Genomic DNA, 57,671 nt, shown 5'->3' with positions numbered 1-57,671 from the left:
ATACCAGTTGTACGGATCCGGGACAATATTCAATTGCAACCAAATGAGTATCGTATCAAGATTAAGGGAAATGAGATGGCAAGAGGCGAACTTCTACTGGATCATTATCTTGCCATGAGTCCGGGCGGCGATGATTCGATTGTCGGAATCGATACAATCGAGCCTTCGTTCGGTCTTCCTGCAAAATGGATTACGGAAGATGTGAAGGAAGATGCGGAAATTATGGGATATACTGTCGTTGATCCACCAAGCGTTGTTTCGACCCATCTTACGGAAGTCATTAGGGCGAATGCTGCAGATTTGATTGGACGTCAAGAAACGAAACAGCTAGTCGATCATGTCCGAGAGACATACCCTATATTAGTGGATGAACTTACACCGACACCTCTTTCTATCGGTGAAATCCAAAAAGTGTTAGCAAAATTACTGAATGAAAGTGTCTCTATCCGGAACTTGCCAATCATTTTTGAAACGTTGGCCGACTATTCGAAGTACACGTCGGATATTGATTTGCTGACGGAGTATGTACGCCAATCGCTTGCGAGACAAATTACGGCGCAATATTCGTCCGGAGTCGATGCATTAAAAGTATTGACCGTCTCAGGAAAGGTCGAGAAATTGATAGCGGATCATATTCAACAGACCGAGCAAGGGAATTATTTGTCGATTGACCCTTCACATTCACAAGAAATATTAGAGTCAATCGCTAGAGAAGTAGAAAGAGTTGCTTTGATGGACCAATCGCCTGTCATTCTTTGCTCGCCAGCTATCCGAATGTATTTAAGGCAAATAACAGAGCGTTACTTCCCGCAGATTCCTGTTTTATCTTACAATGAGCTCGAAGCTTCAATTGAAGTCCAAAGTGTCGGGGTGGTGGATATCTGATGAAAATGAAAAAATATACAGCCGACACGATGGTGGAGGCAATGAAGAAAGTGAGAGCTGATTTTGGGGTGATGCAATCATTCTAAGCTCGAATGTTATCACTTCCAAAGGATTTCTCGGTTTTTTTCAAAAAAAATCGGTTGAAGTCGTCGCCGGTTTCGATGAGCCGGCCATTATACCAGAACCTGCTTTCATTTCGAAACAAGCATCCTTATCTGTGGAGTCAAAGAATGATGAGGAAATTAAGAACGAAATGAATGAAATGAAAAGACTGCTTCAAGAAATGAGGCAGTCCGTTTCATTCTCCAATTTCCCAGACGAATTGAAGCCGTTGCTTACCTATTTAGAGAATCAGGGCTTGTCAAAAGAACTCATTCTCCAGGTCGGCAATGAAATCTTTGGACAAATGAAAGAGAATAAAAAGGATTTCTCAAAAGAAGAGCAGTTGCAAATTGCAATGACCGTATTGTCGAAAGAATTCTCGGAATTGCCTTTCGGCGGAATTACATTTTCTAGAAAATTCATTAACGTGCTTGGTCCGACCGGGGTCGGGAAGACGACAACAATCGCTAAAATCGCAGCGCGAGCACTTTTGGAACATAAAAAGAAAATCGGCTTCATTACGACTGATACATATCGGATAGCTGCAATTGAACAATTGCGTACATATGCAAACCTTTTGCAAGCTCCCGTTGAAATTGCTTATAACAGTAATGATTTTGAAGATGCCATCATGAAAATGAAAGATTTAGATTTGATTTTCATTGATACGGCCGGCCGAAATTATAAAGAAATGAAGTTTGTAGACGATTTAAAGCGACTGATCGACTTCTCACTTGATATGGAATCTTTCCTAGTTTTATCTGTCACTTCGAAAGAAGAAGATATGAAGACAATCATTAACAGATTTACTTCTTTCCCGGTCGAAAAATTCATTTTTACTAAAGTAGATGAAACGGGATCAATCGGTCCTATGTTCAATTTGATGAGACAATACAAGATTGGAACCGCCTATTACACAGATGGACAGGAAGTTCCAGAAGATATTGTTGAAGCAGATGTTGACAAAATGCTCAAATTGTTATTGGCAGGTGCTAAACATGCGTGACCAAGCGGAAGCACTTCGGATGAAAATGCTGCAGGCTCAAGGCAACTTGGCCAAATCCATTGCAATTGTCAGTGGGAAAGGGGGAGTGGGCAAGTCGAATTTTACGACGAATTTCGCCCACTCTTTACGTTTAAAAGGAAAAAAAGTTATCGTTGTCGATATGGACATCGGAATGGGAAACATCCATATTTTATTAGGGGTCGCACCGAAATATAGTTTGAAAGATTACTTGACCGGTCAACAAACTCTTGAAAATATTATTAATACAGACGAGCTTGGTCTTACATTCATTTCAGGAGGTTCAGGGTTGGACTCTGTACTCGATTGGTCGGAGAGTATGTTCGAAAGACTGCTTGCTGCATTCGAGCAATTGCAGAAGGAGTACGACTTCATCCTTTTTGATATGGGGGCAGGTGCCACGCAACGTTCCATTGAACTGATCATTGCAGTAGATGAAGTTATCGTCATTTCAACGACTGAGCCTACATCTATTACTGATGCTTATTCCATGATGAAGTTCATCTGTCTAAAGGATCCTGAAAAGAAATTCAACATCGTCAGCAATCGGGTGACTAAACACGATGACGGCAATGACGCAGTAACCCGTTTACAATATGCAATGCGAAAATTCCTTGATAAAGAAACGTCGATATTAGGATTTTTACCGGAAGACGCAGCTGTCCATAAAGCGGTAGTCGCACAAAAACCGTTTTTACTACTATTTCCAAACGCTCCTATTTCCAAAAGAATGACTGCAATCGCAGATGAATTCGTTATTGTAGATCGGAACAAGGAAAAGGACGAGACGGGATTCCTTAAAAAGTTGAAAGGAATTTTCTTGAAAGGGCGTGAATGATTTGGGATTAAGCACTGTGAAAAAAGTGCTTGTAGTTGATGATTCCGCGTTTATGCGAAAACTAGTTTCAGAAATGCTCTCGAAACATCCGCTGCTTGAAGTCGTTGGTATAGCGCGCAATGGGAAAGACGCTGTTGAGAAAGTTGTTGAGCTTCGGCCAGACGCCGTTACGATGGATATCGAGATGCCGCTCATGAATGGGCTTGAAGCTTTGAAACAAATCATGGAACAACAACCGACGCCGGTCGTCATGCTTTCAAGCACAACCGAAATTGGAGCGGAAAACACAATGAATGCAATGGAGTATGGAGCAGTCGATTTTGTAGCTAAACCAGGAGGAGCCATTTCACTCAATTTACATGAGGTTGAACAGGAAATTGTTGCGAAAGTTGTAGCAGCGACGAAAGTCAAAATCTCAACTCTTGTCAAACAACCGATAGTAGAGCGAGTACAAGCGATACAAAGAGATTTTCCTGACAAAGAGACAACCATTCGATCCATGTCTTCATTAACTACCTCGCAAGATAAAAAGATTTCCAAAGTGCTAGAGACTTTTGTTATAATAGGTACATCGACAGGGGGACCTCGGGCATTGCAAGAAGTGCTTACACGGTTGCCATCTGATCTAAATGCACCAATTCTGATCGTCCAACATATGCCGCCAGGGTTTACGAAGTCATTAGCCCAAAGATTGGATGGCCTAAGTGATATACAGGTGAAGGAAGCCGAGGATGGAGAACCACTCTTGAAAGGCGTCGCCTATATCGCTCCTGGCGGAAAGCATTTGAAATTCGAAAAATGCAAGACAGGCTATTGTGTCCGTCTTGATATTATGGAACCGCCGAGAATGGGCCATCGCCCGTCCGTCGACGTCCTGCTTGAGTCAGCTGCTGCCATCCAAGAATTGCAGTATGTTACTGCTATAATGACGGGAATGGGGCATGACGGCAGGGAAGGCATGTTGCAACTAAAAACCGCTTGTAAAACGATTACGATAGCGGAATCTGAAAAGACGTCCGTTGTATATGGCATGCCTAAAGCGATCAAAGAAGCCGGGTTGGCCGACCAGGTCGTTGATGTACAATATATTGCTGAAGCAATTACGGAAATCTTACATTCTTGAGGGGGCGTCATTATGGATACGAATCAATACCTTGAAATGTTTCTCGAGGAAAGCAAAGAGCATCTTCAAGCGTGCAATGAGCATTTATTAGAATTGGAAAAAAACCCGGAGGATTTGGCGATTGTCAATGAAGTATTCCGATCTGCCCATACATTGAAAGGGATGTCTGCCACTATGGGTTATGAGGATATTGCCGACTTGACACATAAGATGGAAAATGTGTTAGACGCCATCCGAAACTCAAAAATTAGTGTTACGACAGAAATACTAGATATCGTCTTCCAAGCTGTTGATTACTTGGAAGAAATGGTGATGGATATCGAAGCTGGCGGGACAGGTAAAAAGGATGTACAGGAACTCGTTTCCGCGTTAAATAAAATCGAAGCAGGACAACCGGCCATCGTTTCTCCAGAAATGGAGACAGCTGCTACTGTAGCGACGGTGGAACCGCAAACGGTACAAGAAACACCGATGCTTCAATATGATGATTATGAATTGACGGTAATTGGTCAATCGCAAGAACAAGGCTTTCATGCGTTTGAAATTTCTGTCACACTTCGGGAAGATTGTTTGCTAAAAGCTGCGAGAGTTTTCATGGTTTTCGGGATTCTTGAGAAATCAGGAGAAATCGTTAAAACTAAACCATCTGTTGAACAGTTGGAAAATGAGGATTTCGATGAAACGTTTACAGTTGTCCTCATTACAAATGAAGATGCGAGCTCACTGGAAGCAAAAGTATTGAAAGTGTCTGAAGTGGATAATGTTGAAATCCGTCCTATTACTAACACATCTTATCCAAAGAGCGATTTGCCTGCAGTGATTGAATCCGCACCTGAAGTGGCAGTCACGAAAGACAGCGGGAAGAGTGATGCATCTCCTAAAAAAAGTCGCCGTACAACGAATGCACATAGTGCGAATAAGACCATCCGCGTCAATATCGACCGGTTGGACATACTTATGAACCTTTTTGAAGAATTGGTGATCGATAGGGGCCGATTGCAATCAATCGCAAGTGAATTACATAATCCCGATTTGAATGAAACCGTCGAGCGGATGACACGGGTATCTGGCGATCTTCAAAACATCATCCTGAACATGCGTATGATTCCTGTAGAAACAGTATTCAACCGCTTCCCGAAAATGGTTCGTCAACTAGCACGTGATCTCAATAAAAAGATAAACCTTGAAATTATCGGTGCTGAAACTGAATTGGATCGGACGGTTATTGATGAAATAGGAGATCCTCTTGTACATTTGATAAGAAATGCATTGGATCATGGTATCGAGAGTCCGGAAGAGCGTCTAGCAAAAGGAAAGCCGGAAGAAGGCACAGTCACTTTAAGAGCATATCATTCCGGCAATCACGTATTCATTGAGCTTGAAGACGATGGTGCAGGCATCAATAAGGAAAGGGTTTTGCAGAAGGCGCTTGAAAGAGGCGTCGTTACGGAAGAGACTGCCGCCACTTTGACTGAACGACAGCTTGCAGAGCTCATTTTAGCATCCGGTTTTTCTACAGCTGAAAAAATTACGGATGTATCCGGTCGCGGAGTTGGTTTGGATGTCGTGAAAAGCACGATAGAATCACTCGGCGGCTACATTACAATCGATTCGAAGGAAGGGCAAGGCTCTCTATTCCAAGTTCAATTGCCGTTGACGTTATCGATTATTTCGGTAATGCTCGTTAATTTGGACAAAGATATTTATGCAATCCCGCTATCATCGATCATTGAAACAGCAATCATTCAAACTTCCGATATTTTGAATGCTCATAACCAAAAAGTGATTGATTTCAGAGGAAGCATCGTTCCACTCGTCAATTTGAAAGATATTTTCGAGATGAGGGAAGGGTCAGAACTGGAAGAATTCCAATCAGTAGTCATCGTACGTAAAGGCGATAAAATGGCTGGTCTCGTTGTAGACTCCTTCATAGGACAACAAGAAATCGTTTTGAAATCGCTCGGCAATTATCTTCAAAGCGTCTTCGCCATATCTGGCGCTACAATTTTAGGAAACGGCCAAGTTGCGCTTATCGTGGATTGCAACGCATTGATCAAATAGGCGGGAGGGGAAAAGCATGGCTGAAACAATTAAGAGCAGTAATGAAATGAAAGTGATCGTGTTCCAGTTGATGGATAAAGAATATGCCGTTGTTGTGGATGTTGTCGAGTCCATTGAAAAACTCATCTCCATTACGAAAGTTCCGAAAACACCATCATATATAAAGGGCGTTATCAACTTAAGAGGAGTTGTCACTCCGATTGTCGATTTGCGAGAACGTTTCGGCATGGAAGTGAAAACTCTAGACGACAGCAGCAGAATCATCATCGTTTCATTGGAGGAATTTGAGGTGGGACTCATCGTAGATTCGGCGAATGATGTAATCGATATTTCGGTTGATTCCATCGAACCGCAGCCCGAAGTCGTTGGTTCCATCGAATCCGAATTCATTTCGGGAGTTGCCAAAGTAGGGAAACGACTATTAGTCATGCTAAATTTAGAAAAAGTGCTACAGCCTGTGAAACGGGTGACGACAGATGAAATCTGATCACCAAATTACCGATATGCACCTTGACGTGCTAAAGGAAATTGGGAATATCGGGGCAGCTCATGCGGCAACTTCATTATCACAATTGCTTGGTAGGAAAATTGATATGCTCGTTCCGAAAGTTTCACTCGTTTCCTTCGACGAAATGTTTGATCTGGCAGGGGGCCCTGAGCGGATTGTGGCAGGCATTTATTTAAGAATTCAAGGCGACTTATCAGGAAGCATGTTCTTTGTCTTGCCGATCGATTCTGCAAACGAGTTCATCCGCAGATTAATCGGTGATGAGACGTTCGATTTCCATGCAGTGCCGATTCCCGAAATGGGTATTTCGGCTATGCAGGAGCTCGGCAATATTTTATCTGGATCCTATTTGTCTGCCTTATCGGATTTTACAGGATTAAAAGTCCATCCAACAGTTCCATCATTGAGTGTTGATATGGTCGGGGCTATTGTCAGTTTTGGACTTATAGAAGTATCACATTTTAGCGATGAGGTCATCGTTATCGATACGCGCATCGAAGAGGAAGGCGATAACGGACATTCGAGTGTGGACGGGCATTTCTTTTTGCTTCCTGATCCGGAATCTTATATAACGATTTTCCGTTCGTTAGGTGTACTCTAATCATGTTAAAAACAGTAGTTAGAGTCGGAATCGCCGATATGAATATCGTTCATGCACCGGACACAATCCGGACATCCGGATTAGGGTCATGCGTCGGTGTTGTACTTTATGACGAATCTAAGAAGATTGCCGGGCTCCTGCATGTTATGCTTCCCGAATCGAGTCTTGGAAGATCGGATAGTATAAATGTAGCTAAATTTGCTGATACCGGTATTTATTCATTAATGGAAATGCTGAAGTCGGAAGGGGTTCGCCCTTTATCCCTAAAAGCAAAAATCGCTGGAGGCGCCCAAATGTTTCAATTTGGCTCCAGTGATTCCATCCGCATCGGTCCGCGTAATGTTGAAGCTGTCAAAAAAGAGCTCGCCCGACTATCTATTCCAATAATAGCGGAAGACACCGGTGGTTCGAGCGGACGGACAATCGAATTCGATCCGTTAACGAGCGCATTAAGCATCCGGACAGTCAATTTCGGAACGAAGGAAATTTGAAGCAGTATCAATAGGCATAAACGTAGCAGAGCGACTGAACGGTTCAGTCGCTATTTTTTGTCGAAATTTGCTATAATAGAAATTATATAATTTCTCGTTTTGACGGAAACATCATGGAAGGTGAGGGATTCGATGTCCAAAGAGGATCTGACGGGAGAAGATGCATGTTGGAAACTATGGTTAAATGATCGGGATCCCGATGCCGGCGATAGACTAGTCCGGAAGTATACTCCTCTCGTCAATTACCATGTGCAACGAATCAGCTCGGGCTTGCCTCGGAATGTATCGAGGGATGAGATTATGAGCTTGGGCCTGCAAGGTCTATTCGACGCACTAACAAAATTCGATCCAAGCAGGGATTTGAAATTTGATACGTACGCTTCCTTCAGGATCCGAGGATCAATCATAGATGGTTTGCGTAAGGAAGACTGGCTTCCCCGATCCTCCCGAGAAAGGTCAAAAAAGCTTGAGGAAGAAATCGGCAAGTTGGAGCAGAAACTACTGCGTCACGCAACGCCCGAAGAGATTGCTGAACATCTTGGCGTTACCGTAGAAGAAGTATATCAGACAGTTCATGAACATTATTTTTCCAATGTGCTTTCCATGGACGAGCGTATGAATGATGACGAAGAGGAAGGGCAAAAATCATTTGTCCTGAAGGATGATCACGAGCGCACTCCTGAACAGCAAATCGTCATGGGGGAACTCGTCGGTGATTTAGCATCGAAAATTCAAGAATTGAACCATAATGAACAATTGGTATTAAACTTGTTTTACACAGATGAGATGACGTTGACTGAGATAGGGGAAATCTTGAATTTATCGACTTCTAGAATTTCTCAAATCCATTCGAAAGCGCTCTTCAAATTGCGAAAACTACTGTTGCCGGAAATTGTTGATGGAGGGATTTTATGAGCCTGAAAGGAATCGAACTCCAAATCGCCATACCAAAAACGTTTGAAGCAGGAAGAATGCAGGAACAGAAACAACAGCAAACGCAGTTGAACCAAGATCAGGCACAGCTCCAAAACGAAAAAGAGACATTGAAAAACCGGGAAAGTGTCCGGCGCTCCGAGAAATACGCCAAAACAGATAAAGATTCAAAAGGCAAAAATGGAGACAGGAATCAGAAAGAAAAAGAACATCAACATAAGGAAGAGGAAAAGAAGACAGTACACCCTTACAAAGGGTCGTTTGTCGACTTTACAGGATGATGGACATGCAAACAGTATTTTTAGTATTTTTATTCATAGTACAAGTGATCGGTTTTTATTTCATTGCATTGCTATATATGAAAGTTTCGAAATTCAACAACTTGGAGAAGAAGCAGCAGAAGCTTATGGCAGAGATGGATGATGCGATCGGCGCCTACTTATCTGAATTGAAAGAGGAAAACGAACGGCTTATCGCTATCATTGAAAAACGGCAGGAAAATGGCAAACGAGTTGAAAATGCACTTGATAGCCGCCATCAAGAGCCTGAAAGACAAGTGGAAAGAAAGGAATTCACCATCGTCACGCCAAGTTATCCTGTGAAAGCTGCAATGAAATCGTACCAGACTGCACCGACAGTAAAAGATAGCAAATCTTCCAAACCAGTACCTAAAGTGCATGAAATGGATAGTCGAACGCTCGCCATCCAGATGTATGATGAGGGGAAGCCAATTGAAGAGATTGCAAAAAAGCTCGGGAAAGGGAAAACCGAAGTGGAATTGCTGCTGAAATTCAGATGAAGTGAGTTGCAATCAGATTATCGGTATGGTATATTATCAAATGGTGTTACTACACACGTATGTGGATGATCGGAAAAGGTGCCGAAAGGTCATTCCGTCGCATGAAACATACGGAGGAATATAACCAAATTGGAGGAAAAACAAATGTCAGTAATCTCAATGAAACAACTGCTTGAAGCAGGTGTACATTTCGGACACCAAACTCGTCGTTGGAACCCGAAAATGAAAAAGTATATTTTCGTTGAACGTAACGGAATCTACATCATCGATCTTCAAAAGACGGTGAAAAAACTAGAAGAAGCTTATGACTTCATGCGTCAAGTTGGTGCAGAAGGCGGAAAAGTACTATTTGTTGGTACTAAGAAGCAAGCACAAGATGCAATCAAAGAAGAAGCAGAGCGTGCAGGAATGTACTACATCAACCAACGTTGGCTTGGTGGTACACTTACAAACTTCGGTACGATCCAAAAACGTGTTGCACGTATGAAAAAGATCGAAACGATGGAAGAGGACGGTACATTTGCTGTACTTCCTAAAAAAGAAGTTTCTGAACTAAGAAAAGAGCACGAACGTCTTGTGAAATTCCTTGGCGGTATTCGTGATATGAAATCATTGCCTGACGTCATCTTCGTTGTTGACCCTCGTAAAGAGCGCATCGCTGTGGCAGAAGCAATTAAATTGAACATTCCACTCGTCGGTATTGTTGACACGAACTGTGATCCGGACGAAATCGACTATGTCATTCCTGCGAATGACGATGCAATCCGTGCGGTTCGTCTACTTACTAGCAAAATGGCAGATGCATTGATCGAATCAAGACAAGGCGCTGATGAAGAAGTGTCTGAAGAAGCGACTGAAACGGCAGCTGCAGAGTAATATTAGTAATAAAACAGACGATAAGCGGCCAACCCCCTTATCGTCTTTTTTACAGATTGTCGTCTCAAATCACTCATACAGGAGGAACTAACAATGGCAATTACAGCACAAATGGTAAAAGAATTGCGTGAAAAAACGGGCGCAGGTATGATGGACTGCAAAAAAGCACTTACTGAAGTAAATGGTGACATGGATGCAGCAGTAGACTTCCTTCGTGAAAAAGGTCTATCAAGCGCAGCTAAAAAAGCTGACCGCATCGCTGCAGAAGGTACAACTGACATTATCGTCAACGGTAACGACGCTGTCATCTTCGAAGTAAACGCTGAAACAGACTTCGTTGCGAAAAACGAAGCGTTCCAAGCTCTTGTAAAAGAACTTGGCGAACACCTTCTAGCAACTAAACCAGCAACAATCGAAGAAGCAACTGAATCGAAAATGGAAAACGGCCTTACAGTCGCTGACCACATCTCTAATGCAGTTTCTAAAATCGGTGAGAAAATCACTCTTCGCCGCTTTGAAATCAAAACAAAAACGGACAACGATGCATTCGGTCCTTACCTTCACATGGGCGGCCGCATTGCGGTGTTGACAATCCTAGAAGGTTCTACTGACTCCGATGCTGCTAAAGACGTAGCAATGCACATCGCTGCTATGAACCCGCAATACATTTCTCGTGATGAAGTGTCCGAGGAAGAAGTAGAGCGTGAGCGCAAAGTTCTTACAGAGCAAGCGTTGAACGAAGGCAAGCCTGAAAATATCGTTGCAAAAATGGTTGAAGGCCGTCTTGGAAAATACTTCGAAGAAATTTGTGTTCTTGACCAAGCGTTCGTTAAAAACTCCGATCAAAAAGTACGCGATTTCGTTAAATCTACTGGCGGAACTTTGAAAGAGTTCGTTCGTTTCGCAGTAGGCGAAGGTATCGAAAAACGCGAAGACAACTTTGCCGATGAAGTAATGAGTCAAGTAAAAGGTAACTGATTAGATATAAAGATCAATTAGGGGACACAACTTTGTGTTCCCTATTTTTCGAGAAAACACTGTAGACGGAGGGTACATATGGGCGTCCCAAAATATAAAAGAATTGTCTTGAAGCTTAGCGGCGAGGCGCTTGCGGGTGATAAAGGCTACGGTCTTTCACCGGCAATCATCAAAACTGTTGCTGAACAAGTGAAAGAAGTTGTCGACCTTGGAGTTGAAGTTGCGGTCGTAGTTGGTGGAGGAAACATTTGGCGAGGGAAAGTCGGAAGTGAGATGGGCATGGACAGAACAACTGCCGATTATATGGGTATGCTCGCCACAGTCATGAATTCATTAGCTCTTCAGGACGCTCTTGAAAAATTAGACGTTGAAACACGTGTATCGTCATCAATCGATATGCGGCAAGTAGCGGAGCCGTATATTCGCAGAAAAGCGATTCGTCATTTGGAGAAAAAGCGAGTCGTCATATTTGCTGCTGGAACAGGAAATCCTTATTTCTCAACTGATACGACAGCTGCGCTTAGAGCTGCGGAAATCGAAGCAGACGTCATTTTAATGGCGAAAAATAATGTGGATGGTGTCTATTCGGCAGATCCGTTAAAAGATGAGAATGCAGTGAAATATACGGAATTGACTTACTTGGAAGTGATCAGCCAAGGACTAGAAGTCATGGATTCCACTGCTTCAACCCTATGTATGGACAATGATATCCCTCTCGTAGTATTCTCAATTATGGATAATGGAAATATTAAAAAGGCCGTGCTCGGTGAACCAATCGGTACGGTTGTGAGGAGGAATGGGTAAATGCCGAAAGCGATAATGGACCAAACGAAAGACAGAATGGATAAAGCGATCGGGTCTTTCACAAGACAACTCGCTTCCATTCGTGCAGGACGAGCGAACGCTTCATTGCTTGATCGGATTACAGTACTTTATTACGGAGCTCCAACGCCGCTAAACCAAATGGCAGGTATCTCTGTACCTGAAGCGAGACTTATGGTCATCCAACCGTATGATAAAACGACTTTAGGTGATATTGAAAAAGCGATATTGAAATCGGATATCGGTATCACTCCATCCAATGATGGATCGGTCATCCGTTTGGCAGTCCCCGCATTAACGGAAGAGCGCCGTAAAGAATTGGTGAAAGAAGTTAAAAAAGAAGCAGAAGACTCCAAAGTGGCAATTCGCAACATTCGCCGTGATGCAAACGATGAGTTGAAAAAGCTTGAAAAGAATGGGGACATCACTGAGGATGAATTACGCCGTGAAAGTGATGACATCCAAAAGTTGACTGATTCCTATATCGTTAAAATCGATGAGATTGCCAAAGATAAAGAAAACGAAATTTTGGAAATCTGATTGAAGAACTTTCTATACATTGGGGCGTCCTACTTTCAGGACGTCTTTTTTTCTGACCGTATATCATCCGTTTTACCGAATGATAAATATTTCACCATACGGCATGCATAATCTAAAAGGGCTGAACTCTTAATTTCAAAGAAACAATCAGCTGTATTAAATGAAATTTATCGGCTGATTTGATACGATAGACTAGGTACTTGCTCAAAAAGCAGGCGAGTGGAGGAAACGGAATGCTAGATAAACTGTTACGGAAAAAAACTGGAGAGAATGGACCGTCAATTTCCGACAGGCTAACGAAAGTCAAAAGTAGAACAATCCCTTCACACGTCGCCATCATCATGGATGGGAACGGCAGATGGGCAAGACGACGCAGTTTACCTCGGATTGCCGGACATCATGAAGGAATGAAAACTGTACGGAAAATCACCAGGATTGCAAATGACATAGGCATCAAAGTCTTGACATTGTACGCTTTTTCAACGGAAAACTGGAAACGGCCAAAAATGGAAATTGACTTTCTCATGAAACTGCCGGGAGAGTTCCTGACAACATACTTACCTGAATTGATCGAGCAAAATGTCAGGGTAGAAATGATCGGCAACTTCGATGCGCTGCCACCGCATACGAAAGAAGCAATCGTGAAAGCGATAGAGGCCACTTCAAAAAATGATGGACTCATTCTAAACTTCGCAATGAACTACGGCAGTCGCCTCGAAATGGCAATGGCAGTAAAAGAAATTGCACAATTGGCCGTAAACAACGAAATAGCAATCGAAGAGATTGACGAATCATTAATCGAGTCACATCTTATGACATCTCACTTGCCCGAACCGGATTTACTCATCCGGACGAGCGGCGAAGTGCGATTGTCGAATTTCATGCTTTGGCAACTAGCTTATTCGGAATTTTCCTTCACAGAGGTTCTCTGGCCGGACTTCGATGAATCATGCATGTTAAGTGCAATCGAAGAATTCCAAATGCGCAACCGAAGATTTGGAAGTGTGGAAGGGGATAAAGGAAATTGAAACAGAGAATTATAACAGCGCTCGTCGCACTGGCCGTTTTTTTTCCACTAGTGATAATTGGCGGACTCCCATTTACAATCGCGATTTATGTCATCGCTTCAATCGGCTTATATGAATTGCTGCGCATGAAGGATATTCGTATTTTTTCTATCGAGGGCATTCTCGTCTGGATTGCACTTGCGATTTTACTAATACCTTCAAAGTGGACTGTAGAATTTCAACAGTGGATTGGCTATACGAAAATCGAAATAATGTTTGCACTTATTCTTATTTTATTGATCTATACAGTCATCTCAAAAAACAAGTTCACTTTTGATCATGCGGCGTTCACGGCATTCAGTGCATTATACGTCGGCATCGGATTTTATTATTTGATAGAAACCCGATTTTATGGCTTCGAGTATGTATTCTATGCACTTTTAGTAATTTGGACAACAGATTCGGGGGCATATTTTGTTGGGAGAAAGATTGGTAAACGGAAGTTATGGCCGGAAATTTCTCCGAATAAAACAGTTGAAGGATTTCTAGGCGGAATCGTTTTTGCCGTATTGTTTGCATGTGTAATTCAAATCTTTTACCCAATAGCACCTTCATATGGAATGTTGATCATAGTAACGATCATTGCCTCAATTGTTGGGCAGTTGGGGGATTTAGTTGAATCGGCACTGAAGAGGCATTTTGGAGTGAAGGATTCCGGAAATCTTTTGCCGGGACATGGAGGAATTCTAGATCGTTTCGATAGTCTCCTTTTCGTGTTGCCGCTCATTCATTTTTTACACCTAGTCGGTTAATGGAAAGGAAGTTAATCATATTATGACGAAAAAAATAAGTCTGCTCGGTGCAACAGGATCGATCGGGATACAGACTCTCGATATTATTCAATCAAACAAAGAGCAATTTAAACTCGTATCTTTTTCTGCGGGGATGAATATTGGTAAAGTGCGGGAAATTACAGCGAAATTTCGTCCGGAACTCGTATCTGTCATGCATAAAGAGGACGCAGAATTGTTGCAATCGGAATTTCCAGAAACACGCTTTGTGCATGGAAAAGAAGGTCTCATTGAAGTTGCGGCACAGACGCGAGCGGACATGCTCGTCAATGCTGTAATCGGAAGCGTTGGACTAGAGCCTACTTTGAGAGCTATCCAAGAAGGCATAACAATTGCTATTGCGAATAAAGAGACACTTGTAGCAGCCGGTGATATCGTCATGGAAGAAGCGAAAAAACGGAATGTAACACTTCTACCTGTCGATAGTGAACACTCTGCACTTTTTCAGTCATTGAATGGTGAAAATCCGAAACGTGTTTCTCGTCTGATTTTAACGGCATCAGGTGGTAGTTTCAGGAACTTGACGAGAGAACAATTACAAAGCGTGACTGTAGAGCAGGCATTGGCTCATCCGAATTGGTCAATGGGAAATAAACTAACGATCGATTCTGCAACTATGATGAATAAAGGCCTTGAAGTGATTGAGGCGCATCATTTATTCAACATGCCATACGACAAGATCGATTGCTTGTTGCACAAGGAAAGCATCATCCACTCCATGGTTGAATTTGAAGACACGAGTGTCATGGCGCAACTTGGTTCGCCTGACATGCGGGTACCAATCCAATATGCAATGACATACCCGGATCGTATCACGATGCAAAACGCAAAACCGCTCCGCCTAGAGGAAATAAGCACACTTCATTTTGAAAAGATGGATTTCGAAAGGTTCAAAGCACTTGCTCTCGCTTATGAAGCAGGTAAGGAAGGCGGCACAATGCCGACAGTAATGAACGCTGCAAATGAAGTGGCGGTCCAATTGTTCATGCAAGGAAAGATTCCTTTCCTTCAAATCGAGGAGATTGTAGAACGGATGATGGACAATCATCAATCGATTTCCTCTCCGAATTTGGAAGCGATATTAGAAACCGATTCAATTACCCGTAAAATGGTGTATGATATGGTGAAATGAGTAATTCATAATCCGGCCGGATGGGCCAGTTAAGGTGGTTTTTTATGGAAACCGTTATAGCGTTTATTATAATATTTGGCTCTCTTGTCTTTTTTCATGAATTAGGACATTTCCTCTTCGCGAAAAAGGCTGGAATTATGGTGCGCGAATTCGCAATTGGATTCGGTCCGAAAATACTTGCTATCCGGAAAAAGGAGACCCTTTATACAATCCGTATTTTACCACTAGGCGGATATGTGAGAATGGCAGGCGAGGATTTCGACACGGTCGAGTTGCAACCTGGATATCGCGTTGGAGTCATTTTGAACGAAGACGATAAAATTGAAAAAATCTATTTGAATCGTGAAGTATCAAACCCGAACGTACTGTTTTTAGAAACGGAAACTGCAGATTTAAGCAAAGAGCTTTTTATCGAAGGTTATGACGAAGATGGAAACCTAATGAAATACGAGGTTTCCCGCAATGCAGTCATTTATGAAAAAGGGCAAGAAACGCTAATTGCTCCGTATGATCGCCAATTTGATTCAAAACCATTGAGAAGTCGGGCAATGGCTATTTTTGCAGGACCCCTTTTCAATTTCATTCTTGCATTCTTCATTTTTTTGGCGATCGGTCTTTTGAATGGAATACCTACAAACGAGCCTATCATTAAGGAAGTCATCAATGATAGTCCTGCTTTTGCTGCAGGAATGCAAGCCGGCGACTATGTTAAGGAAGTGGACGGCAAACCAATCGGAAGCTGGCAAGAATTCACTGAGACAATTCAGAAAAGTCCTGGTGAAAATCTTCAATTGAAGGTCGAGAGGGCAGGAGAATTGGTGACGTTAGCAGTCGTTCCAGAAACTTTGGTTGACGCTGGACAGAAATATGGACAAATCGGTGTAATGTACGAAAGTCCTTTAGAAAAAAATGCATTAAAAGCATTTGCCTTCGGTGCGGAGCAGACGTTTAGCTGGATGAAAAGAATCTTCGAACTGCTAGGTATGCTCGTTACCGGTAAGTTTACAATTGACGCATTAAGCGGACCTGTCGGCATTTATAAAGCGACGGAGACAGTTGCACAATGGGGTGTGTTCTCTCTAATGAACTGGGCTGCCGTGTTGAGCATCAACTTGGGGATTATGAACCTTTTACCTTTACCAGCATTAGATGGTGGAAGACTGCTCTTCTTCCTTTTTGAGGGAGTACGCGGCAAACCTATCGACAAGCAAAAAGAAGGTATGGTCCACTTCGTAGGCATCATGTTATTAATGGTCCTAATGCTCGTCGTCACCTGGAATGACATCCAAAGATTCTTCTTCTAATAAACATCACTATTATCATATAAGGAGAACATTTTATTTTTTCCAAGCAACAAATTATTTAAAAGAAATTCGAGGTGAAAGCTTTCATGAAACAATCACGGACATTCATCCCGACAATGCGTGAAATACCGACGGATGCCGATATCATTTCTCACCAACTTCTGCTAAGAGCAGGATATATCCGTCAACATATGAGCGGCGTCTATTCCTTCCTTCCCTTAGCGAAAAAAGTGATTCGAAAAATCGAGAACATCATCAGAGAAGAAATGGATGCAATAGAAGCTGTTGAAATGTTCATGCCGACATTGCAGTCATCTGATCTTTGGGAAGAAACAGGAAGATGGAATTCATACGGTTCCGAACTCTTCAGGATAAAGGATCGCCACGACCGCCAAATGGCTCTAGGGCCTACTCATGAAGAAGTCGTTACATCGCTCGTCAGAGATGAAGTAAAATCCTATAAGAAACTGCCACTGACGGTCTATCAAATCCAAACGAAGTTCAGAGATGAGAAACGACCAAGATTCGGACTGCTCCGCGGCAGGGAATTTATCATGAAAGACGCTTATTCATTTCATTCATCGAACGATAGTCTGGAAGAAAAATACAATGAAATGATGTCAGCATACTCGAATATCTTCTCGAGGCTCGGCTTGGATTACCGTGCTGTCATTGCTGATGGCGGAACAATCGGGGGCAAGGGTACTCACGAATTCATGGCTTTATCCGAAATAGGGGAAGATACGATTGCTTATAGTGATTCGTCTCCCTATGCAGCCAATATTGAAATGGCTGAAGTCAATGTAGAATATGAAATGCCAAAAGAAACTTTGAAAGAGATTATGAAAGTCGATACGCCAGGACAGAAAACGATAGCGGAAGTTGCTAATTTCTTAAACGTTGAACCTTCAAAAGTGATCAAGACGCTTATTTTCAAAGCGGATGATAAACTAATTGTCGTTTTATCACGAGGCGATCATGATATTAACGAGATTAAATTGAAAAATGCTATACAGGCAAATGATATTAGTCTTGCCACAGAAAAAGAGATTGAAGAAATGCTTGCATGTAAAGCAGGTTCAATTGGTCCTGTCAAATTGCCTCTTGATCTGAAAGTCTACGCAGACTATGCTGTTGAAAAGGTCGTAAACGGAGTTTGCGGAGCAAATGAAGACGGATGTCATTTAGTAAACGTGAATCCGGAACGTGATTTTGCAATCGACCGTTATTTGGACTTGCGATTCATCAAAGAAGGCGATCCGTCGCCTGACGGAAATGGAACGATCCGATTTGCCAAAGGGATTGAACTTGGCCATATCTTTAAATTGGGAACCGTTTATAGCGAGCCTATGAAAGCGACATACCTCGATGAAAACGGCAAGGCTCAACCATATATTATGGGTTGCTATGGTATCGGGGTTTCTCGGATTTTGTCTGCTCTTGCAGAGCAATATAATGATACGAACGGGTTGAAATTGCCGAAGCAGCTGTCTCCGTATGACATACATCTTGTGACAATCAACATGAAGGATGAAGCGCAAGTAAAATTGTCGGAGGAGCTCTATCATTTATTGAAATCGTACCGGTATGACATTTTACATGATGACCGTGACGAAAGAGCAGGTGTGAAATTCACGGATGCCGATCTTATTGGATTGCCAGTTCGACTTACAATTGGTAAGAAAGCGCAGGAAGGTATCGTTGAAGTGAAATTTAGAGAGACTGGCGAAACGGTTGAATGGCAAAAAGAAGAAGTGACCGAAAAGCTGCAAGCCTTTTTTAGTTAAAAAATAGATGGTTAGGAGGGGAAGGCCGAAAACGGCACTTCCCTTCTTTTCACTGTACGAAACGGGGGTATACATATGGATGCGAAAGTTAATTTGCTCACGTTGTTGCAACAGATTGGATTGACGGATGATCAAACGGTCTCCTATTTTGAGCAAGGAACATTGGAACGAGTAGATATTCATCGCAAATCGAGAATATGGCAATTCAATGTGGAGCTTGAAAAGACGTTGCCAGTTGCTGTCTATCAGTTATTTCAACAAAGAATGCGGGAAGCCTTTACTTCCATAGCGACGGTACGCCTTCAAATTAAAGTACGGACGACAGAAGGTAATCCCGAGTTGATCGTTGGCTATTGGCCACATGTAATTGAAGAAATGAGGGATATGTCACCTCCAATCCGCGAAAGGCTCATTAGTCAACAGCCTGTACTCGTTGGCGAGAAGATGACATTGACTTGTGCGAATGACTTTGAACGGCAGACGATGAAAAATAAGTATGGACCTCTCATCGCCGGAGTGTATGAAACTTTCGGCTTTCCTTCGATAGCTGTGGAATTCACGATTAAAGAAGGTGCTGAAGACAATAATGAGGCGGAAAGAATTGCATTTATGGCGCAGAAAAAAGCTGAAGAAGAAGAGTATGCGAAAAACGCCTTAGCCAACCTTCAAAAAATGGAAGCAATGAAGAAGGAGAATGGAGATGTCGGCAACAGACCATTTGTCTTAGGTGTTCCAATTAAACCTGATGAACCGATTGTCGGTATCCAAACGATTCAAGATGAGGAAAGACGCATTACGATTGAAGGCTATGTATTCGATACAGAAGTAAGAGAATTAAGAAGCGGTCGTTCATTACTGACAATGAAAGTTACCGATTATACTGATTCCATTTTAGTGAAAATGTTCTCTCGGGATAACGAAGATTCGGAGCTTATGAAAACATTGAAAAAAGGCGCATGGGTCCGTGCTAGAGGCAGCATACAGAATGATACATTCGTGCGTGATTTAATTATGATGGCTCAAGACGTTATGGAAATCACTCCAGTTATCAGAAAAGATAATGCTCCAGAAGATCGCAAACGGATTGAATTGCATGCCCATACAATGATGAGCCAAATGGATGCAGTGACTTCAGCATCGGCATTAGTTGCACAGGCGGCAAAATGGGGGCATCCAGCGATTGCGATTACCGATCATGCAAACGTTCAATCATTTCCTGAAGCATATTCGGCAGGCAAAAAGAATGGCATAAAAGTATTATTCGGCTTAGAGGCGAACTTGGTGGACGATGGTGTACCCATTGTCTATGACGAGCAGCATCGACAGCTCGAAAACGATACATTTGTTGTATTTGACGTGGAGACGACCGGCTTGTCTGCTGTCTACGACACCATTATAGAGTTGGCGGCGGTCAAAGTAGTGAATGGTGAGATTAAAGAGAGGTTTGAAAGGTTTGCGAACCCACATCACCCTCTATCTTCGACAACGACCGAACTGACTGGGATCACTGACGATATGGTGAAAGATGCACCTGAAGTATCGGAAGTCATAAAAGATTTCAAGGAATTTATTGGCGATGCGATCCTTGTCGCGCATAACGCATCATTTGATATGGGCTTCTTTTACGAAGCGAGCAAGAAGGCAGGATTGCACGATAAAAGCTATCCGGTCATCGATACGCTCGAGTTGGCTCGTTTCTTATATCCGGAGATGCGGAATCACCGCTTAAATACGTTGGCCAAAAAGTTCGATATTGAACTGACACAGCATCACCGCGCGATTTACGATACAGAAGCAACGGCATATTTATTCATTCGTCTTATGAAAGATGCGGCAACGGAAAAAGGAATTGAATACTTGGACGATTTCAATAAAAATATCGGTGAAGGGGATGCTTATAAACGATCAAGGCCATCCCACTGCACATTGCTTGCAACCGATGATGAAGGTTTGAAAAACCTTTTCAAACTCGTTTCCATTTCCCATATGGATTACTTTTACAGAGTGCCGCGTATTCCGCGCTCTTTATTGATGAAATACCGAAAAGGTCTTCTCGTCGGTTCGGGCTGCGACAAAGGGGAAGTCTTTGAAGGTTTAATGCAGAAGTCGATGGAAGAAGTCGAGGAAATTGCAGGATTTTACGATTACCTTGAACTTCATCCGAAACCTGCCTACTCTCATCTAATTGAACTGGAATTGGTCAGGGATGAATGGAATTTGGAAGATATTATGCGGAAGATGATTAAGCTCGGGAAAAAAGTCGGTCTGCCCGTCTGTGCAACGGGGAATGTCCACTATATCGACGAGACAGACGCTATGTATCGTCAAGTGCTTGTCCGTTCTCAAGGCGGCGCTAACCCGATGAATCGTCATTCCTTGCCTGAAGTCCATTTCCGGACGACTGACGAAATGCTCGAGCACTTCTCGTTTTTAGGCGAGGAAGTTGCCGAACAAATTGTCATCGATAATCCGCAGGCGATTGCTGACCGTGTCGGAGATGTGAAAGTAATTAAAGATGATCTGTATACGCCTACGATTGTCGGGGCGGATGATGAAGTTAGGGATCTCACTTATTCAATGGCTCGCAGCATTTATGGTGAACAGCTTCCTGAAATAATTGAAGCACGAATCGAGAAGGAGTTAAAATCGATCATCGACAATGGCTTTGCCGTCATTTATCTCATTTCGCACAAGCTCGTGAAGAAATCATTGGATGACGGATATCTTGTCGGTTCCCGTGGATCCGTCGGCTCTTCCCTCGTCGCGACGATGATGGAAATTACGGAAGTAAACCCGATGCCTCCACATTATGTTTGTCCATCATGCAAGACGTCCGAGTTCTTTGACGACGGGTCAGTCGGCTCCGGTTTTGACTTGCCGGACAAGGCGTGTCCGTCTTGCGGGACGATGTTTAAAAAAGATGGACAGGATATACCATTTGAAACCTTCCTCGGATTCAATGGAGATAAAGTTCCGGATATCGATTTGAACTTCAGTGGAGAGTACCAAGCACATGCACATAACTACACGAAAGAGCTTTTCGGAGAGGACTTTGTGTATCGTGCGGGAACGATTGGCACAGTTGCCGAAAAGACTGCGTACGGCTATGTCCGCGGATATATGAATGATAATAACCTTCATTTGCGCGGTGCGGAAATTGACAGACTCGTCCAAGGTTGTACGGGCGTCAAAAGGAATACCGGGCAGCATCCGGGTGGAATCATCGTTGTCCCAGACAATATGGAGATATTTGATTTTACACCGATTCAATTCCCGGCAGATGATACGGCTTCAAGCTGGCGGACGACGCATTTTGACTTCCATTCAATTGATAATAACCTTTTGAAGCTGGACATACTGGGGCACGATGATCCGACGATGATCAAAATGCTTGAAGACCTTTCAGGGATCGACCCGAAAACGATTCCGCCCGATGACGATGGAGTTATGGCGCTGTTTAGCGGGACTTCGTCATTAGGTGTCACGGAAGAGCAGATAGATTGCAAGACGGGAACTTTAGGTGTGCCTGAATTCGGTACTCGTTTCGTACGGCAAATGCTTGAGGAAACGAAGCCATCGACATTTTCAGAGCTCATCCAAATTTCCGGCCTTTCCCATGGGACGGACGTGTGGCTTGGAAATGCTCAAGAGCTAATCCAAAATAAAATCTGTCAATTGTCCGATGTAATCGGATGCCGTGATGATATTATGGTTTACTTAATATACCAAGGGCTTGAGCCGTCTGTAGCATTTAAGATAATGGAATCGGTCCGGAAAGGGAAAGGTCTGACGCCTGAATTCGAAGAAGAGATGAAGGCGAATGATGTGCCAGGCTGGTATATTGATTCATGCAAAAAGATCAAATATATGTTCCCGAAGGCACATGCCGCCGCTTATGTTCTAATGGCACTCCGAATCGCTTATTTTAAGGTACATCATCCAATTATGTATTATGCAGCCTATTTCACTGTCCGTGCGACTGATTATGATCTTGCGACAATGACGAAAGGCAATGCTTCCATCCGTGCGAAAATCAAAGAGATTAACGATAAAGGTTTAGAAGCATCACCTAAAGAGAAAAACTTGCTTACAGTACTTGAGATATCATTGGAAATGGTTGAGCGGGGCTTTTCATTCGCGAAGCCAGATTTATATAAATCCTCGGCATCCGAATTCATTATTGATGGCAACCAATTGATACCACCGTTTGATGCCATTCCTTCCTTAGGGACAAACGTCGCTAAAGCGATCGTAGAAGCCCGTAAAGATGGTATCTTCTTATCGAAAGAGGATTTGCAACAACGGGGAAGAGTCTCGAAAACGGTTATTGAGTATATGGATTCGTTAGGCTGCTTGGAAGGCATGCCAGATTCAAACCAACTTTCTCTTTTCTAATCCATTGGTCAATTGGCATCGTCTAGACTCCGGGTGGCACATTGTTTGCAATGATGCCCAGTAGATGGTATAATTGGAGCAACTTTTGCTATATGTCTTGCGAAAAGAGTGGGATTTCCCGCTCTTTTCTGTTGTTCAATTCGTATAAGACAAGTTTGAATCAAATTTCGGGAGGGTTATGATGAGTAAAATTACGGAAGAAGTTGAAAAGCTCGTCAATCCGATAGTGAATGACCTTGAGTTGGAATTGGTTGATATTGAGTTTGTGAAAGAAGGAAGAGACTGGTTTTTACGGGTTTATGTCGATACACCGGAAGGGAATATCGATATCGAACAGTGTGCACTCGTGAGTGAGAGGCTTAGCGAAGAACTGGATCGTACAGATCCAATTTCTCAGAACTATTTCCTAGAAGTATCCTCGCCCGGTGCAGAACGTCCACTGAAGAAAGAAGAGGATTTCCAAAAAGCGATCGGTCAATATGTTTTCATTAAAACGTATGAACCGATCAATGGCATGAAAGAGTTCGAAGGATACTTGCTATCTTACGGTCCGGATGCAGCAGAAGTTGAAATTCGCATAAAGACTCGGAAATTGCAAGTCGTCATCGACAAGGAAAAAATTGCATTTGCACGATTGGCGATCAATTTTTCCGCATAATTGAATATAGGAGTGATTAATTATGAGTAGTGATCTACTCGATGCATTAACAGCCCTTGAAAAGCAGAAAGGAATTTCTAGGGATGTAATTGTGGAAGCGATTGAAGCGGCACTTGTTACCGCATATAAAAGAAACTTTAACCAAGCACAAAACGTGCGTGTCGATTTGAATTTGGAAAAAGGGACGATGAAAGTATATTCCCGTAAAGATGTCGTTGAAGAAGTGGAAGATGAAAGACTTCAAATCGCTCTTGAAGATGCGGAAGCTATCAACCCCGCTTATGAGATCGGAGATATCGTCGAAGAAGAAGTGACTCCACGTGATTTCGGCAGGATCGCAGCGCAAACTGCGAAGCAAGTCGTTACGCAACGTGTGCGTGAAGCTGAACGCGGTCTTATTTATGACGAATATGTTGATAGGGAAGATGACATCGTCAATGGGATTGTAGAGCGCTTGGACGCAAGAAATCTTTATGTCGGTCTTGGAAAAGTGGAGGCAGTGCTGCCTGCAAGCGAACAGATCACTACAGAGTCGTACCAGCCTCATGACCGCATCAAAGTGTATATTACTAAAGTAGAGCGTACTTCAAGAGGTCCTCAAGTGTTTGTCTCCCGTACGCATCCTGGCCTTTTACGCCGTTTGTTTGAAATGGAAGTGCCGGAAATATACGACGGCACAGTTGAAATCAAATCAATCGCCCGTGAGGCAGGAGATCGTTCGAAAATTTCAGTCCATACGAATAATGAAGAAGTGGATCCTGTCGGTTCCTGTGTAGGGTCCCGCGGAGCGCGTGTTCAATCGATTTCAAATGAATTGAACGGTGAAAAAGTTGATATCGTGGAATGGTCCGAAGATCCAGTCATCTTTGTGGCGAATGCATTGAGCCCTTCCAAAGTATTGGACGTTAAAGTGAACGAAGAGGACAGATCTACAACTGTCGTAGTGCCGGATTACCAATTATCATTGGCAATCGGGAAACGGGGACAGAACGCTCGGTTAGCAGCTAAATTGACAGGGTGGAAAATTGATATCAAAAGTGAAACAGATGCGCGTGAGTTAGGCATCTATCCTCCAACTGCCGATCATTCGGTTGAAGAACGACTATTTGATAATGATGTATATGCCGTTACCGAAAATGGAAACGATGAATATAATGAAGATCCATATTTCGATGACGAACCAGAAGAAGAATCCGATTTGAAAACGATCGATCTATATTCTGAAACAAACGAAGACAATTGAGTTGAAAGGATGACTGCCCATGACAAGCAAAAAGAAAATCCCTTTGCGTAAATGTGCGGCGACGGGCGAGATGTTACCAAAGAAAGAAATGATTCGCATTGTCCGCACAAAGGAAGGTGAAGTTTCAGTCGATTTGACAGGCAAAAAATCAGGGCGTGGTACATATGTATCGAAAACTGAGGAAGCTGTTGAAGCAGCAAAGCGCAATCGATCGATTGAAAGCCAGCTTGGAACATCGGTGCCTGCAGAAGTCTATGAGGATCTACTGCATGCAATCCGTCGTGAGGCATTGAAATGAATCATCCTACGGAAATCTTCCAATTGTTAGGGATGGCTGCAAGAGCCCGGAAGCTTATCACTGGCGAGGAACTAGTCGTCAAAGAAGTACGTTCGGGTAATGCACGCTTAGTCATCGTTTCTGAAGATGCTTCAAAGAACACGCAAAAAAAAGTGAGTGACAAATGTAATTTTTACAACGTTGAGAAGCATGTATTCGGGAGCCGGGAAGCTCTCGGCCATGCAATCGGAAAAGAGTCGCGGGTCGTACTCGCGTTAACGGATGCCGGCTTTGCCAAAAAAGCGTCCGGGCTCCTCAACGAATATAACCGGGGGTGGGCTAATGACGAAGATACGTGTACACGAATACGCGAAACGAGTGAATCGGACGAGTAAAGAAGTCATCGAAGAGCTTGGAAAAATGAATGTGAATGTAACGAACCATATGTCAATGCTTGATAATGATGCAACAACAAAATTGGATCAACGTTTTGGAAAAGGTGGTTCAAACCAATCCGACAAGTCCAGAAACGGACACAGTGATCGGAAGCCAGCTTCAAATTCTGCACGTCCTTCAGGCAATGCACAAGACAATAAACAACAGGGCAATCGTCCAGCACAAGGCGGCCAACGTCAAGGACAAGGAGCGCAAGGCGGCAATCGTCCAGCACAAGGCGGCCAACGTCAAGGACAAGGAACACAGGGCGGTAACCGTCCAGCACAAGGCGGCAATCGTCCAGCGCAAGGCGGACAACGCCAAGGGCAAGGAAGCGCACAAGGCGGCAATCGTCCAGCGCAAGGCGGACAACGCCAAGGGCAAGGAAGCGCACAAGGCGGCAACCGTCCGGCACAAGGCGGACAACGTCAAGGGCAAGGAAGCGCACAAGGCGGCAACCGTCCGGCACAAGGCGGACAACGCCAAGGGCAAGGAAGCGCACAAGGCGGCAACCGTCCAGCTCAAGGTGGTCAACGCCAAGGGCAAGGACAAGGACAAGGAGCTCAAGGCGGTAATCGTCCAGCTGGACGTGGTGGAAGGCCACCTGCACGTGGTATTAACCAAGGACGTAGAAGACATCGTCCGGCACCGATGCCGAAGGTGGAAAAGCCATTGCCGGAAAAAATCACTTTCTATGAATCGTTGACTGTCGGTGAACTTGCGAACAAGTTAGGCAGAGAACCGTCTGAAATCATTAAAAAACTATTCATGCTTGGCGTTATGGCAACAATCAACCAAGAGCTCGATAAAGATGCGATTGAGTTGATCTGTGCGGAATATGAAGTCGAAGTGGAAGAGGAAATCCGCATCGATGTAACGGATCTAGAAATTTATTTCGAAGAATCTGAAGAAGCGGAAGGCGAACTTACTGAACGTCCGCCTGTCGTAACAATCATGGGGCACGTTGACCACGGTAAAACAACTTTGCTCGATTCGATCCGAGATACGAAAGTGACGCAAGGAGAAGCGGGTGGAATCACGCAGCATATTGGGGCTTATCAGATTGAAGCGGAAGGCAAGAAAATCACATTCCTGGACACTCCTGGACACGCAGCATTTACAACAATGCGGGCGCGAGGAGCGAAAGTTACTGATATTACAATTCTAGTTGTCGCAGCGGATGATGGTGTCATGCCACAAACGATTGAAGCGATCAACCATGCGAAAGCCGCTGAAGTTCCGATCATCGTTGCTGTGAATAAAATGGATAAACCTACCGCAAATCCAGATCGTGTCATGCAGGAATTAACAGAGCATGGTCTTTTATCAGAAGCTTGGGGCGGAGATACGATTTTCGTACCGATTTCTGCATTAAAAGGCGAAGGAATCGATCAGTTGTTGGAAATGGTACTGCTCGTAGCGGAAGTTGCTGAGTTGAAAGCTAGCAAAAATATCCGCGCTAGAGGTACTGTCATTGAAGCGCAATTGGACCGTGGCCGCGGTTCGGTTGCAACTCTTCTTGTACAGGATGGAACTTTACGTGTAGGTGACCCGATCGTCGTCGGAAACACATTCGGTAAAGTGCGCGCGATGATCAACGACCTTGGACGCCGAGTGAAGGATGCAGGTCCATCCACACCAGTTGAAATTACAGGTTTGAGCGATGTCCCGCAGGCTGGAGACCGCTTTGTCGTCTTCGAAGATGAGAAGACAGCCCGTCAAATCGGTGAATCGAGAGCAGGCGATGCATTACAGGAACAACGTGGTGAGAAAACACGTGTGACGCTAGACAACTTATTCGATCAAATGAAACAAGGGGAAATGAAGGAATTGAACCTTATCGTTAAAGCTGACGTTCAAGGTACAGTTGAAGCGATGGCAGCTTCCCTTATGAAAATCGAAGTGGAAGGCGTTAACGTTCGAATCATCCATACAGGAGCAGGTGCGATTAACGAATCGGATATCTCCTTAGCTGCAGCATCAAATGCAATTGTCATCGGATTTAATGTGCGTCCAGATGTCAATGCTAAACGTGCGGCCGAAGAAGAAGGCGTTGATATTCGATTGCACCGTGTCATCTATAAGGTGATCGAGGAAATCGAATCGGCGATGAAAGGATTGCTGGATCCTGAATACGAGGAAAAAGTGATTGGTCAAGCCGAAGTCCGTGAAACGTTCAAAGTATCGAAAATCGGTACTATTGCGGGAAGCTATGTAACGGAAGGCAAGATTACCCGTGATGCAGGTGTACGTGTACTGCGTGATAATATCGTCATCTTTGAAGGTGAACTTGATACATTGAAGAGGTTCAAGGACGACGTTAAGGAAGTTGCAAGAGGATATGAATGTGGAATTACAGTTAAAAACTTCAATGATATTAAAGAAGGCGACATTTTTGAAGCCTTCGTCATGGAGGAAGTTAAACGGACATGATTGTCTATGCTGAATGTACATTCTTCATACCTGACGTCCATTCGTTAAAAGGTAAACGATCCGTTCTGAAAAGAATGATGGATCGTGTGAAAAATGAATTCAACGTTTCCATTTCTGAAATCGATCATCAAGACTTATGGCAAAGAACTACAATTGCTATCGTTTCGGTTGCATCGTCAAAAGATGCTGCCGAAGGGGAGACAAGAAGGGCCATCCGTTTCTTGGAATCGAATCCGGAATGGGAAATGACAGAAATGATACTTGACTACTATTGAAACGGAATCGGGGTGACCATCCATGTCTATGCGTGCGAATCGTGTCGCTGAACAGATGAAAAAGGAACTTGGCGGAATCATTGGCCAAAAATTGAAAGACCCTCGCATCGGCTTTGTCACAGTGACGGACGTCGAAGTAACGGGCGATCTTCAACAGGCAACAATATTCATTTCAGTGTTAGGAAAAGATTCGGAAAAAGAGGCAACTCTTGCCGGCTTGACAAAGGCGAAAGGGTTTATCCGCACGGAAATCGGTCAGCGGATCAGACTTAGGAAGACACCGGAAATTGAATTTGCGTTTGATGATTCTGTCGAATACGGAAATCGTATTGAATCGCTGCTTCGTGAAGTGAAGAGCGAAGAAGAATGAACTATTGGAGGAAGTCGGCGTCCGAATGGACTTTCCGACTTCCTCCGTTTTGTATAAGTACGTTAAAATAAGGAGGATATACATGGATGGGATTCTTCCTTTGTGGAAACAAAAAGGGATGACTTCGCATGACTGCGTATTCAAGCTTCGGAAAATATTGGGGATGAAAAAAGTGGGGCATACAGGGACGCTCGACCCGAATGTGGAAGGCGTTCTCCCAATTTGCCTTGGACAAGCGACTAAGGTCGCCGAATACGTAACGGATGCCGGCAAAGAGTATATAGCAACAGTTTCGATTGGTGCATCAACGGAAACGGAAGATGCCGAAGGGGCTATCGTAGCAGCGGATGGGTCATATAAATCAATTAAACGAGAAAAGCTTCTAGAGGCGCTTGAGCAGCTCACCGGTGAGATTGTTCAAATTCCACCGATGTATTCGGCCGTAAAAGTGAATGGTAAAAGGCTGTATGAATACGCTAGAAAAGGGATAGAGGTTGAAAGGCCGAAAAGGGTCGTACATATATATAAAATCGAATTGCTTGATGACAGAGAGTTGTTCGAAGGGGAAGAAATTCGATTCATGATACGAATTGCGTGCGGAAAAGGTACATATATCCGAACGTTATCCGTGCAAATCGGAGAAAAACTTGGATTCCCTGCCCATATGGCAACCTTGGTCCGTACGGCTTCCGGAAATTTCCGTCAAAATGATTGCTTGACGCTTGATGAAGTGGAAGAACAGAAAAAGCAAAATACTATTCAACAATATATTCGACCTCTGGAAGATGCGCTTGCCGAGTTTGAATTTGTAGAAATTGATGATAATTTGTATGGTAAGATAATGAACGGGCAAGTGCTGCCTCAACACCCTTCACTCGTAGGAAGGGAGAAAATCGTTTTTACGAGAGCAGAAAAAGCGATTGCAATTTATTGCAACCATCCGACAAAAGAAGGATTGATGAAACCTGAAAAGATGTTTCCATTCAATCAGTAGGGGAGAATTATATGGAAATTTACCATTTGCAATATCCATCTCATACAACGATCGATGATAAAGGTCCTTTTTCACTTGCTATCGGTTTTTTCGACGGACTTCATAAAGGTCATCAAACAGTTATCAACGAAGCAAAAGCAAAAGCTGCTGAACTCGGAATCCGTTCCGCTGTCATGACATTCGACCCGCATCCATCGCACTTGTTTGGAAAAGGGAAGGATAAGGTCGGCTATATTACAAAATATCCGGAAAAATCACGTCTACTAGAAGAATTGGGAATCGATGCCCTTTTCATTGTTGAGTTCGATTGGGACCTTGCCTCTCTTTCGCCTGAGAAATTTATTAATATCTTTATTAAACAATTAGGAATCAGGCATGTGACCGCCGGATTCGATTTCACGTTCGGTTCAAAAGGTGCTGGCACGATGGAGCAGATGGCTGCGCTATCCAATGGAGAATACGGTACGACTGTCATCGAAAAAGTAATAGATTCTGACGAGAAAATATCATCGACCCGAATCCGGAAGCTTCTTTCCGACGGTGATGTTGAGAAGACGGCTACATTGCTCGGCCGACCGTTCAGAACGATCGGCACTGTCGTAGACGGCGAGAAAAGAGGCAGGCTGCTCGGATTTCCAACTGCTAATATCTCAATCGACGAAGAAACAATCTTACCTGCAAATGGTGTTTACGCTGTCAATTTTTCCTTCGACGGACAATCGTATAAAGGCGTCTGCAATGTCGGCGTGAAGCCAACCTTCCACGATCCTAATACAATGAAGCCAAGCGTAGAAGTCCATGTACTCGATTTCAATTCTGATCTATACGGAAAAAAAGCCGCTGTCGACTGGATCGCACGCATCCGGTCTGAGCAGAAATTCAATTCGGTTGACGAATTGGTTGAGCAAATTAGCAAGGACAAGGAGACGGCACGGCAGTTGTTAAATAAGGGAATTAATATGTCGTAGGTGATTCTAGCTATTTGGAGTGCAAGGCGGCGACTCCTGGGGGATAAAGCGGGACAGGTGAGACCCCGCAACGAAGCGAAGTGAAGTGAGGAGGCTCACCGCCCGCCCCCCGGAAAGCGCCCGCCTGAAACGTAAAGTAGCCATGCGGATTGTGACTTCTTAGTTGCATCCACAATCCGCACATGTTATGATAAATCAGTGCTAGCGCACAAACCTTTCCTTGGCAGAACGAATCACCAACGTTTGCTCGGGATTTGGGGATATTCAATTATTAGGAGGTGAAAAGGATGGCTATTACACAAGAGCGTAAACATGAATTGATCAACGAATACAAAACTCATGAAAACGATACTGGATCTGCTGAAGTACAGATCGCTATCCTTACTGAAGAGATCAACAACTTGAACAACCATTTACGTACACACAAGAAAGATCACCATTCTCGTCGTGGTCTTTATAAAATGGTCGGTACTCGCCGTAGACTTCTTAAATATCTACGTGAAACTGATGTTCAACGTTACCGTGATCTTATTGCCAAACTCGGCCTTCGCCGTTAATAAGATGTATACGAAAAAGCGGGCCATGCCCGCTTTTTTTTATTGAATGATTAATCTTATGTTATTTTTCGCATATGTCCTTCTTTTTTGATACACTACTATTTAATACATACTACGTATGATGTCCATGCTTGATATTAGAGAGGGGTACCGTAATGACAGAACAAAAAAAAGTTTATTCATTTGAGTGGGCTGGGAGACCGTTAACGATTGAAACGGGTCAGCTCGCGAAACAAGCGAATGGTGCTGTGCTCGTACGCTACGGAGATACAAGCGTGCTATCTACAGCGACAGCTTCGAAAAATCCGAAAGCGCTTGATTTCTTCCCATTGACCGTCAATTATGAAGAAAGATTATACGCAGTAGGAAAGATTCCCGGCGGATTCATTAAACGTGAAGGACGTCCATCGGAAAAGGCCGTTCTAACAAGCCGTCTCATCGACCGTCCGATCCGTCCATTGTTCGCGGATGGATTCCGAAATGATGTGCAAGTCATTTCACTCGTCATGTCAGTCGATCAGAACTGCTCATCTGAAATGGCAGCAATGCTCGGTTCTTCCCTAGCATTGTCGATTTCTGATATCCCATTTGAAGGTCCGATCGCAGGCGTGCAAATCGGACGCATCAATGGTGAGTTCATCGTCAATCCGACACCTGAACAATTAGAAAATAGTGAACTTGACCTAGTCGTCGCTGGAACAAAAGATGCCATTAATATGGTTGAAGCCGGCGCGAAGGAAGTTGCAGAGGATGTCATCCTTGAAGCGATCATGTTCGGTCATGAGCAGATCATCCAACTGATTGAATTCCAAGAGAAAATCATTGCTGAAGTCGGTAAAGAGAAAATGGAAATTACATTATTCGAACTTGACGAAGCATTGCTTGCAGAAGTGAAAGCAAAATGTGAATCCGATTTAATCAATGCAATTCAAACAGAAGAGAAGCATGCACGCGAAGAAGCGATCACAGCTGTGAAAAATGAAGTTATGGAACAATATGCAGCCGATGAAGCGGATGAAGAAACAATGAAGCAAGTGAAAAGCATTTTGGACCAACTTGTGAAAGAGGAAGTCCGCCGTCTAATCACTGACGAAAAAGTCCGTCCGGATGGCCGTGGTTTGGATGAAATCCGTCCACTTTCTTCTGAAGTCGGCATTTTGCAGCGCACGCATGGTTCTGGCTTGTTCACACGTGGACAAACTCAGGCGTTAAGCGTTTGTACGCTGGGAGCTCTCGGTGAAGTGCAAATTATTGACGGACTTGGACTGGAAGAGTCGAAGCGATTCATGCATCATTATAACTTCCCGAACTTCAGTGTAGGGGAAACAGGTCCAATACGTGGACCAGGCCGTCGTGAAATCGGTCACGGTGCTCTCGGTGAGCGTGCACTTGAAGCAATCATTCCAGATGAAAAAGAGTTTCCATACACAATCCGTCTCGTAGCGGAAGTATTGGAGTCGAATGGATCGTCTTCCCAAGCGTCAATCTGTGCCTCTACAATGGCTATGATGGATGCAGGTATTCCGATCAAAGCGCCAGTTGCGGGAATCGCTATGGGTCTTGTGAAGAAAGGGGACAACTATTCCGTTCTATCCGATATCCAAGGGATGGAAGACCATCTTGGTGATATGGACTTCAAAGTGGCTGGAACTGAAAAAGGGATTACAGCTCTTCAAATGGACATTAAGATTGAAGGACTATCCCGTCAAATTTTAGAAGAATCTTTAGCCCAAGCGAAAATCGGTCGGATGCATATTCTTGGTCATATGATGGCGACTATTTCCGCGCCTCGTGAAGAGCTTTCACAATATGCGCCTAAGATCATTATGATCCGTATTAATCCAGACAAGATTCGCGACGTCATCGGACCTGGCGGAAAAGTAATCAATAAAATCATCGAAGAAACAAATGTTAAAATCGATACAGAACAAGATGGCACAATCTACATTTCTTCACCAAATTCGGAAATGAACGAAAAAGCGAAAATGATGATTGAAAACATCGTTCGTGAAGCGAAAGTCGGAGAATATTATTTAGGTAAAGTGAAACGAATTGAAAAATTCGGCGCATTCCTTGAAATCTTCCCTGGCAAAGACGGACTTCTTCATATTTCCGAAATTCAAGAAGAACGTACGAAAGCGGTTGAGGATGTATTGAAAATGGGCGATGAACTTCTTGTGAAAGTTATCGAAATTGACAATCAAGGCCGTGTAAATCTATCCCGTAAAGTTGTTTTGAAAGAAGAAAAAGAAGCAGCAGAAAAAGGGAAAAACGAATAATCAATTAGCATATAATAATGGAAAGCCCCTCTTTACGATGGTGTGAAGACGGAGGCTTTTTGTTATTTTTATTAGCGGGGGGAAAAGAATTGCTACAAAAACAGAGATATCAAAACGGCGTTAGAATCATTCACGAAAAGATGCCATTTGTACGGTCTCTGGCAATCGGCCTATTTGTAAAGGCTGGTTCCAACGATGAGACAGAAGAGGAGTGGGGACTCGCTCATTTTATTGAACATATGCTTTTTAAAGGGACAACGACGCGCAGCGCAAGAATGATTGCAGAGCAATTTGACCGGATGGGTGGAGATATTAACGCATATACATCCAAAGAAATGACTTGCTTCTACACAACCGTGCTTGACCATCATGCGGAAGAAGCATTGACGATCATGGCCGACATGTTGTTCAATTCCCTCTTTGATGAAAACGACATTCAAAAAGAAAAGTCCGTTATATTGGATGAAATTGCGTCAGTCGAAGATACGCCGGATGATGATGTAGATGAACGACTTTGGTCTGTCATGTATCCTGGGCATCCGATCGGAAGATCTATAGGCGGTGTGAAAGATACAATTCATTCATTCAATAAGGAAATGATCGAACGGTATATGTCAAGACATTATTCAGCTGAAAACATCGTCATATCGATAGCAGGAAATTTTGATGATCAATTGATTTCATTTATTGAGACTCTTTTCAATTCGTTCATCAAGAATAGGTCAACAAAAACGAATGATGGCTTACTTCCAGTATTCCATAACGGCAGGACAACGAAATACAAAGATATTGAACAGGCGCATATTTGTTTAGGTTATCCGGGTCTTTCCATAACTGACGACCGGCTTCATGATTTAATTCTGTTAGACAGTATTATCGGCGGGACGATGTCTTCCCGAATGTTCCAAAAGATACGGGAGGAGAAGGGGCTTGCGTACTCAGTGTTTTCGTATTATTCATCATATATGACGACAGGTTCATTCGTTATTTACGGTGGGACCGGCCCCGAACATTTGGAAGAGATGGTCTCGACGATGGATCAGCTAATCGCTGAAATTGTAGCGGACGGCGTTACGGAGAAGGAGCTGCTCAATGCGAAGCAGCAATTGAAAGGCAGTTTCTTGCTAGGTCTTGAAAGTTCGGAATCCAGAATGCATCGTAACGGTAAGAATGAACTGATCCTTTCCGAGCATAAGACGATAGACGAAGTAGTCGGACTGATTGACAAAGTTCAACTTGAAAATGTGAATAACATTGCACGTGAGACGTTTACGAAAGAACGAGCAATTTCCATTATTGCTCCAAAGAAAGCGATGAAAAGGATCCGAATATAGAAATGTGCAGCTTTGCCCTCTTTGAATCATATGATAGACGAGGACATTTAAAAGGGGGCAATACTATGCTGCTATCCGAAATGGCTCAAAAAGAGCTAATCCAAGTGGAAGAAGGAATTCGTTATGGATTTCTTGCAGATACCGATTTGATTTTCAACCGAAAAACCGGAGCAATCATCGGCTTTGAAGTGAAAAAGAAATTTGGAAGGTTTCCATTCCGTAACAAAGAACAGGAAACGACAGAATTCATACCTTGGAGTGAAATCGTGTTAATTGGTGAGCATCGAATCCTATTTGGGAAAACGCATAGCTTGGGGGAATTTGACCTTGACGACAATTGACGAAAATTGGCTGTTCATCGGAACTGATCGTAGATTATCGGAATGTAGTCGAATTATGAAGCAACAAGGCTTCGACGTTTTCCATTATGATAGAAATGTTTATTCAAAACAGCTATCCGACATTCTTGACGAATTCTCTCCAAAACATATCGTCTTTCCGATATTGCAAATGGAAGGCACTATCCCAGTGGATAAGATTAATAAAGATACGATACTTTACCCAGGCGTCGCCTCTCAGGATTGGTTGGCGTCTTTCCATGATGCTAGCATTACAATCCGACCATATTTGAAAGAAGTGCAATTCGTCTGGGAGAATGCCGTGTTAACCGCGGAAGGATTTCTGATCGAATACTATTCTTCGGCAAAACGACGAATTTCAGGGGAGCATTTTTATATTGCAGGCTTTGGCAAAGTCGGCAAAGCGACAGCTGCTGTTTTATCGTCACTGGGAGCCTCTGTAACCATTTTAGCACGTTCTAAGGAACAGTTAGGGGAAGCAGCCGCAAACGGTTATAAAACAATGCTGCTGCCCGCTGATACGGTAAATGTAACAGGAATCCTCGTGAACACAATACCTGCGAAATGGCTTCAAGTTGGAACCGATTCCACATTGCGCATTTATGATTTGGCATCCGCGCCTGGTTGCCTAAGGGACAATGCCCCTGATGAATACTATACAATACACCTCGGATTGCCGGGAAAACACTTTCCGGCAGATGCGGCAATGGCTTTGTCAGAAGCGTTGCTGAGGATGAATAGTAAATGAAAGGGGAAAAAGATGCTACAAGGAAAAAGAATTGGCCTTGGTATTACGGCATCCCATTGTACGTATGACCAAATATTACCGGTCATTAGCGATTTACAGGACAACGGGGCGACCGTTGTTCCTATCATTACACATTCCGTGCTGACTGCTGCCACACGATTCGGCACAGGCGAGGAATGGATAGCAAGAATCGAAGAAGCGACAGGAGAAAAGGTCGTTTCGACAATTGTAGGGGCCGAGCCGTTCGGACCAAGCAATCCGCTAGATTGCATGATCATCGCACCGATGACAGGCAATTCCATAAGCAAATTTGCCAACGCGGCCACTGACTCTCCAGTTTTAATGGCTGCTAAGGCAACTTTGCGGAACGGCAGCCCAGTTTTGCTCGGTATTTCGACAAATGACGCTTTAGGCTTGAATGGTCCAAACATCATGAAGCTGCTAAACATGAAAAATGTGTTTTTCATCCCGTTCGGCCAAGATGATCCTTTTAAGAAACCGAACTCTTTAATCTCCGATTTCACTTTGATGGTTCCTGCAGCTGCAGCTGCTCTTGAACACCGACAACTTCAACCACTTTTAATTATTCATAAATAATATTAAAAATACAAAGCAGAAGATTTCTAGATATGTTATAATTTCTCCAATGAACTCTTATAGGACATAGGGTGAGGTTTTTATTCTTGCATAAATGAGCTAATGTTCTTTTGCATTAATAAACGAATAAATGTATATATATCCGAAGGTCCGTAAAACGAAAGGGAGATTGAAATGAAAAATGATAATTTGAATGTTGCAATTGTAGGTGCTACTGGAGCAGTAGGAACGAAAATTCTTGAAAAGCTTTTGGAACGAAAATTCCCCGCAACATCGATAAAATTGCTAGCTTCAAAACGTTCTGCAGGTATTGAAATTTCTGCAGGCGGTGAAACGTTTATCGTGGAAGAAACGGTGCCTGAGTCTTTTGAAGGTGTCGACATTGCATTTTTCAGTGCAGGAGGTTCTATTTCCCAAAAGTTTGCACACGAAGCGGTAGAACGAGGTGCAGTCGTAATTGATAATACGAGTGCGTTCAGAATGGATGAAGGGACGCCGCTAGTCGTTCCTGAAGTGAATCCGCAAACTTTGCAAAATCACTCGGGAATTATCGCGAATCCGAACTGTTCTACAATCCAAATGGTTGCTGCACTACAACCAATCAAAGAAAAATTCGGCATCAACCGTATTATCGTTTCAACGTACCAAGCGGTATCGGGAGCGGGTGCTGAAGCGATAGATGAACTTGCTCAGCAAAGTACGCAATTCGCAGAACGTGCAACTATTAAAGCGGAATTGCTGCCGAGCGCTTCTGCTGAACGCCATTATCCGATTGCTTTCAATGCTATTCCGCAAATCGATGTTTTCGATGAATCGGGGTACACTTTAGAGGAATTGAAAATGATGAATGAAACGAAAAAAATATTCGGCGATCAGCAAATGGCGGTCACTGCCACTTGTGTACGCCTCCCTGTAGTAACAGGGCACTCTGAATCGGTATATATCGAGTTAAACGATGAAAACGTTACTGTTGCCGATATCCGTTCTACTATGGAAGGTGCACCGGGCGTTGTCGTCCAAGATGACCCGTCTACACAATTGTATCCAATGCCGTTATTTGCGGAAGGGAAAGATGAAGTGTTTGTCGGACGTATTAGGAAGGATCCAAAACATCCTGCTGGATTCCATATGTGGATTGTTTCAGATAACTTATTGAAAGGTGCAGCATTGAATTCGGTTCAAATTGCTGAGGAATTAATTAAATAAATTTTTTTGAAGCGATTGTTCCGTCCTGTTACGTAGTAAATGAAACACGGAGCAATCGTTTCAACATCATAGCGATGAAAAGGAATGGTCAGAATGGAACTTGGGCAAATTGGCACAGCGATGGTCACTCCTTTTTCACATACTGGAGACATCGATTTTGACTTGACGGAAAAGTTGATCGAGCATTTGATCGCAACTGGGACGGATTCCTTAATTGTTTGTGGGACTACGGGGGAATCCCCCACGTTAAATCATCAAGAAAAATCGGATATTTTCAGATACGCAATTGAAATCGTCAATAAGAGGATTCCTGTCATTGCAGGGACAGGAACCTTCAATACAGCAGAAACAGTCAAATTGACAAAGCAAGCGGATGAGCTAGGTGCCGACGGAATCATGTTAGTGACTCCTTATTACAACAAACCCGACCAAAAAGGGATTGTTGCACACTTTACCCATATTGCAAGCATTACGGACCTGCCAATACTACTCTATAATATCCCCGGCAGATCCGCGGTCAATATGGAAGCTGAAACCGTAATCGAATTATCGAAAATAAAAAATATCCGGGCAGTCAAAGAAGCGAGCGGAAGTCTCGATCAAATGTCCGATATTATTTCAGGAACTGATAATGGATTTAAAGTATATAGCGGAGATGACTCGTTGACATTGCCGTTATTATCTATCGGCGGAGATGGTGTCATTTCAGTAGCATCCCATATCGTCGGGGCTGAAATGCAGCAAATGATCAATGCATTCAAATTAGGCGATACGACAAAGTCGGCAAAAATGCACAGGATATTACTACCGTTATTCCAAGCGGTCTTTTCCGCCCCGAACCCTGTCCCGGTCAAGTATGCACTTGCCAAGATGGGAATCGATACCGGAGGAGTGAGACTTCCGTTAATAGCAGGCTTCAAAGAAGGTGCTGCTGCATTCGACGAAGTATGGAATAATTTCAAAAAAAACGAGCATGTATTTCAATAAAAGAAAGCCGGGAGCATTCGCCGGCTTTTTTTGTTTGTGTAGTAAGGGCATTCTCACGTATAATGAAACTTAGTCGTTGTGGACGGGTATTCAACAAATAAGCAACAACATATATCATTTGAAAATTGACAGTTGGGTTTCAATTAAATAACGATAGGCGATTTAGTAAATGCCAGAAAACAATACATAGACGGTTCATGATCCAACACCAGTCTTTTTCAAACATAGTATAGGAGGAAACAATGTGGCAAAAACGAAAAATGAAGTAATAAAAGTAATCCCGCTAGGAGGAGTCGGGGAAATCGGAAAGGCGATGTATGTCGTTGAAATTGATGAGGAACTTTTCATCGTCGATGCGGGACTCATGTTCCCGGAAGGTGAAATGCTCGGCATTGATATCGTCATTCCAGATTTGACATACATCGAAGAAAATAAAGAGCGGGTAAAAGGGATTTTCCTAACGCATGGACACGAAGACGCAATCGGGTCCATCGCCTATCTTCTACAGAAGGTGCAAGCCCCTGTGTACGGTTCCAAACTGACACTTGCCCTTGCGAAAGAGCATTTAAAAGATATGCCTGCACCAGCAGGCGTAAAGTTTTTTGAGGTGACAAATAAAAGCCGGATGAATTTCAAGCAGACGTATGTGACGTTTTTCCATACAACGCATAGCATTCCCGATTCTTTAGGAATCGTTTTTCATACGAGCGAAGGTGCGATTGTCCATACAGGTGAATTCAAATTCGACCAATCCGCAAAAGGGAAATATCGTCCGGACATCGCAAAAATGGCGGCCTTGGGAGAAGAAGGCGTCTTCATCCTTATGTCAGATTCAAATGAAGCCGAACGTCCGGGCTATACGACTTCCGAATCCGTCATAGAAGATCGTTTGTCCAATACATTCCATAGCGTGGAAGGGCGTATTCTCGTTGCTTTGTATGCATCCAATTTTATCCGCATTCAACAAGTTTTCGATAAAGCGCTCGAAACGGGTAAAAAAGTTGCGGTCGTCGGAAAGAGCCTCGAAAGTTATTTTGAAGTAGGCATGCGGTTAGGGTATTTGCAAATTGACGAAGATACGGTCATATCCGTAAAAGACATCGGAAAGTATCCTGATGACCAAATCGTGATCATCGTCACGGGCAATCAAGGCGAGCCGCTTGAAGCTCTCGAGAAAATAGTCCGCAAATTCCATAAGGATATCAAAATTAAAAAGACGGATACAGTCCTTATTACATTCACGCCATCCCCAAGCATGGAAGTGTCTATGTATCAAATGGCGAATGAATTATCAAAAGCCGGTGCTCACGTCATTACAGCTTCGAAAAATGTCCATGTATCCGGTCATGGCAGCCAAGAAGACTTAAAACTGATGCTCAACTTGATGCAGCCTAAGTATTTCATCCCTATTCAAGGGGAATATAAAATGCTTATTGCCCATTCAAAGCTAGCGCAACAGGTCGGCTTGCAAAAATCGCAGATTTTTATAGCTGATAAAGGGGATATCGTCGAATATAAAAACGACAAGATGAGAATGAGCGGCCGTGTACAAGCAGGAAATATTCTCATTGATGGAATTGGGGTCGGTGATGTAGGCAATATCGTACTGCGCGACAGAAAGCTCTTGTCGCAAGACGGTATTTTCACTGTCGTCATTACATTAAGTCGTAGACAGAAAAGGATAGCTGCAGGTCTTGAAATCGTCTCACGCGGATTCGTCTATGTGAGGGAGTCTGAAGAGCTTCTTGATGAATCGAAGAACCTTGTACGGAAGATAGTGGAAAAGTATGTGAATAAAGATACGTTTGAATGGACAAACATAAAGCAAGAGATCCGTGATACATTAAGCTCTTATTTATTCCAACAAACTAAAAGAAGACCGATGATTATTCCGATCATTATGGAGTATTGAGCAAGGTCTCGAAAACGGAATCTGAACAAAACAACGATAGAACTTGAGAAAAGGATTTCCATGCCGTCCGCACGGCGGGAAATCCTTTTTGTAAAAGGAGGAGTTTCATGTCAAAAAAATCGAAGAAAAAGAAAAAGACCGCGTCCAAAAAGAATAATGACGGCCTCCATCCATTAGTATACGAAGTTGCCGGTTTAACGATGATCGGCTTCGCTATCATCATTATTTTTGAGTTTGGCATCGTCGGAAGAGGGCTCTCTTCTTTCGCAAGACTCCTATTTGGGAATTGGCATGGTGCTGTTCCACTTCTATTGATCGTTCAAGCGCTTCTATTCATGGTAAAACGGAAGACGGTAGGTTGGAAAAACCGAATTGTCGGCGGCAGCTTATTCATTCTCGCAAGCTTGCTATTATTTAGCCATATCTATTTATTCAAAGAGCTATATGAAAGCAAAGTACTTATGTCCAATTCGGCTTTTCAAGAGACGTGGAAAGTCCTTATTACGAATGAAGGAATCGCATCAAGAAGCGGAGCTCTAGGGGGGGGATTGGCTGGTGCAATGCTATTTGCGCTCTTCCATTCTTTATTTGATTCAGCAGGAGCAACAGTAGCCGGTGTTCTTCTATTATTAATCGGTATCGTGCTGCTCACCGGAAAGGCGCTTGTCCCTTATATAGCGGAGCATTATCCGAAGGTGCTTTCTTCTTTAAAAACGAAAACGGAACGAAAAGAAAAAAGGATTCCTAAAAAAGGGAACCAGCAAGCCTCTTCAAGAACTGAACGTCGCAAAAAGCAGACGCTTCAGGAGGTTAAGCAAGATGATCCAACAGTTGCCACACTTGAAGAACAAGAAGAAATCGTATCAAAACCGATCATTTCCGCTTTCAATGAACGAATTGAACCAATACCATCCAATGATGACACTGTCATTGAGAAACAAGTGGAAACATCGCCTGCAAATGAATCGGATGACGGAGATGTTCCGACCTATTCGGGTGTATCTGGCGAAGAGGAAAATGTATCATATATTTTACCGCCTCCATCATTGCTTCGGCAAACGCCATCCAATGATCAATCGGCAGAATATGATTCTATCCATGCAAATGCACAGAAACTTGAAAAGACATTCTTAAGCTTTGGTGTCAAAGCAAAAGTTACGCAAGTCCATTTAGGTCCTGCTGTAACGAAATATGAAGTGCTTCCCGATACAGGCGTGAAAGTGAGCAGAATTGTCAGTTTGGCCGATGATATTGCCCTTGCTCTAGCAGCAAGCGATATTAGAATTGAAGCACCAATACCAGGAAAGTCGGCAGTCGGTATTGAAGTGCCGAACAAAGCAGTTGCAATCGTCAGCTTGCGAGAAGTTATTGATTCCAAGGAAAATAATCGTCCGGACTCGAAATTGAGCATTGTACTCGGCAGAGATGTCACAGGACAAGCAATGATGGCTGAGTTGAATAAAATGCCGCATGTCCTTGTTGCAGGATCGACGGGAAGCGGGAAAAGTGTTTGCATCAACGGAATTATTATTAGTATTCTAATGCGCGCTAAGCCGCATGAAGTGAAAATGATGATGATTGACCCGAAAATGGTTGAATTGAACGTTTATAATGGTGTTCCGCATCTATTGGCGCCGGTCGTCACCGATCCGCGGAAAGCTTCCCAAGCATTAAAAAAAGTAGTATCTGAAATGGAAAGAAGATACGAGCTGTTTTCACATACGGGAACTCGGAATATTGAAGGGTATAATGAGCATATTGAACAATGGAATGATGAAAATGACGAAAAACATCCGCGTATGCCTTATATCGTCGTCATCGTAGATGAGCTTGCAGATTTGATGATGGTTGCTTCAAGTGATGTAGAAGACTCCATCACACGTCTTGCTCAAATGGCACGTGCTGCCGGCATTCATTTGATCATTGCAACGCAACGTCCAAGTGTAGACGTTATTACAGGTATTATTAAAGCGAATATTCCTTCGCGAATCGCGTTTGCAGTTTCTTCCGCGGTTGATTCGAGGACAATTTTGGACGGTGGAGGAGCAGAGAAACTACTTGGTCGCGGAGATATGCTATTTCTTCCGGCCGGAGCATCCAAACCGGTCAGGGTCCAAGGTGCATTCGTTTCTGATCAAGAAGTCGAGGCTGTCGTTGATTTCGTAATTGAACAGCAAAAAGCACAATATCAGGAAGAGATGATACCGACAGAAGTAGAGGAAGTACAGCCGCACGAAGAGACGGATGAATTGTATGATGAGGCCGTCCAACTTGTCATCGAAATGCAGACTGCATCTGTGTCAATGCTTCAACGGCGTTTTCGAATCGGATATTCAAGAGCTGCAAGAATTGTTGATCAAATGGAAATGCGAGGTGTCGTAGGACCTCCGGAGGGCAGCAAGCCAAGACAAGTCCTGATATCCGCCGTTAATTACGAGTAACAAGCTAGAAAAACATGACAAAAGCAGGACATTTCAAAAGAATTTATGCTAGTTTCAAGTTTTTTTGAAAAACAGATGTTTATTTTGGAGTATGGAAATGATATAGTATGGATGATTAGGAAATGAGGTAACACATCTGAGGTCTAACCTCATCAGGAGGGGGGATTTAAATGGTGGTGAAAACAGATCAAAGGCACTTATACGTGCAAGTGATCGAGCGATTGAAGGAAGATATCGATTCCGGCGTTTTCAAAGAGAACGAGAAGTTTCCATCCGAATTTGAGCTTGCCAGAAAGCTTGGCGTCAGCAGGGCTACGCTTCGTGAAGCATTGCGGGTCCTTGAAGAGGAAAAAGTAATCGTCCGTAAACACGGTGTTGGCACTTTCGTAAATCCGCGGCCATTATTTTCATCCGGAATTGAACAGCTTTCAAGCGTATCCTCCATGATTTGTGATGCAGGAATGGTTCCTGGCACAATCTTTATGGAAGTACAGGAAAGTCTTCCGAATGATGAAATGATTGGGAAGTTTGATTGTGAAGAAAATGACAGTCTAGTAACGATTAAAAGAGTTAGAACTGCAGACGGAGAGCCTGTAGTCTATTGCGTCGATCATGTGCTTGCCAAAGATCTTGAAGGTGGATCGGATGTCTTGTTGAACGAATCCATTTTTGAGTTGATAGAGAAATCTGGCCGCATCCGAATCGTCCAAGCTGTGGCAAATATTGAACCTGTCGGGTATGACGATGAAGCGTCTTCTATACTCAGATGTGGTGTTGACATTCCTCTTCTCGTATTGCTCCAACATCATTATAGCGAGGAAGGCGAAATGGTCCTTTACTCCAAAAATTATTTTAGGGCTGATAAGTTCAGCTTCCATGTAGTCCGAAAAAGGGTATAAGGCACAAATTCTTGAAGCTGTCGGCAAGCAATCTGGAATGATGGGCAAATTGCAAATGCAATAACTGCCTGTCATTTTGACTGTCTGCTGTTTGCTTCTTGAGTGTGCATTTAAGACGTTCATACGTCATATTTAATACCAAAATAAAAAAACAGGGAGGTCCAATCAGTGAGCAAACGTAAATACGGTCTTGCATTATCATTGGTTCTAGCAGCAGGTACATTACTTGGTGCTTGTGGTACGGACAAAGACAAAAAAGATTCTTCATCTTCTACTGGTGGAAACGAATCAGATTTTTCACTTGCGATGGTTACGGATGTCGGCGGTGTTGACGACAAATCATTCAACCAATCCGCTTGGGAAGGGATTCAAAAATTTGGTAAAGACAACAACATGAGCGAAGGGGACGGCGGTTACGCGTACCTTCAATCAAAAGGTGAAGCGGATTATACGTCAAACTTGAACGCGCTTACCCGTCGTGACTTTGACTTAGTTTTCGGTGTAGGTTTCTTAATGGAAGAAGCGATCAATACAATCGCGGAACAAAAGCCAGAAACGAATTATGCGATTATCGATGGCGTTGTTGATCAACCAAACGTAGCTAGCATCCTGTTTAAGGAGCAAGAAGGTGCGTACCTTGCTGGGGTTGCAGCTGCATTGATGACAAAATCCGATAAAATCGGTTTTATCGGTGGTATGGAAATTCCGGTTATCGAACGCTTTGAAGCTGGATTTGTTGCAGGTGTTGCGGCTGTAAATCCTGATATCAAAGTTGACGTTAAATACACTGGTGCATTTGACAAAGCCGAACTTGGAAAAGCTGAAGCGGGCCGTATGTACTCTTCAGGTGTAGACATTATCTTCCACGCAGCAGGTGGTACAGGAAACGGTGTCTTCACGGAAGCGAAAGAACGTAAAGCTGCTGACAAAGACGCATACGTATGGGTAATCGGTGTTGACTCCGACCAATACGATGAAGGTCAAGTCGGCGATGACAACATCACAATGACTTCAATGCTAAAACGTGTAGACGTAGCAGTACAAGACATTGCTGCACTTGCTAAGGAAGGCAAATTCCCAGGTGGCGAAACAAAAGTTTACGGTCTTCATGATGACGGCGTAAAACTTGCAGATTCCCGTGGAGCAATCCCTGAGGATGTCCTGAAGCAAATCGATGAATATGCTAAAAAGATTGCTGATGGTGAAATCGAAGTACCTGAGTTTGCAGAATAATAATTACAATGACAATGGCCGGTTCATTCCGGCCTTTGTTGTGAGAAAAGCACCATAAAATGATAGAGTAAAAGGTTTTTTGTACAAAAGAACCTTTTATTGTGTTCATTTTATTTTCCAATTACAAAGATAAACTATTATACAAGGAAGTGAATCCATTGGAGCATGTCATTGAGATGTTGAACATTACGAAGCAATTCGGTAATTTCCGGGCGAATGACAACATCACCTTGCAGTTGAGGAAAGGGGAAATCCATGCGCTTTTAGGCGAGAATGGAGCAGGCAAAACCACATTGATGAATGTGTTGTTTGGACTCTATCAACCCGAAGAGGGCGAAATACGTGTCAACGGAAAGAAAGTCAACGTAACGAATCCAAATGTCGCAAACGATCTTGGTATCGGGATGGTTCATCAACATTTCATGTTGGTTGAGAACTTAACCGTCACTGAAAATATCATTTTAGGTAATGAACCTAAAAAGATGGGCGTCGTAAATATTAAAGATGCAGCAAAAAAAGTTGCCGAGATTTCAAACACGTATGGATTGAATGTTGATCCCTATGCGAAAATCGAAGATATTTCGGTTGGGATGCAACAGCGTGTGGAAATATTGAAAACGCTTTATCGCGGTGCTAATATTCTAATCTTTGACGAGCCGACAGCTTCCTTGACACCTCAGGAAATACAAGAGTTAATCGGAATTATGAAAAAGCTCATTACAGAAGGTAAATCAATCATCCTCATTACTCATAAATTGCAAGAAATAATGGACGTATCCGATCGCGTAACAGTCATCCGGAAAGGCCAAGGGATCGGGACGGTCGTCACTTCCGAAACAAACCCTGAAGAACTTGCCACTTTGATGGTTGGTAGACAAGTCACATTCAAGACTGAAAAAGGCCCTTCTATTCCGAAGGAAGAAGTTTTGAACATCGAAAACCTAGTCGTCGTCGATTATAGGGGAGTCGAAAAAGTGAAAGGCTTGAATCTCTCAATCCGAAAAGGAGAGATTGTCGGTCTGGCTGGAATTGATGGAAATGGACAGTCCGAATTAATTGAAGCGATTGCAGGCTTGCGAAAAGTGAAAAGCGGAAAAATCACGATAAATTCAAAAGATATAACAGGATTGAAACCGAGAAAAATTACGGAAGCTGGATTGGGGCATATTCCGCAAGACCGACACAAACATGGCCTCGTCCTAGACTTCTCAGTCGGCTACAATGTCGCATTGCAAGAGTATTATCATGAGCCGTATTCGAAGAATGGTATTATGCAATATGATGCCATTTCAAATAAGGCAAAGAAAATCATTGAAGAATATGACGTTAGAACTCAAGGCGAACACGAGCTTTCCCGCGCTTTATCCGGAGGGAATCAGCAAAAGCTCATTATCGGACGTGAAGTTTCACGTGATCCCGATTTGCTCATTGCTGCTTTGCCAACCAGAGGTCTAGATGTTGGGGCGATTGAATTCATCCACAAAAGACTTATTGAACAGCGTGATAAAGGAAAAGCGGTTTTCCTCATTTCCTTTGAATTAGATGAAGTTATGAATGTGTCTGATCGCATTGCGGTCATTCACGATGGTCAGATCGTCGATACGGTCATTCCATCTGAGACGAACGAACAGGAACTCGGACTTTTAATGGCAGGACATTCAAAGGACGAGAAAGAGCAGCATGTTATGAAAGAAGGTGTGGATCGAGATGTCTAATAGAGTAATCAAAATTTTAGTGCCAGCCATTTCGATCATCCTTGGTTTACTCGTCGGAGCTATCGTCATGCTTTTCAGCGGCTATGATCCTATAGCAGGTTATATAGCATTATGGAATGGTATTTTCGGAGATAGTTACGCAATCGGTGAAACAATCCGGCAAATTAGCCCATATATTCTTGCGGGTCTAGCAGTCGCATTCGCCTTCCGTACGGGACTTTTCAACATCGGTGTTGAAGGTCAGCTCATGGTCGGATGGTTTGCAGCTGCATACGTCGGCTCGGCGTTCACATTGCCGATGTATATCCATTTGCCATTCGCACTATTAGCGGCAGCAGCTGCCGGTGCGTTATGGGGATTGATTCCTGGGATTTTGAAAGCGACGTTACGTGTTCATGAAGTTATTGTTACGATCATGATGAACTATGTTGCCCTTCATGTCGTTAATGCATTGATCAAAACAGTATCTGGCGGTAGCTATAAGACGGAAAGGATACAGCCGACCGCTTCCTTGCGTTCGGAATTCCTTTCGAATTTGACTGACTATTCCACTCTTCACTACGGAATATTCGTAGCTCTTGCTATGGTCGTCGTGATGTGGTTCATCCTCGAAAAGACGAAAACCGGATTCGAATTGAAATCAGTAGGTTTCAACGAGAACGCTTCCCAATACGCAGGGATGAATGTTAAGAAAAACATTATTTTATCTATGGTGATCTCAGGTGCATTTGCAGGTCTAGGAGGAGCCATGGAAGGGCTTGGAACATTCGGAAGTATGACAAACCAAGGTGGATTCACTGGTATCGGGTTTGACGGGATCGCCGTCGCATTGCTCGGTGCAAACGCTCCACTTGGAATCATCTTCGGAGCATCATTGTTCGGGTCGTTGAAATATGGTGCGAATAATATGCCGAATGCGGCAGGAATTCCACTTGAAATCGTATCAATCGTCATTGCACTCATCATATTCTTTGTTGCTTGCGGATATATCATCCGGGTGGGACTGCAACGGTTGAATAAGAAAAAGGAGGCGAAATGACATGGGCTTTTTAGAAGCACTTTATTTTATCGTGCCGACTTCGATCGCTTATGCAGCCCCCCTTATCCTAACTGCAATCGGTGGCGTTTTCTCTGAACGTTCCGGTGTCGTCAATATTGGACTGGAAGGCCTCATGGTCATGGGTGCATTCGTAGGAATTGTTTTCAACTTGGCTTATGCCGATGTCTTCGGCGGTTGGACGCCGTGGATTGCTTTATTAGTTGCCATGCTTGTTTCCGCACTATTTTCGGTTATGCATGCCGTTGCTTCGGTTTCATTCCGAGCAGACCAAGTCGTATCCGGGGTCGCAATTAATATGCTAGGTATTGCAATTGCTTTGTTTTCCGTTAAAATGATGTTCGGAAAAGGACAGACGGATTTTATTCAAAAGAAAATTCCGCGTGTCAACATTCCAATTTTGCAAGACATCCCAGTAATTGGACCAATGTTTTTCAAATCGGTATATGGAACTTCTGTTTTGGCGATACTCATTGCGATAATTGCATGGTTCGTTATTTATAAGACGCCATTCGGCCTTCGTCTCCGTTCAGTAGGGGAGCATCCTATGGCCGCGGATACGATGGGGATCAATGTGGCAAAAGTCCGTTACACAGCAGTTATTTTGTCCGGCGGTTTAGCTGGTATCGGCGGTGCTATCTATTCACAAACAATGACCGGAGATTTCGGTCATGCGACGATCAACGGCCAAGGATTCATGGCTTTGGCGGCAATGATTTTCGGTAAATGGCATCCAATCGGTGCAATGGGAGCGGCCCTTTTCTTCGGGTTTGCCCAAGCGCTTGCAATCAGCGCCGGTTCTATAAGCTTCATCGAAAATGTGCCGACAGTTTATTTCTATATCTTGCCTTATGTTTTGACGATCCTTGCGTTGGCAGGGTTTATCGGGAAGGCGAATGCTCCGAAAGCGAACGGTGTACCATACATCAAAGGGAGCAGATAATCGATTTTGTCGCCTGGATTCCTATCGAATGGAGTCCAGGCGTTTTGTTTTGTCTTTAATTAAAGAGGGAAATTGGTAAAAAGCGTTTATTTTGCCTTGTTGATATGATGAAATGTATATTGTAGAAGGGTATTCGTATAATAAAGAAAAAACGAGGTGTTCGTATGTTTACAAAGGTCGAGCTTCAAAAAGGAGTTAATTTATATATCCGTAAGACAGAACAATTTAAAACGATCACAATGTCTATCAAATGGTTGGCTGAACTGGATGAAAAACAAGCAGCATACCGGGCAGTTTTATCAAATGTACTCCAAGATTCGAACGCTGATTATCCAAAACAAAGTGATTTGCGAAAAGCGTTAGATGAATTGTATGGAACCGTTTTCTATATGGATGCAGGCAAGCGCGGCAGCTCACACATCTTATCGTTGAATATGGAATGTGTAAACGATGAATACCTCTCGACGACTGGCGTTTTTGATGAAGCGTTGAATATGGTCAACACGATCATCTTCAAACCGAACTTTAAAGATGGAACTTTTGATGAGTCGATTGTCAGCCGGGAAAAACGGACGGTGATTGAAAGAATCCGATCTATTTATGATGACAAAACTAGATATGCCCATAAGCGCATGCTAGAGCTGATGCGTCCAAATGATCCTGCTTCTATGTCATCAAGCGGAACGGAAGAGGATGTTGAAAGCATAACGAGTGCAACGCTCCTTGATACATACAAGAGAATGTTGAATGAAGATGAAATCGACATTTATGTCGTTGGAGATGTCCAAGAAGATGAGCTCGTTGAGAAAATAAAATCAATGTTCGATTTTCCTGCTAGAGAAGTGACGAAAAAACAATATGAACAAAAAGAGACTGAGAACAAAGAAGCCCGCCAAGTTTTTGAAAGGCAGGACATGAAGCAAGGGAAGCTGCAAGTCGGGTATAGAACGCCGATTTCTTTCTTCCATCCAGATTATCCTAAGATGCAAGTGGCAAACGGTGTACTAGGTGGATTTGCACATAGTAAATTATTCATGAATGTACGGGAAAAAGAAAGTATGGCTTACACGGTCAACAGTGCATATGCAGCTTATTACGGTATTGTGTATGTAATGGCAGGGATTGATGCGGAACTTGAGGAGAAGGCTGTCAAATTGATCGGCGAACAGATTGACGAAATGCAAAAAGGAAACGTATCGGACTTGGAACTTGACCAGACAGTCGCCTTGTTGTCGAACAGTATTCGGAGTGCATTCGACTCTGCAAGGGGCCAAATCGAGGTGTATGATCAGTACAAGCAGTTGGATGAGGATTTCACAGCCGATAAATGGATTGCCAAATGGGATGCGGTCTCCATCGAAGACGTAAAACAGATGGCATCACAAATCCAACTTGAACTCATCTATTTATTGTCGGGAAGAGAGGCGTAATGATGGAAAAGATCACTTTTGATAATTTACAGGAGACATTATTCCACGAAAGGCTCGACAATGGCTTGAATGTCTATATTTTGCCTAAACGCGGATTTTCAAAGACATATGTGACATTTACGACGAAATATGGCTCAATTGATAGGACATTCATTCCGCGGGGCAAGAAGGATTTTGTAACAGTGCCAGACGGAATAGCGCATTTCCTTGAGCATAAAATGTTTGATAAGAAGGAAGGGGATGTGTTCCAGAAATTTGGCGTCCTTGGTGCCTCCGCGAATGCTTTCACGTCATTCACACGTACATCGTACTTATTCTCTACGACAAATAACTTATATGATAACACAAAAGTTCTGCTCGATTTTGTGCAGGAGCCTTATTTCACTGAAGAAAAAGTGGAGAAGGAAAAAGGCATCATCGCACAAGAAATTACGATGTATGATGATAATCCGGATTGGCGAAATTATTTCGGGACGATTCAAAGCTTATATAAAGAATATCCAATCAACATCGATATCGCGGGAACGGTTGATACGATACAAGAAATTACAGCCGAGCACTTATATGAATGTTATGAAACGTTTTACCATCCTTCTAACATGACGGTTTTTGTCATTGGGGCAGTGGACCCGAAAGAAATGATGGATTTCATCCGCAAAGATCAAAGCAGCAAGGAATTTTCGGAACCGGAAGAAATTACGAGGAAGTATCCTGAAGAACCGAATGAAGCGAACAGGAAGAAAACAGTGCTTGAAATGGATGTCCTTCGTCCTAAATTCAATTACGGCATGAAGTGCCTTCATACAATGATGGAAGGCGAAGAAATGCTGCGCCAAGATTTGGCGATCAATCTTCTTCTAGATATTTTGTTCGGCCGAACGTCCGAATTTTACACGAAAGCATATAACGATCATTTAATCGATGAAACGTATCATTATGATTTCATATTTGAGAAGGGATTTGGATTCGCTATGGTTGAATCGGATACCGATAATCCATCAGAGTTAGAAGAAGCCGTCAGAGGTACATTGAAATCGCTTGCGGAAAATTGGACGATTACCGAAGAGGATTTGAATCGTGCGAGAAAACGGAGAATCGGTCAATTCATGCGCTCATTGAACTCCATCGAATTTATTTCGAATCAGTTTACTCAATACAATTTCAATGGCATGAATTTATTTGATGTCGTGCCGACCCTTGAACAAGTTAAGTTAGAGCATTTGCAGGATGCATTTAAGACGATTTCCAACGAAGAAAGCCACACTGTCATGACGATTGTTCCAGGCTCAAAAGAAGGCTGAAAATGAAGAGGTATGCTGTCGTTCTAGGCTCATCCGGAGGCATAGGGGAAGCGGTCAGCCGCCAACTCGCTGCAGATGGATGGTCCTTGTATCTTCATTATAATAGAAACGAAAGTCGCGCATTAGAATTGAAAAGGGCACTGCTTGAAAAACATCCAGATGGGGATTTCCAGATTATCCATTCGGATTTTACGAAACTTGACGGCGCACAAAAGTTGGCAGAGCAAGTCGGACATGTACAAGCGGTTGTCGTCGCCCTTGGTCAGTCGATGTTAAAATTATTGACAGACACGAATAGCAGCGATATGGATGCATTATGGCGTGTACACATGCAAAACCCTGCATTGTTCATCAGTCTTGTTTCGCCGCAGTTGCGCAGTCATCCAGTTTCCTACATCCTATTTATCGGCTCAATATGGGGCAATACCGGCGCTGCAGGGGAAGTGATGTATTCTGCCGTCAAAGGAGCACAGCATGCATTTGTCAAAGCATATGCAAAAGAGGCGGCATATACCGGGACAAGAGTAAATGCGATTGCTCCTGGTTGGATTGAGACGGAAATGAATGAAGAGTTGTCGATAGATGATAAACAGCTTGTCATTGATCAAATTCCTTTGCAGTCAACCGGACACCCCGAGCAAGTCGCGGATCTTGCAAGCTTCCTCGTAAGCGGAAAGGCAGATTATATGACTGGCGAAATTTTAAAGCTGAATGGCGGTTGGTATATATAGTGGTTGGTATATATAATAGGGGAAGGTAATTATCCCCTTTTCTTTTTTCCTTTTCTTCGCATCTCGAATCCGCTATTATAGAACTAAGTTGCGTCTTTTGCGTCCTACAAATAGAAGCGTTCCAAAAAACAGCCGGACAGTCACTTCCAGCTTTATGCGTTCATTATGAAAAAGGATCGAAAGGGTGTGTCGAATGGGTGAATGGTATGTCGAATATGAGATACAAGTGAATCGGCCAGGTTTGCTCGGAGATATTGCTTCCTTATTGGGGATGCTGCGCGTCAATATTGTAACGATTAACGGTGTTGACGGAGGACATCGCGGCATGCTTGTCAGGACGGAAAATGACGATCAAATCAAACGTTTCGAATTAATTGCATCCACGATGGAAACCATTCAGGTAAAGAAGATTCGTGAACCGAAACTGCGGGATATTTTAGCAGTGAGACATGGACGATACATCCAACGGGATATCGATGATCGGAAGACATTCAGATTTATTCGAAGTGAATTGGGAGTCCTCGTAGATTTCATGGCAGAGCTGTTCAAACAGGAAGGCCATAAATTGATCGGAATAAGAGGGATGCCTAGGGTCGGCAAAACGGAATCAGTCGTCGCTGCAAGTGTGTGTGCGAATAAGAAATGGATTTTCCTTTCTTCAACAATGATTAAACAGACCGTGCGGAATACTTTGGCGGGGGATGAATTCTCAAAGGATAATATTTTTATCCTCGACGGAATCGTCACGCGTAAATCCGGAGATGAAAGACATATGCAACTTGTCCGTGAAATGATGAGTATGCCTTCCATCAAAGTGGTCGAGCATCCGGACATGTTCGTTCAGCATTCTGAATATGACATGGAGGATTTTGATTATATTATCGAATTACGGACAGATCCTGACCAAGAAATTACATATGAAATGATGGAGAAAAACCATATGATGTCCGATGTCGGACCGATGGGCGGATTTGGTACGTTCAACTTTTAAACAGGCAGGTGATAAAATTGACCGGATTAGGTGATCGTCTTAAAGAGGCGAGAACAGCTAAGGGATATTCACTGGATGATTTGCAATCAATAACTAAAATTCAAAAACGGTACCTTTCCGGTATTGAAAATGAAGATTACAGCATGATGCCCGGCGCTTTTTATGTGCGTGCGTTCATTAAACAGTATTCGGAAGCTGTCGGTTTGGATTCCGATGAAATGTTATCTTTGTATAAAGAATCTGCAATGCATGAAAAACTCGAAGAAGAGAATGCTCAAATTACCCCTCCTATGACGAGGAGCCGAGGTATAAAAGGCAACAGCCGTCTGAATGAAGCAATCCCTAAAATTATCGTAGCATTATTTATTGTTGTAATTATTGTCGTTATATGGACATTCTTCCAAAAAGGCGCATCCAAAGATACCGGACTCGATGTGGAATCGGAACAACCAATTACAATGGATAGTAATCAGCCGCCGGCAGGTAATGTGGACGATGGTGCGTCGGAAGATAAGCCTGACGAGGAAGCAACTGAGCCGGATCCTGAGCCTGAAGAAGAGGTGAAGGAGCAAACTCTTACGTATGTAAATACGAGCGGAGAAGATTCCACATACACTTTGACGGATTCTGAAGAATTCAAGCTGAAGATCGATACGTTCGGAGATACGTGGATTGGCGTGCAGAATGAAAACAAAGAAGAACTTACGCCAGGTGCGAGAGTTATGAAAGATGGCGAAACGATTGAATTGGATGTTTCGGATGTTCAATTTGTCCGGATACGTGTTGCTGTAACTCCGTTTACGGATATTTATGTAAATGGGGAGAAACTTGAGTATGTATCAGATAAATCTACACAAAATATTTTTATAGAATATGAGAAATGAAAAAATAGTCATCTACAAAGATGACTTTTTTCATTCGGAAGGATAGTGAGACTAATGAATTTACCTAATAAGATTACAGTATCCCGCATTTTACTCATTCCTATATTTATCATTTTCATGGTTGTTGATTTTGGCATGGGATCATTTGCAGTGGGGGGCACAACTCTCTCTATGGAGCATCTGATTGGTGCTTTGCTGTTCATTATCGCTGCAGCGACAGATTGGTTCGACGGCCATTTGGCGAGAAAACATAATCTAGTTACGAACATGGGGAAGTTTTTGGATCCGCTTGCTGATAAACTTCTCGTTTCGGCTGCATTGATCATTCTAGTTGAACTTGGTTCGGCAGCTTCGTGGATTGTCATCATCATTATTAGCAGGGAATTTGCTGTCACTGGATTGAGACTTATTCTTGCAGGCGGCGGCGAAGTAGTTGCCGCAAATCAATTAGGGAAAATCAAGACTGCGACACAACTCGTTGCAATCTCCTTCTTATTGCTGAATAACATTTTCTTCGAAGCAATTAATTTCCCATTCGGTACAATCATGCTTTATATTGCTTTATTCTTTACGATTTGGTCCGGAGCGGATTATTTTTACAAAAACCGACGGGTCTTACTCGACTCCATGTAAGGGGATGGCACAATGAAAGCGGAAATCATCGCAGTAGGATCTGAGCTTCTATTAGGTCAAATTACAAATACGAATGCAGCCTTCATTTCAGCGCGTCTTGCTGAAGCTGGCGTCGATGTGTATTACCATACGGTCGTAGGGGATAATCCTAACAGGTTGGATGAAGCGATAACAATTGCACAAAATCGTGCCGATCTCATCATTTTTTCTGGAGGATTGGGACCTACAAAAGACGATTTAACGAAAGAAACGATTGCCAAGAAACTTGGCGTTGCACTTGAAAGCGATAATGATGCATTAATATCTATCGAAGCATATTTTAAACGGACAGGAAGGACGATGACCGACAATAATAAGAAGCAAGCGTTAGTGCTAAGCGGTTCGACGGTTTTAGCAAACAATCATGGGATGGCGCCCGGCATGGCGATTAAAAAGAATGGGAAATGCTATATTTTATTGCCTGGCCCTCCGCATGAAATGCAACCGATGTTTGAAAAGGAAGCGATACCTTATTTATTGGGAACTTCCGGCAATAAGGAAGTCATCGTATCACGAGTATTGAAGTTTTACGGTATCGGCGAAGCCGAGCTTGAATATCGTGTCCAATCGATTTTGGATAGTCAGACAAATCCGACCGTAGCACCTCTAGCATCCCCAGATTCAGTCATTTTACGATTGACTTCCAAAGCGGAATCGGTTGAGGCTGCTCATAAGTTGATTACGCCGGTGGAATCTGAAATCCGTTCATTAGTCGGCCAATTCATCTATGGTATCGATGAGGATTCGTTGTCCTCGAAGGCGGCTGAGCTTCTGTTAAGGAACGGGCTTACCATTGCCGCTGCAGAAAGCTTGACGGCTGGCCTATTCATGGCTGAATTGGCAGATGAACCAGGAATCAGCTCATCCTTAAAAGGCGGAGTTGTCGTTTATGATGAGAATGCGAAGAAAGAGCAACTGGATATTCCGGGGTCATTGCTTGATGAGTATGGCGTTGTCAGTTCGGAATGTGCTGCTGCGCTAGCCCGGAGTGTGAAACGAAAATTCAGTTCTGATATAGGCATTGGATTGACTGGTGCTGCCGGACCCGATCCGCATGACGGGAAGCCAGTCGGGACTGTATGGATCGGAATTGCTTACAAAGATGACGAAGTGAAAACGTATAAACTAGATCTTTCAGGTTCCAGAAATGCTAATAGGAAACGTGCAGCTCGATTCGCACTCTATTACGTAATAAAAGAATTGAAAAGTCGTTTACCCGAAAATTAATTTTTGACTCCTATTCTCATTTAAAATTGATTTATCCCCCTCATTCTCATTTAAAAATAGATTTTGATAAAATAAATCGAATAAGCGTTCGTTTTTTGTTTGAGTATTTCTCATAAAAGGAGTATAGTAGAGATAGGAAGAAAAGAATAACGCCTTTTAAGGGAGGAATCGTTTTTGAGCGATCGTAAAGCAGCTTTGGACCAAGCTTTGAAACAAATTGAGAAACAATTCGGGAAAGGGTCCGTCATGAAATTGGGGGAAAAAACCGACCGGGAGATTGCAACGTCTTCTACCGGGTCGCTTGCTCTAGATGCAGCATTAGGGGTTGGCGGTTATCCAAGAGGACGGGTCATTGAGATTTACGGCCCTGAAAGCTCTGGTAAAACAACAGTAGCATTGCATGCAATTGCAGAAGTGCAAGCATCAGGCGGACAAGCCGCGTTTATCGATGCCGAGCATGCGCTAGATCCAGTTTATGCACAGAAACTGGGCGTCAATATTGACGAATTGCTATTATCACAGCCGGATACGGGCGAACAAGCCCTTGAAATCGCTGAAGCACTTGTTCGAAGTGGAGCGATCGATATCGTTGTCATCGACTCCGTTGCAGCTTTAGTGCCGAAAGCGGAAATCGAAGGGGAAATGGGAGACTCGCACGTTGGTTTGCAGGCGCGCCTTATGTCGCAAGCACTTCGTAAACTATCCGGTGCTATTAATAAATCGAAGACGATCGCAGTCTTCATCAACCAAATCCGTGAAAAAGTCGGCGTCATGTTCGGGAACCCTGAAGTGACACCAGGTGGACGTGCATTGAAATTCTATTCATCCGTCCGCTTGGAAGTTCGCCGTGGTGAAGCGATTAAACAAGGAAACGACATTATGGGTAACAAAACTCGTATCCGTGTCGTGAAAAACAAAGTTGCTCCTCCGTTCCGTACTGCTGAGGTAGATATCATGTATGGAGAAGGGATTTCCAGAGAAGGTGAAATTGTCGATCTTGGCGCTGAACTGGAAGTTGTCCAAAAGAGCGGTGCATGGTACTCCTATGAAGGGGAACGACTTGGTCAAGGACGAGAAAACGCCAAGCAATTTCTTAAAGAAAATCCAGATATTCGTGCGGAAATCGCAAACAAAATTCGCGACTCCTACGGAATGGCTGCAGCCAACTACGTCATCGCAGGCCATGACGAAGACGACGAAGATGAACTAGATCTATTTGTTGAAGAGGAAAAATAATTGATCAACAAACGGGCTGCCTTTAAGGGCAGTCCGTTTTTGTCATCCGGTTCAGGTAACCAAAGGCGCCCTCCGCTTTTGTTTACGTCTAGACTCCAGGCGGCAGCTTCTCGGGTCATAAGGCAGATCTGCTGTACGGCAAAGATCGCCGTTTCGCAGATCTGCCTTATGCCTGTCGAAGCTAAACGCCGCCCTCCGCTTTTGTTTACGTCTAGACTCCGG

The 57,671-nt window shown here is 43.3% G+C and carries 53 protein-coding genes (1 of these 53 running past the window's edge); all 53 read left to right on the top strand.

Going from position 1 to position 57,671, the window contains the following annotated elements; all coding sequences use genetic code 11:
- Positions 1-885, top strand: the 3' end of a protein-coding gene (gene flhA / locus ACTHPA_RS07345) for a flagellar biosynthesis protein FlhA (RefSeq protein ID WP_440499508.1). Its footprint begins 1,146 nt before the window's first position; 885 of the gene's 2,031 nt are visible here — the last part of the coding sequence; its start codon lies off the left edge, out of view; its stop codon occupies positions 883-885.
- Positions 886-961: 76 nt separating this feature from the next.
- A complete protein-coding gene (locus ACTHPA_RS07340) occupies positions 962-1,993 on the top strand; it encodes a flagellar biosynthesis protein FlhF (RefSeq protein ID WP_440499655.1) in 1,032 nt (343 codons plus the stop codon).
- Positions 1,986-2,849, top strand: a complete 864-nt coding sequence (locus tag ACTHPA_RS07335; RefSeq protein ID WP_440499507.1) for a MinD/ParA family protein — start codon at positions 1,986-1,988, stop codon at positions 2,847-2,849. The genes ACTHPA_RS07340 and ACTHPA_RS07335 overlap by 8 nt, the downstream gene beginning before the upstream one ends.
- Positions 2,850-2,901: 52 nt before the next feature.
- Complete coding sequence (locus ACTHPA_RS07330) at positions 2,902-3,972, top strand: protein-glutamate methylesterase/protein-glutamine glutaminase (protein ID WP_440499654.1); 1,071 nt, start codon at positions 2,902-2,904, stop codon at positions 3,970-3,972.
- A gap of 12 nt (positions 3,973-3,984) precedes the next feature.
- Complete coding sequence (locus tag ACTHPA_RS07325; protein ID WP_440499506.1) at positions 3,985-6,033, top strand: chemotaxis protein CheW; 2,049 nt, start codon at positions 3,985-3,987, stop codon at positions 6,031-6,033.
- A 16-nt stretch (positions 6,034-6,049) separates the two neighbouring features.
- Entirely contained in the window at positions 6,050-6,520 is a 471-nt protein-coding gene (locus ACTHPA_RS07320) for a chemotaxis protein CheW (RefSeq protein ID WP_440499505.1), read from the top strand.
- Positions 6,510-7,142 (top strand): chemotaxis protein CheC, encoded by a 633-nt coding sequence (locus tag ACTHPA_RS07315; protein WP_440499504.1) that lies wholly within the window; start codon positions 6,510-6,512, stop codon positions 7,140-7,142. The genes ACTHPA_RS07320 and ACTHPA_RS07315 overlap by 11 nt, the downstream gene beginning before the upstream one ends.
- Positions 7,143-7,144: 2 nt before the next feature.
- Positions 7,145-7,633, top strand: a complete 489-nt coding sequence (locus ACTHPA_RS07310; RefSeq protein ID WP_440499503.1) for a chemotaxis protein CheD — start codon at positions 7,145-7,147, stop codon at positions 7,631-7,633.
- A gap of 132 nt (positions 7,634-7,765) precedes the next feature.
- Positions 7,766-8,548 carry a FliA/WhiG family RNA polymerase sigma factor gene (locus ACTHPA_RS07305; protein ID WP_440499502.1) on the top strand — a complete coding sequence of 261 codons (783 nt, stop codon included), beginning with the start codon at positions 7,766-7,768 and terminating at the stop codon, positions 8,546-8,548.
- Positions 8,545-8,847 (top strand): RNA polymerase subunit sigma, encoded by a 303-nt coding sequence (locus tag ACTHPA_RS07300; protein ID WP_440499501.1) that lies wholly within the window; start codon positions 8,545-8,547, stop codon positions 8,845-8,847. The genes ACTHPA_RS07305 and ACTHPA_RS07300 overlap by 4 nt, the downstream gene beginning before the upstream one ends.
- Positions 8,848-8,852: 5 nt before the next feature.
- Positions 8,853-9,365, top strand: a complete 513-nt coding sequence (locus tag ACTHPA_RS07295; RefSeq protein ID WP_440499500.1) for a hypothetical protein — start codon at positions 8,853-8,855, stop codon at positions 9,363-9,365.
- A gap of 144 nt (positions 9,366-9,509) precedes the next feature.
- A complete protein-coding gene (rpsB, locus tag ACTHPA_RS07290) occupies positions 9,510-10,241 on the top strand; it encodes a 30S ribosomal protein S2 (protein WP_440499499.1) in 732 nt (243 codons plus the stop codon).
- 93 nt (positions 10,242-10,334) lie between these two features.
- Complete coding sequence (gene tsf, locus ACTHPA_RS07285) at positions 10,335-11,219, top strand: translation elongation factor Ts (protein WP_440499498.1); 885 nt, start codon at positions 10,335-10,337, stop codon at positions 11,217-11,219.
- A gap of 78 nt (positions 11,220-11,297) precedes the next feature.
- Positions 11,298-12,023: a UMP kinase gene (gene pyrH / locus ACTHPA_RS07280; protein WP_440499497.1), complete on the top strand. Its 726-nt coding sequence runs from the start codon at positions 11,298-11,300 to the stop codon at positions 12,021-12,023.
- Entirely contained in the window at positions 12,024-12,581 is a 558-nt protein-coding gene (gene frr, locus ACTHPA_RS07275) for a ribosome recycling factor (RefSeq protein WP_440499496.1), read from the top strand.
- A gap of 233 nt (positions 12,582-12,814) precedes the next feature.
- Positions 12,815-13,609 (top strand): isoprenyl transferase, encoded by a 795-nt coding sequence (locus tag ACTHPA_RS07270; RefSeq protein ID WP_440499495.1) that lies wholly within the window; start codon positions 12,815-12,817, stop codon positions 13,607-13,609.
- A complete protein-coding gene (locus tag ACTHPA_RS07265; protein WP_440499494.1) occupies positions 13,606-14,400 on the top strand; it encodes a phosphatidate cytidylyltransferase in 795 nt (264 codons plus the stop codon). Before ACTHPA_RS07270 ends, ACTHPA_RS07265 begins: the two co-directional genes overlap by 4 nt.
- Positions 14,401-14,422: 22 nt before the next feature.
- Positions 14,423-15,571: a 1-deoxy-D-xylulose-5-phosphate reductoisomerase gene (gene dxr / locus ACTHPA_RS07260; RefSeq protein WP_440499493.1), complete on the top strand. Its 1,149-nt coding sequence runs from the start codon at positions 14,423-14,425 to the stop codon at positions 15,569-15,571.
- 44 nt (positions 15,572-15,615) lie between these two features.
- A complete protein-coding gene (gene rseP / locus ACTHPA_RS07255) occupies positions 15,616-16,875 on the top strand; it encodes an RIP metalloprotease RseP (RefSeq protein ID WP_440499492.1) in 1,260 nt (419 codons plus the stop codon).
- A gap of 86 nt (positions 16,876-16,961) precedes the next feature.
- Positions 16,962-18,662: a proline--tRNA ligase gene (locus ACTHPA_RS07250; RefSeq protein WP_440499491.1), complete on the top strand. Its 1,701-nt coding sequence runs from the start codon at positions 16,962-16,964 to the stop codon at positions 18,660-18,662.
- A gap of 75 nt (positions 18,663-18,737) precedes the next feature.
- Entirely contained in the window at positions 18,738-23,057 is a 4,320-nt protein-coding gene (locus tag ACTHPA_RS07245; protein WP_440499490.1) for a PolC-type DNA polymerase III, read from the top strand.
- A 181-nt stretch (positions 23,058-23,238) separates the two neighbouring features.
- Positions 23,239-23,715 (top strand): ribosome maturation factor RimP, encoded by a 477-nt coding sequence (gene rimP / locus ACTHPA_RS07240; RefSeq protein ID WP_440499489.1) that lies wholly within the window; start codon positions 23,239-23,241, stop codon positions 23,713-23,715.
- A gap of 22 nt (positions 23,716-23,737) precedes the next feature.
- A complete protein-coding gene (gene nusA / locus ACTHPA_RS07235) occupies positions 23,738-24,958 on the top strand; it encodes a transcription termination factor NusA (RefSeq protein WP_440499488.1) in 1,221 nt (406 codons plus the stop codon).
- 19 nt (positions 24,959-24,977) lie between these two features.
- Complete coding sequence (gene rnpM / locus ACTHPA_RS07230; RefSeq protein ID WP_440499487.1) at positions 24,978-25,256, top strand: RNase P modulator RnpM; 279 nt, start codon at positions 24,978-24,980, stop codon at positions 25,254-25,256.
- A complete protein-coding gene (locus ACTHPA_RS07225) occupies positions 25,253-25,630 on the top strand; it encodes a YlxQ family RNA-binding protein (RefSeq protein WP_440499486.1) in 378 nt (125 codons plus the stop codon). Before rnpM ends, ACTHPA_RS07225 begins: the two co-directional genes overlap by 4 nt.
- Positions 25,578-28,103, top strand: a complete 2,526-nt coding sequence (gene infB, locus ACTHPA_RS07220) for a translation initiation factor IF-2 (RefSeq protein ID WP_440499485.1) — start codon at positions 25,578-25,580, stop codon at positions 28,101-28,103. Before ACTHPA_RS07225 ends, infB begins: the two co-directional genes overlap by 53 nt.
- A complete protein-coding gene (locus ACTHPA_RS07215; protein WP_440499484.1) occupies positions 28,100-28,378 on the top strand; it encodes a DUF503 domain-containing protein in 279 nt (92 codons plus the stop codon). Before infB ends, ACTHPA_RS07215 begins: the two co-directional genes overlap by 4 nt.
- A 22-nt stretch (positions 28,379-28,400) precedes the next feature.
- The gene (rbfA, locus tag ACTHPA_RS07210) at positions 28,401-28,748 is read left to right on the top strand and encodes a 30S ribosome-binding factor RbfA (RefSeq protein ID WP_440499483.1); all 348 of its coding nucleotides are present in this window, start codon (positions 28,401-28,403) and stop codon (positions 28,746-28,748) included.
- An 82-nt stretch (positions 28,749-28,830) separates the two neighbouring features.
- Positions 28,831-29,742, top strand: a complete 912-nt coding sequence (truB, locus tag ACTHPA_RS07205; protein WP_440499482.1) for a tRNA pseudouridine(55) synthase TruB — start codon at positions 28,831-28,833, stop codon at positions 29,740-29,742.
- A gap of 11 nt (positions 29,743-29,753) precedes the next feature.
- On the top strand, positions 29,754-30,710 hold the full coding sequence (locus ACTHPA_RS07200) for a bifunctional riboflavin kinase/FAD synthetase (RefSeq protein WP_440499481.1): 957 nt from the start codon (positions 29,754-29,756) through the stop codon (positions 30,708-30,710).
- A gap of 287 nt (positions 30,711-30,997) precedes the next feature.
- On the top strand, positions 30,998-31,267 hold the full coding sequence (gene rpsO / locus ACTHPA_RS07195; RefSeq protein WP_440499480.1) for a 30S ribosomal protein S15: 270 nt from the start codon (positions 30,998-31,000) through the stop codon (positions 31,265-31,267).
- 155 nt (positions 31,268-31,422) lie between these two features.
- Positions 31,423-33,546 carry a polyribonucleotide nucleotidyltransferase gene (gene pnp / locus ACTHPA_RS07190; RefSeq protein WP_440499479.1) on the top strand — a complete coding sequence of 708 codons (2,124 nt, stop codon included), beginning with the start codon at positions 31,423-31,425 and terminating at the stop codon, positions 33,544-33,546.
- 89 nt (positions 33,547-33,635) lie between these two features.
- Positions 33,636-34,880 (top strand): M16 family metallopeptidase, encoded by a 1,245-nt coding sequence (locus ACTHPA_RS07185; RefSeq protein WP_440499478.1) that lies wholly within the window; start codon positions 33,636-33,638, stop codon positions 34,878-34,880.
- A 65-nt stretch (positions 34,881-34,945) separates the two neighbouring features.
- Positions 34,946-35,221, top strand: a complete 276-nt coding sequence (locus ACTHPA_RS07180; protein ID WP_440499477.1) for a YlmC/YmxH family sporulation protein — start codon at positions 34,946-34,948, stop codon at positions 35,219-35,221.
- Positions 35,208-35,987 carry a hypothetical protein gene (locus ACTHPA_RS07175; protein WP_440499476.1) on the top strand — a complete coding sequence of 260 codons (780 nt, stop codon included), beginning with the start codon at positions 35,208-35,210 and terminating at the stop codon, positions 35,985-35,987. Before ACTHPA_RS07180 ends, ACTHPA_RS07175 begins: the two co-directional genes overlap by 14 nt.
- A gap of 12 nt (positions 35,988-35,999) precedes the next feature.
- A complete protein-coding gene (locus tag ACTHPA_RS07170) occupies positions 36,000-36,584 on the top strand; it encodes a dipicolinate synthase subunit B (RefSeq protein WP_440499475.1) in 585 nt (194 codons plus the stop codon).
- Between the two features lie 174 nt (positions 36,585-36,758).
- Positions 36,759-37,790, top strand: a complete 1,032-nt coding sequence (locus ACTHPA_RS07165) for an aspartate-semialdehyde dehydrogenase (protein ID WP_440499474.1) — start codon at positions 36,759-36,761, stop codon at positions 37,788-37,790.
- Between the two features lie 93 nt (positions 37,791-37,883).
- Positions 37,884-38,777: a 4-hydroxy-tetrahydrodipicolinate synthase gene (dapA, locus tag ACTHPA_RS07160; protein ID WP_440499473.1), complete on the top strand. Its 894-nt coding sequence runs from the start codon at positions 37,884-37,886 to the stop codon at positions 38,775-38,777.
- A 244-nt stretch (positions 38,778-39,021) separates the two neighbouring features.
- Positions 39,022-40,689, top strand: a complete 1,668-nt coding sequence (locus ACTHPA_RS07155) for a ribonuclease J (protein ID WP_440499472.1) — start codon at positions 39,022-39,024, stop codon at positions 40,687-40,689.
- Between the two features lie 107 nt (positions 40,690-40,796).
- Positions 40,797-43,130, top strand: a complete 2,334-nt coding sequence (locus ACTHPA_RS07150) for a DNA translocase FtsK (protein ID WP_440499471.1) — start codon at positions 40,797-40,799, stop codon at positions 43,128-43,130.
- 170 nt (positions 43,131-43,300) lie between these two features.
- A complete protein-coding gene (locus ACTHPA_RS07145) occupies positions 43,301-44,029 on the top strand; it encodes a GntR family transcriptional regulator (protein WP_440499470.1) in 729 nt (242 codons plus the stop codon).
- Positions 44,030-44,197: 168 nt separating this feature from the next.
- Complete coding sequence (locus ACTHPA_RS07140; protein ID WP_440499469.1) at positions 44,198-45,262, top strand: BMP family lipoprotein; 1,065 nt, start codon at positions 44,198-44,200, stop codon at positions 45,260-45,262.
- Between the two features lie 158 nt (positions 45,263-45,420).
- Entirely contained in the window at positions 45,421-46,977 is a 1,557-nt protein-coding gene (locus ACTHPA_RS07135) for an ABC transporter ATP-binding protein (RefSeq protein WP_440499468.1), read from the top strand.
- Positions 46,970-48,016, top strand: a complete 1,047-nt coding sequence (locus ACTHPA_RS07130) for an ABC transporter permease (protein WP_440499467.1) — start codon at positions 46,970-46,972, stop codon at positions 48,014-48,016. Before ACTHPA_RS07135 ends, ACTHPA_RS07130 begins: the two co-directional genes overlap by 8 nt.
- Before the next feature lies 1 nt (position 48,017).
- On the top strand, positions 48,018-48,977 hold the full coding sequence (locus tag ACTHPA_RS07125) for an ABC transporter permease (RefSeq protein WP_440499466.1): 960 nt from the start codon (positions 48,018-48,020) through the stop codon (positions 48,975-48,977).
- A 164-nt stretch (positions 48,978-49,141) separates the two neighbouring features.
- Positions 49,142-50,407 (top strand): EF-P 5-aminopentanol modification-associated protein YfmF, encoded by a 1,266-nt coding sequence (gene yfmF, locus ACTHPA_RS07120; protein WP_440499465.1) that lies wholly within the window; start codon positions 49,142-49,144, stop codon positions 50,405-50,407.
- A gap of 2 nt (positions 50,408-50,409) precedes the next feature.
- Entirely contained in the window at positions 50,410-51,708 is a 1,299-nt protein-coding gene (yfmH, locus tag ACTHPA_RS07115) for an EF-P 5-aminopentanol modification-associated protein YfmH (protein ID WP_440499464.1), read from the top strand.
- 2 nt (positions 51,709-51,710) lie between these two features.
- Entirely contained in the window at positions 51,711-52,439 is a 729-nt protein-coding gene (gene ymfI / locus ACTHPA_RS07110) for an elongation factor P 5-aminopentanone reductase (RefSeq protein WP_440499463.1), read from the top strand.
- A 193-nt stretch (positions 52,440-52,632) separates the two neighbouring features.
- Positions 52,633-53,430: a YmfK family protein gene (locus tag ACTHPA_RS07105; RefSeq protein WP_440499462.1), complete on the top strand. Its 798-nt coding sequence runs from the start codon at positions 52,633-52,635 to the stop codon at positions 53,428-53,430.
- Positions 53,431-53,447: 17 nt separating this feature from the next.
- Complete coding sequence (locus tag ACTHPA_RS07100; RefSeq protein WP_440499461.1) at positions 53,448-54,314, top strand: helix-turn-helix domain-containing protein; 867 nt, start codon at positions 53,448-53,450, stop codon at positions 54,312-54,314.
- A gap of 54 nt (positions 54,315-54,368) precedes the next feature.
- Entirely contained in the window at positions 54,369-54,947 is a 579-nt protein-coding gene (gene pgsA / locus ACTHPA_RS07095) for a CDP-diacylglycerol--glycerol-3-phosphate 3-phosphatidyltransferase (RefSeq protein ID WP_440499460.1), read from the top strand.
- Positions 54,948-54,959: 12 nt separating this feature from the next.
- Complete coding sequence (locus ACTHPA_RS07090; protein ID WP_440499459.1) at positions 54,960-56,213, top strand: competence/damage-inducible protein A; 1,254 nt, start codon at positions 54,960-54,962, stop codon at positions 56,211-56,213.
- A 174-nt stretch (positions 56,214-56,387) separates the two neighbouring features.
- Positions 56,388-57,449 carry a recombinase RecA gene (recA, locus tag ACTHPA_RS07085; protein WP_440499458.1) on the top strand — a complete coding sequence of 354 codons (1,062 nt, stop codon included), beginning with the start codon at positions 56,388-56,390 and terminating at the stop codon, positions 57,447-57,449.
- The last annotated feature ends 222 nt before the right edge of the window (positions 57,450-57,671 follow it).

This window comes from Sporosarcina sp. SAFN-015, assembly GCF_051966875.1.
GTDB lineage: Bacteria > Bacillota > Bacilli > Bacillales_A > Planococcaceae > Sporosarcina.
The sequence above is the reverse complement of the archived record's forward strand: the minus strand, read 5'-3'. Positions and strand labels throughout refer to the sequence as shown.

Excerpts from the sequence above, each read along its gene's own strand:
- ACTHPA_RS07335 (WP_440499507.1), top strand. The coding sequence starts at position 1,986 with ATGCGTGACCAAGCGGAAGCACTTCGGATGAAAATGCTGCAGGCTCAA.
- ACTHPA_RS07330 (WP_440499654.1), top strand. The coding sequence starts at position 2,902 with ATGCGAAAACTAGTTTCAGAAATGCTCTCGAAACATCCGCTGCTTGAA.
- ACTHPA_RS07325 (WP_440499506.1), top strand. The coding sequence starts at position 3,985 with ATGGATACGAATCAATACCTTGAAATGTTTCTCGAGGAAAGCAAAGAG.
- ACTHPA_RS07320 (WP_440499505.1), top strand. The coding sequence starts at position 6,050 with ATGGCTGAAACAATTAAGAGCAGTAATGAAATGAAAGTGATCGTGTTC.
- ACTHPA_RS07315 (WP_440499504.1), top strand. The coding sequence starts at position 6,510 with ATGAAATCTGATCACCAAATTACCGATATGCACCTTGACGTGCTAAAG.
- ACTHPA_RS07310 (WP_440499503.1), top strand. The coding sequence starts at position 7,145 with ATGTTAAAAACAGTAGTTAGAGTCGGAATCGCCGATATGAATATCGTT.
- ACTHPA_RS07305 (WP_440499502.1), top strand. The coding sequence starts at position 7,766 with ATGTCCAAAGAGGATCTGACGGGAGAAGATGCATGTTGGAAACTATGG.
- ACTHPA_RS07300 (WP_440499501.1), top strand. The coding sequence starts at position 8,545 with ATGAGCCTGAAAGGAATCGAACTCCAAATCGCCATACCAAAAACGTTT.
- ACTHPA_RS07295 (WP_440499500.1), top strand. The coding sequence starts at position 8,853 with ATGCAAACAGTATTTTTAGTATTTTTATTCATAGTACAAGTGATCGGT.
- rpsB (WP_440499499.1), top strand. The coding sequence starts at position 9,510 with ATGTCAGTAATCTCAATGAAACAACTGCTTGAAGCAGGTGTACATTTC.
- tsf (WP_440499498.1), top strand. The coding sequence starts at position 10,335 with ATGGCAATTACAGCACAAATGGTAAAAGAATTGCGTGAAAAAACGGGC.
- pyrH (WP_440499497.1), top strand. The coding sequence starts at position 11,298 with ATGGGCGTCCCAAAATATAAAAGAATTGTCTTGAAGCTTAGCGGCGAG.
- frr (WP_440499496.1), top strand. The coding sequence starts at position 12,024 with ATGCCGAAAGCGATAATGGACCAAACGAAAGACAGAATGGATAAAGCG.
- ACTHPA_RS07270 (WP_440499495.1), top strand. The coding sequence starts at position 12,815 with ATGCTAGATAAACTGTTACGGAAAAAAACTGGAGAGAATGGACCGTCA.
- dxr (WP_440499493.1), top strand. The coding sequence starts at position 14,423 with ATGACGAAAAAAATAAGTCTGCTCGGTGCAACAGGATCGATCGGGATA.
- rseP (WP_440499492.1), top strand. The coding sequence starts at position 15,616 with ATGGAAACCGTTATAGCGTTTATTATAATATTTGGCTCTCTTGTCTTT.
- ACTHPA_RS07250 (WP_440499491.1), top strand. The coding sequence starts at position 16,962 with ATGAAACAATCACGGACATTCATCCCGACAATGCGTGAAATACCGACG.
- ACTHPA_RS07245 (WP_440499490.1), top strand. The coding sequence starts at position 18,738 with ATGGATGCGAAAGTTAATTTGCTCACGTTGTTGCAACAGATTGGATTG.
- rimP (WP_440499489.1), top strand. The coding sequence starts at position 23,239 with ATGAGTAAAATTACGGAAGAAGTTGAAAAGCTCGTCAATCCGATAGTG.
- nusA (WP_440499488.1), top strand. The coding sequence starts at position 23,738 with ATGAGTAGTGATCTACTCGATGCATTAACAGCCCTTGAAAAGCAGAAA.
- rnpM (WP_440499487.1), top strand. The coding sequence starts at position 24,978 with ATGACAAGCAAAAAGAAAATCCCTTTGCGTAAATGTGCGGCGACGGGC.
- ACTHPA_RS07225 (WP_440499486.1), top strand. The coding sequence starts at position 25,253 with ATGAATCATCCTACGGAAATCTTCCAATTGTTAGGGATGGCTGCAAGA.
- infB (WP_440499485.1), top strand. The coding sequence starts at position 25,578 with ATGACGAAGATACGTGTACACGAATACGCGAAACGAGTGAATCGGACG.
- ACTHPA_RS07215 (WP_440499484.1), top strand. The coding sequence starts at position 28,100 with ATGATTGTCTATGCTGAATGTACATTCTTCATACCTGACGTCCATTCG.
- rbfA (WP_440499483.1), top strand. The coding sequence starts at position 28,401 with ATGTCTATGCGTGCGAATCGTGTCGCTGAACAGATGAAAAAGGAACTT.
- truB (WP_440499482.1), top strand. The coding sequence starts at position 28,831 with ATGGATGGGATTCTTCCTTTGTGGAAACAAAAAGGGATGACTTCGCAT.
- ACTHPA_RS07200 (WP_440499481.1), top strand. The coding sequence starts at position 29,754 with ATGGAAATTTACCATTTGCAATATCCATCTCATACAACGATCGATGAT.
- rpsO (WP_440499480.1), top strand. The coding sequence starts at position 30,998 with ATGGCTATTACACAAGAGCGTAAACATGAATTGATCAACGAATACAAA.
- pnp (WP_440499479.1), top strand. The coding sequence starts at position 31,423 with ATGACAGAACAAAAAAAAGTTTATTCATTTGAGTGGGCTGGGAGACCG.
- ACTHPA_RS07180 (WP_440499477.1), top strand. The coding sequence starts at position 34,946 with ATGCTGCTATCCGAAATGGCTCAAAAAGAGCTAATCCAAGTGGAAGAA.
- ACTHPA_RS07170 (WP_440499475.1), top strand. The coding sequence starts at position 36,000 with ATGCTACAAGGAAAAAGAATTGGCCTTGGTATTACGGCATCCCATTGT.
- ACTHPA_RS07165 (WP_440499474.1), top strand. The coding sequence starts at position 36,759 with ATGAAAAATGATAATTTGAATGTTGCAATTGTAGGTGCTACTGGAGCA.
- dapA (WP_440499473.1), top strand. The coding sequence starts at position 37,884 with ATGGAACTTGGGCAAATTGGCACAGCGATGGTCACTCCTTTTTCACAT.
- ACTHPA_RS07150 (WP_440499471.1), top strand. The coding sequence starts at position 40,797 with ATGTCAAAAAAATCGAAGAAAAAGAAAAAGACCGCGTCCAAAAAGAAT.
- ACTHPA_RS07145 (WP_440499470.1), top strand. The coding sequence starts at position 43,301 with ATGGTGGTGAAAACAGATCAAAGGCACTTATACGTGCAAGTGATCGAG.
- ACTHPA_RS07130 (WP_440499467.1), top strand. The coding sequence starts at position 46,970 with ATGTCTAATAGAGTAATCAAAATTTTAGTGCCAGCCATTTCGATCATC.
- ACTHPA_RS07125 (WP_440499466.1), top strand. The coding sequence starts at position 48,018 with ATGGGCTTTTTAGAAGCACTTTATTTTATCGTGCCGACTTCGATCGCT.
- yfmF (WP_440499465.1), top strand. The coding sequence starts at position 49,142 with ATGTTTACAAAGGTCGAGCTTCAAAAAGGAGTTAATTTATATATCCGT.
- yfmH (WP_440499464.1), top strand. The coding sequence starts at position 50,410 with ATGGAAAAGATCACTTTTGATAATTTACAGGAGACATTATTCCACGAA.
- ymfI (WP_440499463.1), top strand. The coding sequence starts at position 51,711 with ATGAAGAGGTATGCTGTCGTTCTAGGCTCATCCGGAGGCATAGGGGAA.
- ACTHPA_RS07105 (WP_440499462.1), top strand. The coding sequence starts at position 52,633 with ATGGGTGAATGGTATGTCGAATATGAGATACAAGTGAATCGGCCAGGT.
- pgsA (WP_440499460.1), top strand. The coding sequence starts at position 54,369 with ATGAATTTACCTAATAAGATTACAGTATCCCGCATTTTACTCATTCCT.
- ACTHPA_RS07090 (WP_440499459.1), top strand. The coding sequence starts at position 54,960 with ATGAAAGCGGAAATCATCGCAGTAGGATCTGAGCTTCTATTAGGTCAA.